General features: G+C 66.1%; 52 protein-coding genes and 1 tRNA gene (2 of these 53 only partly in view). 19 read left to right on the top strand and 34 right to left on the bottom strand.

From position 1 onward, the window contains the following. Window positions 1–762 carry the end of a DUF4209 domain-containing protein gene (locus tag ACP693_RS07775; protein WP_426017679.1) on the top strand. Its footprint begins 1140 nt before the window's first position, so the window shows 762 of its 1902 coding nt (coding positions 1141–1902); the start codon falls outside the window, past its left edge; its stop codon occupies window positions 760–762. A gap of 33 nt (window positions 763–795) precedes the next feature. On the opposite strand, the gene ACP693_RS07770 is transcribed toward ACP693_RS07775, so the two are convergent. Then, on the bottom strand, window positions 796–1839 hold the full coding sequence (locus ACP693_RS07770) for a hypothetical protein (protein ID WP_426017681.1): 1044 nt from the start codon (window positions 1837–1839) through the stop codon (window positions 796–798). A gap of 136 nt (window positions 1840–1975) precedes the next feature. Between ACP693_RS07770 and ACP693_RS07765 the strand changes: the two genes are divergently transcribed. After that, complete coding sequence (locus ACP693_RS07765) at window positions 1976–3211, top strand: hypothetical protein (protein WP_426017683.1); 1236 nt, start codon at window positions 1976–1978, stop codon at window positions 3209–3211. Between the two features lie 229 nt (window positions 3212–3440). Here ACP693_RS07765 and ACP693_RS07760 read toward each other — a convergent pair whose 3' ends face one another. Beyond that, complete coding sequence (locus ACP693_RS07760) at window positions 3441–9311, bottom strand: hypothetical protein (protein WP_426029312.1); 5871 nt, start codon at window positions 9309–9311, stop codon at window positions 3441–3443. Between the two features lie 374 nt (window positions 9312–9685). Between ACP693_RS07760 and ACP693_RS07755 the strand changes: the two genes are divergently transcribed. Further along, window positions 9686–11977, top strand: coding sequence for an AAA family ATPase (locus tag ACP693_RS07755; protein ID WP_426017687.1), 2292 nt, complete (start codon window positions 9686–9688; stop codon window positions 11975–11977). 278 nt (window positions 11978–12255) lie between these two features. On the opposite strand, the gene ACP693_RS07750 is transcribed toward ACP693_RS07755, so the two are convergent. Together ACP693_RS07750 and ACP693_RS07745 are read right to left on the bottom strand one after the other, a co-directional pair. Next, complete coding sequence (locus tag ACP693_RS07750; protein WP_134581293.1) at window positions 12256–13275, bottom strand: relaxase/mobilization nuclease domain-containing protein; 1020 nt, start codon at window positions 13273–13275, stop codon at window positions 12256–12258. Next, window positions 13275–13793, bottom strand: coding sequence for a MobC family plasmid mobilization relaxosome protein (locus ACP693_RS07745; RefSeq protein WP_167309481.1), 519 nt, complete (start codon window positions 13791–13793; stop codon window positions 13275–13277). The genes ACP693_RS07750 and ACP693_RS07745 overlap by 1 nt, the downstream gene beginning before the upstream one ends. Window positions 13794–14093: 300 nt before the next feature. Between ACP693_RS07745 and ACP693_RS07740 the strand changes: the two genes are divergently transcribed. After that, window positions 14094–15356, top strand: a complete 1263-nt coding sequence (locus ACP693_RS07740) for a hypothetical protein (RefSeq protein ID WP_426017689.1) — start codon at window positions 14094–14096, stop codon at window positions 15354–15356. A 9-nt stretch (window positions 15357–15365) separates the two neighbouring features. On the opposite strand, the gene ACP693_RS07735 is transcribed toward ACP693_RS07740, so the two are convergent. The 5 genes from ACP693_RS07735 to ACP693_RS07715 all read right to left on the bottom strand — a co-directional run bounded on the left by ACP693_RS07735 (window position 15366) and on the right by ACP693_RS07715 (window position 20983). Then, a complete protein-coding gene (locus tag ACP693_RS07735; RefSeq protein ID WP_134581296.1) occupies window positions 15366–16256 on the bottom strand; it encodes an ArdC family protein in 891 nt (296 codons plus the stop codon). A 72-nt stretch (window positions 16257–16328) separates the two neighbouring features. Continuing rightward, window positions 16329–16622, bottom strand: coding sequence for a DUF736 domain-containing protein (locus ACP693_RS07730; protein WP_134581297.1), 294 nt, complete (start codon window positions 16620–16622; stop codon window positions 16329–16331). Between the two features lie 578 nt (window positions 16623–17200). Beyond that, window positions 17201–18271, bottom strand: coding sequence for a HEPN domain-containing protein (locus tag ACP693_RS07725; RefSeq protein ID WP_244093373.1), 1071 nt, complete (start codon window positions 18269–18271; stop codon window positions 17201–17203). 22 nt (window positions 18272–18293) lie between these two features. Further along, window positions 18294–20300: a ParB/RepB/Spo0J family partition protein gene (locus ACP693_RS07720; protein ID WP_426017691.1), complete on the bottom strand. Its 2007-nt coding sequence runs from the start codon at window positions 20298–20300 to the stop codon at window positions 18294–18296. 236 nt (window positions 20301–20536) lie between these two features. Further along, on the bottom strand, window positions 20537–20983 hold the full coding sequence (locus ACP693_RS07715) for a hypothetical protein (protein WP_013269058.1): 447 nt from the start codon (window positions 20981–20983) through the stop codon (window positions 20537–20539). Window positions 20984–21090: 107 nt separating this feature from the next. Between ACP693_RS07715 and ACP693_RS07710 the strand changes: the two genes are divergently transcribed. Both ACP693_RS07710 and ACP693_RS07705 read left to right on the top strand, forming a co-directional pair. Beyond that, window positions 21091–22293 (top strand): DUF3800 domain-containing protein, encoded by a 1203-nt coding sequence (locus tag ACP693_RS07710; protein WP_013269057.1) that lies wholly within the window; start codon window positions 21091–21093, stop codon window positions 22291–22293. Window positions 22294–22378: 85 nt separating this feature from the next. Then, window positions 22379–22663 (top strand): helix-turn-helix transcriptional regulator, encoded by a 285-nt coding sequence (locus ACP693_RS07705; RefSeq protein ID WP_013269056.1) that lies wholly within the window; start codon window positions 22379–22381, stop codon window positions 22661–22663. A 259-nt stretch (window positions 22664–22922) separates the two neighbouring features. Here the strand turns inward: ACP693_RS07705 and ACP693_RS07700 are convergent, their stop codons facing one another. The 8 genes from ACP693_RS07700 to guaB all read right to left on the bottom strand — a co-directional run bounded on the left by ACP693_RS07700 (window position 22923) and on the right by guaB (window position 31204). Continuing rightward, the gene (locus ACP693_RS07700; protein WP_013269055.1) at window positions 22923–23462 is read right to left on the bottom strand and encodes a hypothetical protein; all 540 of its coding nucleotides are present in this window, start codon (window positions 23460–23462) and stop codon (window positions 22923–22925) included. Between the two features lie 3 nt (window positions 23463–23465). Next, window positions 23466–23972 (bottom strand): helix-turn-helix domain-containing protein, encoded by a 507-nt coding sequence (locus tag ACP693_RS07695; protein ID WP_013269054.1) that lies wholly within the window; start codon window positions 23970–23972, stop codon window positions 23466–23468. A gap of 260 nt (window positions 23973–24232) precedes the next feature. Continuing rightward, window positions 24233–25486: a tyrosine-type recombinase/integrase gene (locus tag ACP693_RS07690; protein ID WP_376853953.1), complete on the bottom strand. Its 1254-nt coding sequence runs from the start codon at window positions 25484–25486 to the stop codon at window positions 24233–24235. A 290-nt stretch (window positions 25487–25776) separates the two neighbouring features. Next, complete coding sequence (gene guaA / locus ACP693_RS07685) at window positions 25777–27339, bottom strand: glutamine-hydrolyzing GMP synthase (protein ID WP_426017695.1); 1563 nt, start codon at window positions 27337–27339, stop codon at window positions 25777–25779. Then, entirely contained in the window at window positions 27336–28037 is a 702-nt protein-coding gene (locus ACP693_RS07680; protein ID WP_426017697.1) for a 5'-methylthioadenosine/S-adenosylhomocysteine nucleosidase, read from the bottom strand. Before ACP693_RS07680 ends, guaA begins: the two co-directional genes overlap by 4 nt. Beyond that, window positions 28037–29338 carry an RsmB/NOP family class I SAM-dependent RNA methyltransferase gene (locus ACP693_RS07675; protein WP_426017699.1) on the bottom strand — a complete coding sequence of 434 codons (1302 nt, stop codon included), beginning with the start codon at window positions 29336–29338 and terminating at the stop codon, window positions 28037–28039. Before ACP693_RS07675 ends, ACP693_RS07680 begins: the two co-directional genes overlap by 1 nt. Before the next feature lies 1 nt (window position 29339). Further along, window positions 29340–29741, bottom strand: a complete 402-nt coding sequence (locus ACP693_RS07670; protein WP_426017701.1) for an MAPEG family protein — start codon at window positions 29739–29741, stop codon at window positions 29340–29342. A gap of 5 nt (window positions 29742–29746) precedes the next feature. Continuing rightward, window positions 29747–31204, bottom strand: coding sequence for an IMP dehydrogenase (gene guaB, locus ACP693_RS07665; RefSeq protein ID WP_426017703.1), 1458 nt, complete (start codon window positions 31202–31204; stop codon window positions 29747–29749). Between the two features lie 127 nt (window positions 31205–31331). Here guaB and ACP693_RS07660 point away from each other — a divergent pair, with 127 nt between their 5' ends. Next, entirely contained in the window at window positions 31332–31883 is a 552-nt protein-coding gene (locus ACP693_RS07660; protein WP_426017704.1) for a DUF2061 domain-containing protein, read from the top strand. Here ACP693_RS07660 and ACP693_RS07655 read toward each other — a convergent pair. Both ACP693_RS07655 and ACP693_RS07650 read right to left on the bottom strand, forming a co-directional pair. Then, window positions 31880–32935 (bottom strand): DUF2332 domain-containing protein, encoded by a 1056-nt coding sequence (locus ACP693_RS07655; RefSeq protein WP_426017706.1) that lies wholly within the window; start codon window positions 32933–32935, stop codon window positions 31880–31882. The two genes, ACP693_RS07660 and ACP693_RS07655, sit on opposite strands and share 4 nt — an antisense overlap. Next, window positions 32932–33642, bottom strand: coding sequence for an RlmE family RNA methyltransferase (locus tag ACP693_RS07650; protein WP_426017707.1), 711 nt, complete (start codon window positions 33640–33642; stop codon window positions 32932–32934). The genes ACP693_RS07655 and ACP693_RS07650 overlap by 4 nt, the downstream gene beginning before the upstream one ends. A 73-nt stretch (window positions 33643–33715) precedes the next feature. On the opposite strand from ACP693_RS07650, the gene ACP693_RS07645 reads away from it, so the two are divergent. From ACP693_RS07645 to ACP693_RS07635, 3 genes are all read left to right on the top strand, one after another. Next, entirely contained in the window at window positions 33716–34177 is a 462-nt protein-coding gene (locus ACP693_RS07645; protein WP_409717663.1) for a peptidylprolyl isomerase, read from the top strand. A 72-nt stretch (window positions 34178–34249) separates the two neighbouring features. After that, window positions 34250–35350, top strand: coding sequence for a glycosyltransferase family 4 protein (locus tag ACP693_RS07640; protein ID WP_426017708.1), 1101 nt, complete (start codon window positions 34250–34252; stop codon window positions 35348–35350). Next, window positions 35343–36404 carry a glycosyltransferase family 4 protein gene (locus ACP693_RS07635; protein WP_426017709.1) on the top strand — a complete coding sequence of 354 codons (1062 nt, stop codon included), beginning with the start codon at window positions 35343–35345 and terminating at the stop codon, window positions 36402–36404. The genes ACP693_RS07640 and ACP693_RS07635 overlap by 8 nt, the downstream gene beginning before the upstream one ends. Here ACP693_RS07635 and ACP693_RS07630 read toward each other — a convergent pair. The 7 genes from ACP693_RS07630 to ACP693_RS07600 all read right to left on the bottom strand — a co-directional run bounded on the left by ACP693_RS07630 (window position 36344) and on the right by ACP693_RS07600 (window position 43627). Then, window positions 36344–37576, bottom strand: a complete 1233-nt coding sequence (locus ACP693_RS07630) for a glycosyltransferase family 4 protein (RefSeq protein ID WP_426017710.1) — start codon at window positions 37574–37576, stop codon at window positions 36344–36346. The genes ACP693_RS07635 and ACP693_RS07630 overlap by 61 nt on opposite strands. Next, complete coding sequence (locus tag ACP693_RS07625; RefSeq protein ID WP_426017712.1) at window positions 37552–38730, bottom strand: O-antigen ligase family protein; 1179 nt, start codon at window positions 38728–38730, stop codon at window positions 37552–37554. The genes ACP693_RS07630 and ACP693_RS07625 overlap by 25 nt, the downstream gene beginning before the upstream one ends. 35 nt (window positions 38731–38765) lie before the next feature. Beyond that, window positions 38766–39680 carry a glycosyltransferase family 2 protein gene (locus ACP693_RS07620; RefSeq protein ID WP_426017714.1) on the bottom strand — a complete coding sequence of 305 codons (915 nt, stop codon included), beginning with the start codon at window positions 39678–39680 and terminating at the stop codon, window positions 38766–38768. Continuing rightward, a complete protein-coding gene (gene glf / locus ACP693_RS07615; protein WP_426017715.1) occupies window positions 39677–40825 on the bottom strand; it encodes a UDP-galactopyranose mutase in 1149 nt (382 codons plus the stop codon). The genes ACP693_RS07620 and glf overlap by 4 nt, the downstream gene beginning before the upstream one ends. Next, complete coding sequence (locus ACP693_RS07610) at window positions 40809–42062, bottom strand: oligosaccharide flippase family protein (RefSeq protein ID WP_426017717.1); 1254 nt, start codon at window positions 42060–42062, stop codon at window positions 40809–40811. Before ACP693_RS07610 ends, glf begins: the two co-directional genes overlap by 17 nt. 101 nt (window positions 42063–42163) lie before the next feature. After that, window positions 42164–42577, bottom strand: coding sequence for a DUF2177 family protein (locus ACP693_RS07605; RefSeq protein ID WP_135193167.1), 414 nt, complete (start codon window positions 42575–42577; stop codon window positions 42164–42166). Window positions 42578–42598: 21 nt separating this feature from the next. Then, window positions 42599–43627 carry an SAM-dependent methyltransferase gene (locus ACP693_RS07600; protein ID WP_426017719.1) on the bottom strand — a complete coding sequence of 343 codons (1029 nt, stop codon included), beginning with the start codon at window positions 43625–43627 and terminating at the stop codon, window positions 42599–42601. Between the two features lie 333 nt (window positions 43628–43960). On the opposite strand from ACP693_RS07600, the gene ACP693_RS07595 reads away from it, so the two are divergent. Continuing rightward, complete coding sequence (locus ACP693_RS07595) at window positions 43961–44665, top strand: CoA transferase subunit A (RefSeq protein WP_426017721.1); 705 nt, start codon at window positions 43961–43963, stop codon at window positions 44663–44665. Next, window positions 44665–45321 carry a 3-oxoacid CoA-transferase subunit B gene (locus ACP693_RS07590; RefSeq protein ID WP_426017723.1) on the top strand — a complete coding sequence of 219 codons (657 nt, stop codon included), beginning with the start codon at window positions 44665–44667 and terminating at the stop codon, window positions 45319–45321. The genes ACP693_RS07595 and ACP693_RS07590 overlap by 1 nt, the downstream gene beginning before the upstream one ends. 27 nt (window positions 45322–45348) lie before the next feature. Here ACP693_RS07590 and ACP693_RS07585 read toward each other — a convergent pair whose 3' ends face one another. Both ACP693_RS07585 and ACP693_RS07580 read right to left on the bottom strand, forming a co-directional pair. Next, the gene (locus tag ACP693_RS07585) at window positions 45349–45876 is read right to left on the bottom strand and encodes a hypothetical protein (RefSeq protein ID WP_425982909.1); all 528 of its coding nucleotides are present in this window, start codon (window positions 45874–45876) and stop codon (window positions 45349–45351) included. A 77-nt stretch (window positions 45877–45953) separates the two neighbouring features. Next, on the bottom strand, window positions 45954–46727 hold the full coding sequence (locus ACP693_RS07580) for a hypothetical protein (RefSeq protein WP_426017725.1): 774 nt from the start codon (window positions 46725–46727) through the stop codon (window positions 45954–45956). A 76-nt stretch (window positions 46728–46803) separates the two neighbouring features. On the opposite strand from ACP693_RS07580, the gene trmFO reads away from it, so the two are divergent. Then, entirely contained in the window at window positions 46804–48195 is a 1392-nt protein-coding gene (gene trmFO / locus ACP693_RS07575) for a methylenetetrahydrofolate--tRNA-(uracil(54)-C(5))-methyltransferase (FADH(2)-oxidizing) TrmFO (RefSeq protein WP_426017727.1), read from the top strand. A gap of 18 nt (window positions 48196–48213) precedes the next feature. Here the strand turns inward: trmFO and ACP693_RS07570 are convergent, their stop codons facing one another. Further along, a complete protein-coding gene (locus ACP693_RS07570) occupies window positions 48214–49419 on the bottom strand; it encodes an MFS transporter (RefSeq protein ID WP_426017728.1) in 1206 nt (401 codons plus the stop codon). 66 nt (window positions 49420–49485) lie between these two features. Between ACP693_RS07570 and ACP693_RS07565 the strand changes: the two genes are divergently transcribed. Next, complete coding sequence (locus tag ACP693_RS07565; protein WP_426017730.1) at window positions 49486–49977, top strand: MarR family winged helix-turn-helix transcriptional regulator; 492 nt, start codon at window positions 49486–49488, stop codon at window positions 49975–49977. Between the two features lies 1 nt (window position 49978). Here ACP693_RS07565 and ACP693_RS07560 read toward each other — a convergent pair whose 3' ends face one another. Both ACP693_RS07560 and ACP693_RS07555 read right to left on the bottom strand, forming a co-directional pair. After that, a complete protein-coding gene (locus ACP693_RS07560; RefSeq protein WP_426017732.1) occupies window positions 49979–50617 on the bottom strand; it encodes a squalene/phytoene synthase family protein in 639 nt (212 codons plus the stop codon). Further along, a complete protein-coding gene (locus ACP693_RS07555; protein ID WP_426017734.1) occupies window positions 50614–51630 on the bottom strand; it encodes a polyprenyl synthetase family protein in 1017 nt (338 codons plus the stop codon). Before ACP693_RS07555 ends, ACP693_RS07560 begins: the two co-directional genes overlap by 4 nt. 122 nt (window positions 51631–51752) lie before the next feature. On the opposite strand from ACP693_RS07555, the gene ACP693_RS07550 reads away from it, so the two are divergent. From ACP693_RS07550 to ACP693_RS07535, 4 genes are all read left to right on the top strand, one after another. Beyond that, the gene (locus tag ACP693_RS07550; protein WP_426017735.1) at window positions 51753–52511 is read left to right on the top strand and encodes a tRNA1(Val) (adenine(37)-N6)-methyltransferase; all 759 of its coding nucleotides are present in this window, start codon (window positions 51753–51755) and stop codon (window positions 52509–52511) included. Window positions 52512–52587: 76 nt separating this feature from the next. Next, on the top strand, window positions 52588–53073 hold the full coding sequence (locus ACP693_RS07545; RefSeq protein WP_426017736.1) for a hypothetical protein: 486 nt from the start codon (window positions 52588–52590) through the stop codon (window positions 53071–53073). Then, window positions 53074–54183, top strand: coding sequence for a tRNA guanosine(34) transglycosylase Tgt (gene tgt, locus ACP693_RS07540; protein ID WP_426017738.1), 1110 nt, complete (start codon window positions 53074–53076; stop codon window positions 54181–54183). 1 nt (window position 54184) lies between these two features. Next, entirely contained in the window at window positions 54185–54490 is a 306-nt protein-coding gene (locus ACP693_RS07535; RefSeq protein WP_426017739.1) for a hypothetical protein, read from the top strand. A 14-nt stretch (window positions 54491–54504) separates the two neighbouring features. Here the strand turns inward: ACP693_RS07535 and ACP693_RS07530 are convergent, their stop codons facing one another. The 3 genes from ACP693_RS07530 to ACP693_RS07520 form a co-directional block, all read right to left on the bottom strand. Then, complete coding sequence (locus tag ACP693_RS07530) at window positions 54505–55068, bottom strand: hypothetical protein (RefSeq protein ID WP_426017741.1); 564 nt, start codon at window positions 55066–55068, stop codon at window positions 54505–54507. Window positions 55069–55227: 159 nt separating this feature from the next. Beyond that, window positions 55228–56526 carry a hypothetical protein gene (locus ACP693_RS07525; RefSeq protein ID WP_426017743.1) on the bottom strand — a complete coding sequence of 433 codons (1299 nt, stop codon included), beginning with the start codon at window positions 56524–56526 and terminating at the stop codon, window positions 55228–55230. A 179-nt stretch (window positions 56527–56705) separates the two neighbouring features. After that, a tRNA-Lys gene (locus tag ACP693_RS07520) sits at window positions 56706–56782 on the bottom strand. Between the two features lie 94 nt (window positions 56783–56876). On the opposite strand from ACP693_RS07520, the gene ACP693_RS07515 reads away from it, so the two are divergent. Then, a protein-coding gene (locus ACP693_RS07515; RefSeq protein WP_426017744.1) for a CaiB/BaiF CoA transferase family protein crosses the window boundary here: on the top strand, window positions 56877–57671 show its 5' portion. 288 nt of this gene lie beyond the right edge of the window; 795 of the gene's 1083 nt are visible here — the first part of the coding sequence; it begins with the start codon at window positions 56877–56879; its stop codon lies off the right edge, out of view.

Here is a 57671-nt window from a genome sequence, read left to right as displayed (position 1 = left end):
CGCAACTCGCCGAATCCCGATAGGGCGCGGGAGGAGGCGCTCGAGTCTATGAAGGCTCATCCGATGAGCGCCATGTTCGCGGCGTCTTTCCACGACCGCGAGGTCAAGGTCCGGCATACGGCAGCAGGCGGCGGCTTCGGAGAAGCCGCAGATGACAGCAGCGTTCAGGCGCAGATCGCGCAGCACCAGTCGCTCAGCCGCAAGATCGACGTCGGCCTGTTGGATGTCGCTCGCCGCTACATCGCGGGGACGTACTACGTCGCCCCGGATGTCCTGCGCCCTGCCCTGCAGATGAGTCCGTTTGTGCCCGAGGGCCTCCGTGACACCTTCGCAAGGGGCCTGAGCAACTTCCTCCGCGGCGACGCAAGCGCCGCGCTTTATGTGCTGACGCCTCTCGTCGAGGCCGGGCTTCGATATTGTTTGAAGTCGGCCGGCTACGAAGTGACGACCTTCGATGACGCGGCGCAGACACAGGAGGACAAAACGCTCTCAGCGCTGCTCCGTGATCATCGCACCGACATCGAAGCCGTGTTTGGATCGGAGCTGGCGTTCAACGTCGACCAGGTCTTCCTCCACCCTGCCGGTCCGCAAATCCGACACGGCGTCGCACATGGCCTGCTGCACGATGGCGATGCTTTCGGGCCGGATGGCTTCTACGCATGCTGGTTGGTGCTGCACCTCTGCTTGATGCCGCTCTACGATCACAGGACAGATCTCGGCCTGCCCGATCTGGGTATCGCAGAGCCAGAACCAAGCGGATAGCTCGTCGCCACGATCGCTTGTCTCTCCAAGCGCTCAGAAGAACCAGGAGAATGGCAGGTCCTGTACTCGCCGGCAGCGGGTGCAACGATGGGATTCCGACAACACCGCTCGCGCCGCGTTGTGCATGGTGAGCGTTGCCGGCGCGCTGCATCCGCCGCAGTTGAGGTGGTCCGCGAAAGCCTCAGCCAAGTTCGCACGCGAATCTTCCGCCCCTTCCGGCCTGGCGGCAAACATGAAGCCGTAAGTCGATCTGACCTCGAACGCGCGTCGCCCGCCAGGCTCTGACGGAGCGATACGCTGGAAGAGCTCCATGATCACATGAGACAGGAACAGCAGGATGTCCGGCAGGAGCCCGTAGATGCTCTCGTAGATGTCGTCGTCGGTCGGGTTCTTGAAGATGAAGTTGAAGTTCTCTGATCTCGTCTGGATCTCGACGCGCTGAACGGTCACCAGATGCACCGCGTGTTGGAACAGACCGTAAAGCCCTCTTGGGGCACCCGGATCGAAAAGCGCCTGTAGAAGAAATTCAGGTGTCATGAAGTCCGCAGCTGCCGTCTTCCCCAAGGCGTCCCGAAGGATAGCCAGGCGGCGATTTCCAAGCTTCGAATGGGTTAGCTCCCCGGGGTCGCCTGAGGTGAACTTCGCGTAGAAGCCGTCTTCATCCCCAAGCATCCATGACAGATAGATCAGGCTGTCGGTGAGCGGCTTGCGGAGAAGATTCAGGGCGACGACCGTCTTGCGACGTTCGAGGCAGCGCAAGGCCTCGAAAAGGTGCAGGAGGACATCCGACACCATAGCCATCGTGATCGAATTGAGCACCACCCTCCGGGCTTCGGCCGGATACCCGGTGGCGCGAAGAGCATCGATCGCGTTCTGCTGCTTCGCCAGTTTCGCGAAGGTTGCGGCGTCCGTGCGATTTCGGAAGTTGATCTCAACCGTCGTCGCCCTCTCCTCTTCGTACTGTTGGAGTAGGCGGCCGCCTTCATCGTGAAGAAAGTAGCAGTACTCGTGAGCGAGCCAGAGCCGCTTGGGAATCTGCTGCAATCGAGACCTAGGGACCAGTCCAACAGAGCTCATGATTTCGACCCTTGCTCCGCGCTGGCGTTTCCGCTTCGACGGAGACTGCCGATCTGAGCGGCGATAGTAGTCCCGAGGACGACGTGCGCCACCCGTCGTCCAGCATCATAGTGCCAGCGCTTCGTAGAGGGCCGCCATGCTATCCGTTCGCTACCCTCACCTCTTCGCCGCTACGCAGCGCTTCCGCTACGGCCTGATGCCGATCAGGCTGCCCGACGGCACGGTCTTCCTAGTCATCAAGACCAGCAAGGAAGCGATCCTCGCAGCTTGGCTCAAGGGCGGCTTTCGGATCTATCTGATCTCCGAGGTCGATGGTGCCCCCAGCCACCTTGGTTTGGTCACGGCCTTCTTCGACGATCACGACGAGCCGCTCACGATGACGACGGCGCTCTTTGCCGGCGACGACCTCACGATCGACGTCTCGGCCTTGCTCGTTCAATCCACGTTCGAGGTCTACTTCATCGATGAGCATGATCGGGAACTGCTGAGCGTCCGGGTCTACAACCCAGCCGCTTCCCGGTTTGCAAACGCAGTTCGATCCGCTTCGTTTCCCGAGTACGACGAGGATGGCTTTGCGCGGCTCATGGGTCGTCTCAACGATCTCTTCTCCATCCGCGTCGCTGCGGACGATAAGGCGGCGTTGGAACTTCGGATTGTCGAATTTCTCGCTCCGGAGGATCTGGCGATCCTGGATGCCCGCCCCGCGGCGACCGCTTTCCATGCCACTTCTCACGGACCTTCCATCGCCGCGCTCGTGCGAGAAGACCCCGGCCCGCCACAGGAGCGCGACATCGCCGTGATGTTCGGCCGCGTCTTTCCGGCGGACGTCATCTACCTGAACCCTTTCCGCGCCGACACGGGAAAGGAGCTGTGCGATGTCCTGATCGTCACGGCCAAAGAAATGCTGTTTGTGGAAGCGAAGGACAGTCCGAACACAGAGGCGTCCCTCGCCCGAACGCTCGATCGCAAGCGACAGACGATCCAGAACCAGATCGAGAAGGCCACCAAGCAGTTGAGCGGGGCACTCCTGTACGCCCGCAGCAACGATGGCGTCGTCATCAGGTCGGACGCAGGGCCGGTAACGCTGTCGCTGGAGGGGCGCCAGCCTCTTGGTTTGGTCGTCGTGCGCGAGATGTTCGACGACACCCAGTTCGAGAACAGCGAACCGATCCTCGCCGCGGTGGAGGCCATCCAGGTCCCTTTGATGCTGATCGACTATCCGGGTCTGCATATGACGACGCAAAATGTCGGAACGCCCTACCGGTTCATCGGCGCCCTGCATGACATCTTCGACATGGCCCTCGAGCACGGGCGGTTCCCCCGGTCGATCTGGAGCGGGCCGCCCCCCGAGGGGGCACCCCAGTCAGCCTGAGTGTTCAGCCTCGGTCCTTATGAACTGCCAGCAGGATCGCCGAGGACGGCGGCATGGAGAGACGGACGGGAAGGCCGGGATACCTAAATCAGGTCCCCCTATTCACACCGACTTAGGCCCGTGAGCGCCAATAGCGGACATTGGCGCCCCCGTCAGGAAGTCGACGTCCGCGTTCAAGCTGCCTAGTCTCCTAGAGCTTAAGGCCACCGCAGCAAACCGACATCACTACCTAAGTCGCTCGCGCGACCTTCAGCGCCCGCCAGAACGGCGCGGCGTCTCGTACCGGCGTCAGGTCTACCACGTCATTCAGAATGCTTCGAAGCTCCGGCGCAGTCTCTGGACAGAGATCGATCAGGCGAACGAGGAAGCGGGCGAACCGCTCCGGGCCCTGCCCTGAATAGGACCGCGCCGCAGCGGCTCCGGCCTCGACCAAACCATCGAGGCGGCTCGCGAACTCGGACGCGCCGCCCTTCGCCAACCATCCTGGGGCCAGGTCGATCAGCTTGTCCAAAACCGCATCACTGGCGTCGTCACCCGCCAACCTGCCCGCGACCTCAGCGACATGTCTGAGCGTCGTTATTGCCTCCGTCCCCTCAACGATCTGGGTCAGATCCAGCGCTGCGATGATCGTCGCAAGCCTCGCCGCCTGACCGTCCGGAAGGGCGGGAAGACCGACAGCGAAGATGAACGCCCACGCCTTCTGGTCGGCCCCGTTCGCTTCGAGCGCGGTGACGGCGTCATCCAGGATCTTCTCGAGGTCATGGCCTTCGATACTCGTCGGCGACGGCAGGTCCATCCAAGTGGAGCCAACCTCAGCCCGGGGCTCGAAGCGACGGATGGCGGGGCGCCGATCCTCCGCTTCGGGTTTGACGTCGAGCACTAGCGCCACTGTCTCCATGGCGTCCTTCGGCAACCTGAACTGGGCGGCTTTGTCCCCTAACCCAAACTCCAATCCGGCCATCAACAGCAGCGGTTTGGTCATAGCGACCGAGTGCAAGGAAGAGTCGTCGTAGCCGTGCTGGAGAGAGAGCAGCGCCGCGGCGGAGGGCGGGGATCTCTGGCCCTGGAAGAATCCGGCGCCCGCCTCCGGATCGAGGCCGATCGTGCCGAGCAGGTCCGTCACGCGATCCGCGAAACACCAGGAGACGACATGTTTCTGCAGCGGCGGCAGGGTCGCCCAGCCCTTCTGGCGCGCGAAGGCTTCAGCGCCCCATCGCAGGAGGGCAAGGAAGAGATCGCCGAAGCGGCTTACGGCTTCCGCCGTCGCCAAGACTTCGGCTTCAAGGTCGTGCGCGTCCGCCGGGACAAATCCGGATCGGATCGCGTGAAGACGGTGAATCCGCGCCAAGGGCGTAAGGGCTCGAACCTTCTCGATGTCCACATCCTGCCAGGCCTCGGCCGGCAAGGCGAAGGGAAGACTGGCGATGCGGGCCAGAGCTGCACCGGGCGGCAAATCCAGTCGTAGCGACCGCGCTGCCGCCTCGATCTGCGTGTCGGGCTCTCGCCAACGCACATAGGTGAGCCAGTCCCGCAGGGCTGGCGGATCGAACTCGTCGGCGCCGACGTCGTCGCGTGATTTGAGGGACGCCGCCAATCTGTCGAGATACAGCCGCACAGACCGGTCTTTCACGGTGCGCGCCACCTGGATCCTTCGATCAGGAACGACCTCTGCGAAAATAGCGGCGGCCAGTTCCGGTCGGTCGGCAGGCGGGATGTCGCACTCCTTAAACAACTCGGCGACGCTGGCGTCTCGGCGCTCGGCATCATCGCTCAGCAGGCCGAACTCACTGTCACGCAAGGTCGCTTCCACATCGCCGGACACGACGATACGAGACGGATCCTCAGCGGAGAGCCGGAAGGTCGCTCGACCCGATCCGTCACTGAATACCGCCTCTCCTTCACCCGCATTGACCGCACGAGCAACGCCGCGCCAGAACACACTGGAGGCGAAGGTCTTGTCCTCGAATGTGATGGCCGTCGTTTCCTCGAAGCCGAGGCCTTCAAGGAAGCCAGGGTCGGCCGCCATCGCATCCCGAAGCGGTTCGGGCAGTTGGGTCAGCACGACCCTCGAGAATTGTCTGGCGCTCTCGCGTCCTTCCTCATCCAGGCCTTCGGTATCGATCCTGTCCAACCGGAACAGATCTCGCGCCCATTCCACGGCGCGGTCCCTGACCGGACGATCGAAATCCAACCGCGTTCTGATGACGGTGTCCTGCAACCACGCCAGGTAGAGTTCACGACGACGCCATGACGGATCGCCATACGCGCCTCTGATCTGGAAAGCGGCGGCCACCAGACCCGCGAAATTCAGGGCCGCGACCGTTTCCGACCCGGACGCGTCGCTCCCAGGATGGCGCGGCAAGGTCTCCGCCCGCAGCGATCTCCAGATCCAGTCGCATTGCGCCCGTGCCGTGTCGGCATCAATCTGGGAGTTCCAGCGCGCGACCACGGCGGCTTCCGCAATCCGGCGCAGCTGCAGCAGGAAAGGCAGTTCGAGCGGCCGTCCCTCGGTCTCGTCGGCGGCGCCGATCCTGAGCTTGTCGTCATAGATCAGGGCGAGCCCCACATTCTGGCGCACCGCCGCCAGCCCGGGGGGCTCCTCGACAACGCCGTCGCGGATCGGGGCGGCGGCGAGGTGATATTCGACTTCCGCCACATCCAGCGGAAGGAAGAGCGCTCGGCCCTCCCGCAGCTTGAGAAGACGGCTGAAATATTCGTCGTCATCGAGCCGCCCCTCCTGCTTCAAGCTCGAAAGGACGTCGAACACGCCCACGATCGGGGCTGCGCCGGACGATGAAAAGCTGCTGAGAAACCGGTCTTCGAGCCACAGGCGGTTGGACGTCGAGTCATCGGCGGCGGTCATCACCTCGGCCAGCGCGCGTCCCACTGCGCTCTTGGAAAAGGCGTCCTGGTTCGGATCCAGCCGCGCTCGTCGGTCGCCGCCGACGAACAGGTAGTGGGTCTCCGCCTTGCGGGCCAGCCGCCGCCGCAGCCGGCCGACAGACAAGGTCAGCGCCGCCCGCTGTTGCAGGTCATCGACCACGTTGCGTACCGCCCGCAAGGACCAGGCATCAACGAACACGGCATAGACGGCCGTAACGGCGTCGAACGCTCCGATATCGATGACCCGTTCGAGCGACCGCTCTGTGAACTCCAGACTGGCGCCCGCGAGAGGCCAGACGGGCGGCGTCTCCGCGACGTCGAGCGCATCGCGCCATTTGGCCAGGTCCTCGTCGGACACGGTTCCAGTCGCCTCCAGGCCCGCGAGCACCTGAGCGAGATCGACCGCGTCCGCACCTACAGCGTCCAAAACGACGCGCTGGGCGCCGACTGGCGCGGTCGTTCCTATTCGCCGGCCGATCTCGGCCACGACGCGCCTCGGCGCCTTGGCCTGCGCCGGCTGGTGATGACGTGTCGATTGTTCGATCTCCATCAGGGCGTGCGGCGTGGCCGCGCCGATGCACAGGCGCGGCCCCAACCCTTCAAGGATGGGAAGCAGATCTAGCTGGTTGGCGATCAGAAGGGCGCTGGTGTCGAGATAGTAGTGCCGGCCCGACAATGGCGTTTCGTCCACGAACGCCTCGCCACGCGATCCGGCGCGCAACAAGACCGGACGACGTCCCCCGGCCACAGGCCGCAGGTCGAAGATCTCGGCCAGGCTAGTCCCGGCAGCCTGGGCGAGCAGATGAACCGGCGCCTCGGCGCGCTTCCACTTGTCGTCGATTTCGGCGGCGCGTTCCTGACGCTGGATCAGCTCTGATTTGAGTTCGTCCAAACTGACCTTCCAGACGCCCTGGCCTGTTTCAGCCAGTCGAGCCACGGCCGCGATAAGGTCGCCCTTCTCATCTTCCAGCCCAAGGCTGAAGCTCAATCCGTAGGCCTTAAACGCGGTCTGATCGTCGAGCTCGCGACTGACGGCGTGACGCCAGAGATCGCGCGCAAGATCCAGTTGCTCGCCCGCGAAGGTCTGCGACCAGACCAAGGCCTCCTCCGGATCGAGATCACCCGCGTCCAACGCCGCGCGGACGCGAGGAAGCGCTCCGTCCAGATCACCGAGGTTGAGGCGGAGCCGCGCCTCTCGGAGCCCGTCGGCGACCGTCTGGCTGTCGGCGGCGAGCGCGGCTGCCCGAGACACGGCTTGCTGATGATCGCCGAGTTGGGCGAGGGCCTCGGCTTCAATGCGACGCAGCCCGAACGGCAAGCGGCTTCCCGGAAAGAGGCTTGCATGATCGCTTAGTATCGTCAGGGCGCCCGTCGCGTCGCCGGAGTTATAGGCGGCGGTCGCCGCGATGCGGACCGCGCCGGCCGTGCCGAACGCCAGCAGGGCGATCCTGTGTCGATCCAGGACGGACCAGCGGCCCGAGGCGCTGAGGGCAGACGCATAAGAGATCACGGTGAACGCGGGCGCCTCCGCCGTCATCGCAGCCTCGAAATCCGCCTCTGCCTCGGCCCAGTCGCCTGAAAGCCGCGCGGCTTCAAGGCGGGCCGGACCGACCTCGTCACCGACCGGACGCCCTTCAAGACGGGCGCGCACCGCCTCCAGCTCCGCCTGCGCATCAGCGTCCCAGTCGCCGGACGCCAGGGCGCTCATCACAGCGGTGAGCAGAGCCGGATCGTCTTCCGGCGCCGTGAGCCAGTCGAGAGCCATCGCTTCATTGGGACGCAGGCTTCGATCCTTCAGAGCTGCCGACAAAGCCGTTCGGCTGGAAGAAAGGTCGACGTCCAGATCCCGCATGAGAACCCAGCCGATGACCTGGACATCGCGCGGATCGACCTCCAGCAGCCGGCGCGCCTGATCGGCGGCCTCTTCCCGGCGGGCCGGGAGGTTGGCGAGACAGGCCAGAACCCAGGCCTCGTCCAGATCGCGGCTGGCTCGCAACGGGTCGCCGTTCGCCAACGGGCGGAAGCGCTCCAGCGCCCGGTCGAGCCGGCTGGTCGACAGGTCGTCTTGTTTGACCAGACTCCAGTTGATCGGGTTCGGATTGAGGGCCAGTTGCGGTGGCGCGGACGTCGACAGGCTCGCGGCGTAGAGGGCCATCGCCAGCGTGCGAGACACCGAGGGATTGTCCGGGTCAGCCGTCCCCGCCTTCTCCGCGAACGCAAGGCCGGCGGCGCGATCACCGCGCAGCAGCTCCAGGTAGGCGCGCAGCCGGAGCGTTTCCGGATCGGTGACGTCCATGCTGTCGAGGGCGCGTTCAGCGGCAGTCGTCTCGCCCGTGACGAGGAGCAGGCTCGCGCGCAGGGACCGTCCGCGCGGGCTGTCCGGCTCCCCCAGAACCTCCAGAGCAGCTGCCGCCCCGTGCTCGTTCATGGCGATCAAGGCCACGAGGCGGGGTTCCGACGCCGGGGCGATCGCATCCGCTTCCGAGCTGAACACCTTGGCGCGCCCGACGTCGCCTCGCGTCAGCGCCGCGGATCCCTGCAGGCGGACCGTGCGGGCCTTCAGGTCCGGCGTCAGCGCATCCCAGCCCGGTCCTGTCCGCACGCTCGCCAACAGGGTTTCCACGCCAGCGACATCGCCCTGTTCAAGCCGCCGGGTCGCCGTTTCGAGGCTGCGTTCGGTCTCGCCGGACAAGGCCTGGGCGAGGCCTTCGAGACGATCCTTCAAATCCTCGCGCGTGACATCCGCCGCCTGAGCCGCAAAGTCGGCATCGCAAAGCCGCTCGACCCACTCTCGCCCGCCCAGGAACTGGGAGACGACGCCGGGCTGGCCTCGGAGGCGTTCCTGGATCTGGCGAGGCGCCCAGACCTCGAATGCGACGCCGTGTTCGGCAAAACGCGCGGTCGCCGCCGTGATGTCTTTCAGTCGAGCCTGGGAGTTGGTGTTAACCGTGACCGCGAGCACGAAACGGAGGACGGGCTTATCCTTCCACTGGCTGTCCCAGTGTTTCAGAAAGTCGTCGCTCCATTTGGCGATCTCGCCCTTGCGGATCTGCCCGCAACGCTTGCACGACACGACCACGAGACCCGCCGCCGTCTCGCCGAAGGCGTCTATGCCGTACTGGGCGTCGAACCGGGTATGGTAGAGATCGGCGCGCGTGACGCCGGGCTCCTTGTCGAGCAGCGCGCAGCAGAATTCCTCGAAATCGTCCGGCGTCATCTCGGCGAATTTCGGCGGGTCCGCACGCCGCAGGCTCGGCGTTACGGGCTTTTGTCGTCGGGGCGAATCGCCTCGGGCAGGTTTGACCGCTGACGTCATTCTCCCGAGGCTAGCGGGTTTGGCCCCAGACGACACGTCTCCACAAAGGCACCGCCACGGACGAGAAAGGAATTATCTTTCCGGTCTGGCACTGGGGCAGTATCTCAAATGCACCAAGAGCGAAAATTTTCGAGGCCGGACGTTTGGATTGCGCAACGCTTCAACAACGGCCCGTAGCGAAGCGTAGAAGCCCTTTATCCGGTCTGGCCGTGCATTAGGATCGGCGAACAACCTGAAGGCGTTGCCATTCCCGGCCTGACAATGCAGCTTCGGAAATGTGGACTCGCCACGCGATCGAGTTCCAGAGCACGCCACAAACAATGCTTTCATCTATCAAGAAAGTCGACGGCCTCGGCGTCTTTACGAAGTACGCCGCTGCGAAGGACTTAGCAGATTTCGAACGGTTCAACGTCATCTTCGGCGAGAACGGATCGGGCAAGACTACCCTGTCCAGAATGTTCTCCGCGCTCGAAACGGGCTCCCACGCCGACCACCCTGACCTTCGGTACTCGGTTCAGTGCCCCTCCGGCGTGATCACTCAAGGCGTCGCCTACCCCCGGAAGGTCCGAACCTTCAACGCCGACTTCATCGAAGCGAATGTCGGCGGTTGTGAAGGCCCCATTCCCCACGTCCTGATCGTCGGTGAGAAGAACAAGGCCTTGGCCGCCGAGCTCGTCCTTGAGCAAGCCGCGGTGCTTGATCGGACCAAGGCGATCGACGCCGCCGAAACGTCCATCACAAAGCTGGAGACCGAGCGGGGAAGACTGTTCTCGGCAATTGCAAAGGCTATCGGCGAGGCCACTAGCGGCGCCACGCTTCGCAGCTACCGCCGCCCGAATGCCGAAGTCGCCTATTCGAAGATGACGACGTTCGCGCAGCTGGAGGCGGAGGCTTTCGAGCGCCACCGGGCAACCGTCAAGCAAGACGAGATGGAAGCTATCGATGTCTTCGCCCTTCCCCCTCAGTTGAGACAGGACGGGCCGAGGCCCTTTGTGGAAGAGGTGACCATATCCCTCGCCGACGTCGGACGAACGACCCTGCGAACCGCCCAGGCGGCCGTGATTGCACGGCTGGCCGCCAATCCCGATATCGACCAATGGGTCGATGCAGGCCTCAAGATCCATCGCGAACATGGGAGCGAGCTGTGCGAGTTCTGCGCCCAGCCCATGCCGGCCGCACGCTTGGCCGAGCTCGCTGCGCACTTCAGTGACGAAGATCAGGAGCTGAAGTTCTCCATCGAAACCGAATTGCGGCACATCGAGGTTCTGCGCGAACAGGCCAAGCGGCTTCAGCCGCCGGAGAAGCTCGCGCTCTATTCCGAACTGCGCGACGAGGCGGCGGCGGCGACGGACGCTTTCGAGGTCGCCCGCACGGCCTTGTTCGCCAAACTGGCTGAAGCGACCGGTGCATTAAACGGGAAACTGTCCCTGCGGACGACGTCCTACGACACCGCGCTGACGGTTGATTTTGAGGACCTGTTGGGCTCAGCTGGTAGGCTCGAGGCCGTCACGATGCGCCACAATGAGAAATGCGCGAGTTTCGAGGCTGAAAAGGACACCGCGCGCACCGCGCTGGAAAGCCATTACCTGTCGTCGATTTCCGATCAGGTCATCGCGATCGACGCGGAGGTTAGCACGCAGCGGAAACTGATATCCGATCATCAGTCCGGGTCGATCGAACCCTTTGCCACGAGAAGCCTCGAAGAGCTACAGGCGTCCATCGTGGAAAAGAAGGCCAAGGTGGCGAACGCGCATACAGCCGGCGCGGACCTGACTCAGAAGCTCAAGACCTTCCTCGGCCGCGACGAGTTGAGCTTCGCGTCGGCCGACGAAGGCTACTTGGTCCACAGGCGCGGAAAGCCGGCCAAACGTCTCAGCGAAGGCGAAAAGACCGCCATCGCCTTCGTCTATTTCATCGTCGGACTCTCGGATCAGTCGTTCGATCTGGGCGAAGGCGTCGTTGTGATCGACGACCCGATCTCAAGCCTGGACTCCACGTCAATCTACCAAGCTTTTTCTTATATGAAGAATGCGGTGAAGGACGCCAAACAGGTGTTCGTCTTCACCCACAATTTCGACTTCCTCAAGCTGGTCCTAAACTGGTTCCGCGGCATTCCGAAGAAGGCGGGCGGCAAGGCTTATTTCATGCTCGTCTGCAGTGAGACGCCGACGGGCCGGTTCTCCAGAATCTGCAAGCTCGACCAGCTGCTCCAGGAACACGCGTCGGAATATCAGTACCTGTTCAAGACACTCCACAAGTACGAAGCCGACGGAACGATCGCGAGCGCCTATCACATTCCCAATGTTGCCCGGAAGGTGCTGGAGACCTTCCTAGAGTTCCATATTCCCGCCAAGAGCACGCTTTACGACAAGCTCGAAGCGACCGGTTTCGATCCACACAAGCGCACGGCCATCTTCAAGTTTGCCAACGACCTGTCCCATATGACGGGAAAGGGCTTTGACCCGGCACTGGTGTCCGAGACCCAGAAGAACACCAAACACCTACTCGAGATGATCAAGGCAGTGGCGCCTGGTCATTATGACGGCCTCGTCGCGCTTTCATCCTGACGTCGCGGACCCGCCGGACAGGTTCTAGGCATCGACATTCTCGAAGATCGAGTCTGTCGGGTTTGAACATTTCTGGATCGACGGCTCCATCACGGATGGCGTCCAGTCCAAGGTAGAGTCTCACCCGAAAGCGGACATCACCAACCGCCTCTATGAGTCAGCAGCGGTCAAAGGGCACCACGGCAGGAGGTATCAATCGGTGTGGACGCTCCTTTGTTCGGACGAGATGCCGCCGAGATCCGTGTTGTGTTGATGGCCCGAACGCCGGGGACCGTACCTCAGCGATGCCTCGATCGTTCACCGAGCCGCTTGCCGTCCTCCTCAAGCTGCCGACGGAGGTCGATCTTAGCGGAAATCTCCTCACCGCGCGTCCGGACGGACGGCATGTCCTTCACGAACGCCGCGAGCGCCGCGCCCAACTCACGATCCTCCTCCCGATCTGAACGGGACAACGCAAGTGCTTGGGCTGTGAAGTAGCGGCGGACGTCCGCCTGTCGCGCGCGACCCGCCTCGACCCACGGCGTCTTTCTCGCTTTGTCGAGCGCCTCCCGCACGGCCGCCGCGTCGATATTGGGTGGTTCGCACTGGCCCTGGCTGAAGCGAGACCTAATTATTCGGAGAACCCCCTGCTCCGCCTTGCGCACGACGCCTCGCGTGCGCCTCGGGGTCGCCTCAGCCTCAACCCCGCGATCCCGCAGAGCGGCCGCAAAGGCCTGCCGCCACTGCTCGAGATCCGCCTTGCGCGGGTTGAGCTTGTGTCCGTCGTGGCCAAGGGTCCGAACCGTCAGATGGACATGGGGATGCCGCTCGTCGGCGTGGAAGGCGAAGACATAGGGATGGCTGTCGCCGAACATCTGGCCGGCGAAGGCCCGCGACGCATCGTGCATGCGGAACGGGTCCGTGCCCGGCGGCATGCTGAGCACAATGGAAAGGCTGACCGCGCTGTCCTTGCGACGACGTGGATCCGCCTCGACTTCCGCCATCCAATCTCCGACGAGCCTCCCGACCTCGGCCCGGGACTGGAGCCGCTCGCCGTCCGGCCCCTCAAGCGGAAGTTTTCCGTTCCGCCCGATGTAGGCGAGATGGTTTTGTAGGTGACCGCCGTCGCGGGTCCGCCCCGTGATCTTGACCATCACCTCCGGCACGCGTCGGGCGATCCGATCGAGCCGCACGCGGGGGGCCATGTCGGGGCGGGATCGTGCGATCTGCCCTGTCGGATCGGTCAGGCGCGCGCGCTTTTGCCGGACCGGTGGGCGCACCGTTTCCTCGAACCCACGAACCTGGACGAAGTCCGCCATCAGCGGTCCGACCAATAGTGGAGGTTGCCCTTGAAGGCGTCGTGGACCCCGCCGAGATGAGCGCGGATCTCGACGGCGAAATCGGCGAGTTGAGCGACCTCCAGATCGAGCACCTTGCCCTCGAGGACGGCGGTGTTCATCGCCCTGGCGATCTGGTTCACGTTGACGCCGATGCGCCGCAGCTCCCGCTGGATACCTATGAAGGCGATGGCTTCGGATCGCGAAAGCTGAGGCCGCTCATGGAGGCGCCGCCTGATTAAGGCGACCGTCCATTGGGTGCGGGACAGGCCCGTGCGAGCCGCCTCGAGCTCCAGCAGCGCCATGTCGTCAGAGGTCAGACGGAGAGACAGTTTGGTGTCGAGCCGACCCACGGACGGTGCGGCGAGCTCTGGAAGGGCGGCCTGTGCAGCGGCCTCGATGAGACGGCGCAGGAGACGCGACCGACCGCCCCGCCCGGTCGCCGCGGCGTCGAACCGTCGGATCAGATCAGTTGGTAGGCGTACGGTGAGGCGGTCCATGGGCGAGGTGATGTGTCTGACAATGCCGGCGCAAAGCCTATCCTGCCCTAGACCGTCACCATCCTCGCCCCGTAGGCCTCCGGTGCTGTCCGCCCTCCCCTCGGCGTCCGAAGCCGGCCGCTCGCCCGCCGCCCTGAGGGGCGCCCCAGCCGGGCGGGTGCTGGACAACCGCGCATTCCACAGCCACCTCCATCACTCCCTCGAACGTGTCTCAGGATCACCGCACCCGTGTCGCTTCTCGACGACTTCTCCCGGTTTTCCGCGATCTCAAGCGTTCACGCCTTTCCGAAGATGCGGTTGATGGCGCGTGACCATGAGCCGGATCTGGTCGCCGGTTCGGGCGAGCTTCGGGTCGTCTCCGCCAACCGCTTCGAGTTCACCCTGATCGGCGAGCCCGAGAACCCCGCCTATGTGTTTGAACAGATGCGGCGACAGAAGGCTGACCGCTATGACGGCCTATCGCGGTTCCGATTGGTGCTCGAGGATAACGATGGAACCGAGTACGCGGGCGGATGGACCGTCCCAAGCTTCCGCACCGGCGACGGCGCCTGGACCTTCGAGGGCGAAACCGAGTCCTTCATGGGGGGCGGCCGCTCTGAACTGACGCCGAAAGGATCGACAGAAGTTCGCTTCCTCATCCCGACCAAGCATCACGCCGCGCAGTTGCTGGCGGACTTCGTCACGACCCCTCGTGACCGCCTTCCGCCAGAACCGAGATTCGACCTCGAGGTGATGGGCCAGACCGTCACCTTCAGGTTTGATCGCGCCCTTTCCATGCTGACGATTTCAACACCAGCCTCGGAGTCGCTCCCGCTGACCTACACGGAGAACTGGCTGGGCGAACCTCTGCGTATCCTGTTCGGCCAATTGGTGTTTCCACGCATGGTCGCCCGCGTTCAGTCGGACGGCCAAGCGATGCTCGCTGTAAGGCCCTCCCCTTCCTGGACACGGGACTCCGACTGGACAGCCTTGTGGATCGACGGGGCCGCGGGGTGGGACAAGGCCGGGTTCTGGACCCTGTACGCCGCGCTCCTGACGCATGTCGCCTCGGCGCGGACGGGAGATGGACGAAACTTCGAGGCCAATCCGGTCACCCACTTCCACGAGGAGGTGATTCAGGCGGCGCGCGGGTCACGCTGGGTCTGGGCGATGACCCTCGCCAGCAGCATCGAGGGGCTGGTCTCGATGCTGTATCCTCGCGGAACCCGGCGGGAGGACGCCGATCTTGAGGCCAACACCGATCTGATCTGCCACATCCGCGCCTGGTCCGGCGACCACGCCAAGAAGGAGGCGGCCATCCGCGCCGTGCAGAGAACGGCCGAGATCACGACGGCCGTCGCCATGCGCGCACTCGTCGCCGACGCCGCGATCACACGAGATCAGGTCAAGGCTTGGCAGAAAGTCCGCCATGCGGTCATGCACGGAAACCTCGTGTCTCCGTATTCGAGCCAGGAAGATGATGAGACCCTCATCGCGCTCGCCGATCTGATGCGCGCCCTCATCCGACGCATCGTGGGCGTTGGGCCGGTCGCCGGGGATGCCGCGCGACCGCCGAACGCTTAGCGGCCGAGTTCAGGGCGAGGGCTGCAGCGCCTTGAGGTGATTGACTGCCTTCTGCGCATGCGAGGCGGCCGAGACCACGAACCGCACGTCGTCCTTCAACACCTGCAGCCAACTGGCGATATAGGCGGCGTGGTCTTCGCGAGGTTCGAGCGCCAAGCCGAGATCCGCGCAAAGGAAGGCCGCGCCCAGTTCGGCGACCAGTTCCTCGCGCGCATAGCCAGCGTCACCGAAGCGTTGGCGGCCGAAGTCCCGGTCGAGACGGGTGGGGTGCCGCGTCCAGTGGGTCATCTCGTGACCGAGGGTGCTGTAGTAGGCGTCCGCCGTCTCGAAGCATTCGAACGGCGGCATCTGCACAAAATCCGGGCCTGGCGCGTAGTAGGCGGCCCCACCGCCGTGGCGGACGTCGGCGCCGCAGTGGCGGAAGAAGGCGTCGACTTGCGCGATCCTTTCGTCGGGGTTGATGTCCTGGGCTTCGGGCTCGCCGAAGCGATCGGGAAGACCTTCGATCTGATCCAGGTTGAAGACGGTGTAGGCCTTCAGGAAGGGGATGCGGCGCTCGACGCCCTCCCCGGGCTCTCCGGTATCCTCGCGGACAATCTGGTTTGCGTAGACCACGGTCGCGCCGCGTTCGCCCTTGCGGACGTGGGCGCCCAGCGCCAGCGCCTGCCGGAAGGTCATCCAGGTCGGCCGGGTGTAGCCCCGGTCGGCGGCTTCGCCCCAGAGCAGGATGACATTGATGCCGTTGTAGGGCGTCCCGTCGTGACGCAGAGGACGGCTGACGGAGGCTGAATATTTCCAGGGCTGGGCCCAGGGACGGACCCCGGCTTCGAGCTGGGTGATGATCTGTTGGGTGATACGGGTGTGGATGTCCGGGCGTGCGGGGTCGGCGGGGCGCGTCATGGCCGCCTCCTTGAAATGGATTGTGGGAAGAAGGAGCGGCGGCGCGGTCTCCGCGCCGCCGCGGCTCTTGGATCAGCGAGACCAGATCAGGCTCTGTCCGCCTTCGACCTCCACCAGGGAGGCGTAGATCGGCGCCGGGAAGCTCGGATCGTCGAGCTTGACCGAGAGGTACTCGCGGTTCTGCTGGCTCGTCTTCTTCCAGGCGGCGCCGAACTCGGTCTGGCCCGCGAAGATCCGGAAGTCGGGGGCCTTGTCGTCGCTCTTCTCGTTGGGCCGAAGAACCGCCGCCTTGACGTTGAGGGTGAGGGTCTTGATCGAACCGGTGTAGCCGTCGCCTTGAGCGGTGAAGGTGCCGATGGTGGCCATGTCAGTCTCTCCTTTGCTTCGGGCCACGCCTGCCGCGGCCTCGATGGCGATCGAGAGACCGGGGCCCGGGCGGCGCGCAGGCAGAGCGAAGCGAGCCCCGCAGCGGAGCGGAGGACCGCGAAGAGAGACTTTCTTGTTTCGCGAGGAAGGCCGTCAGGCCGGGGATGAAAGTCGCGAAAGCGGTTGCGCCAGCCGACCGGGCTTCGGTCAGATCCGCCTCATCGAGAGGCCGCGCCGGCTGGCGCGAAAAGGATGCGAGACGATGGCCGCCGCCTTACCCCAACACAGCAGGCAACGCACAAACGGTAGTGCCCCCTCGGTCGTCCAAGCTCAGGCCGTGATCCGGAAGACCGTCTCGACGTCGAGGCGCCCCTGAGCAGAGCTGGTCCTGCATCGGACTCGGGACGCTGAAGATCGAGTCAGGCCGCACCCTCCTCGGGCCGCAGAGGCAAGATCGGGTGGTCGGGGCAGGAGGCGATACCCCGCTCCGTGATCAGAATGGCGCAGGCGCCATCCTTGATCACACCCGCCACCTGGAAAGCCGTTCGCGGGACAGCAAACGCCTCTCCGACTGCCGATCAATCGGCACCGTCGGTCTCGCCGCGCAGCTGGGCAAGGCGTTCCTGACAGACAGTCACGGTCAGACTCCGCAGCACCTCAACCCGTTCGGTCAGCCAAGCCAGTTCCTCGGCGCTGATCTTGTAGTGTTCGGAGTATCGCGCCTTCACATAGGCCTCGCGCAGGAGCTCGAAGCAGCGGCGTTCGAACTTGGTCTCGCGAGGCAAGGCCTCGGCGAGACGCGGATCGATGGTCTCGGCCTTCTTGCGCAGGAAGGCGAGATTGTGAGCCTTCGCGCTGTAAAGCGTCACGACCAACAGCACGGCGTGATACAGATGCTCGGCTGTCTGATGGAGCATGAACGCTGCCCAGTTCGGCTGCGTTTGCATCGACGATCGAGCTATCTCCTGCGCTCCTGCCGCCGTCGCCATCCACTTCGCATAGTGCCGCTCGGCCTCCTCCAGCGCCACGCGCGCCTTGAGGTCCGCCGGCTTGTGCAGCTTGGCGCCCGGCGTGTCATGGAGCAGCACGCCCTCCCGCACGATGTCGGCGAAGAAGTAGCGACCGCGATCCAGTTGCTCGTTCACGTCGTCGAGCGAATGGACGATGAGGCTAACGGGCGTGCGGATGTCAGGCCCGATGGGCATGGTGCGGTTTTCGGCCTCGTACCAGAATTCGCCGTCGGTCAGGTCCTCATGATCGACGACGATCAGGAGGTCGAAATCCGAGAAATAGCGCCCGACGGGGTCATGCACCCAGTCGCCGCGCGCATAGCTTCCGTAGAGGATGACCTTGAGAATCTTGCCGTCCTTCAACCGCGCGGCGCGGCGGGTCGAGATCGCCTCCTCGAACGCCGCGCGCACGGTCTCGACCACCTGACGGAGTTCGGCCTGTTTGCGCAGCGGCAGATGATCGAGGCTTTTCTTCATGGCTGGAGTCTCCGCGATACGGCCGCACACGGCAAGGCTGAATACGCCGTCTTCGACCTGTCCGCCTCGTCGAGCGAGCTTCCTCCAATGCGTACAGTGGTATTCGCCGCCGCACGGCGGCGCCCATAGAAAAGCCGCGCGCCCCCAAAGGGCGCGCGGCAAGTTTTCAGTGTTTCAGCGGCGGCTATTCAGCCGCGAACGAATAGGCGTCGTCATCGCGCGGTTCGTCCGCGTCTCGACCCTCCGCCTCCGCCTCCGCCGCATCGGACACAGTCCGGAGCACAGAGGGCAGCCACCCCTTGCCCTCGACCAGCCGTTCCGCCGCCTCAGCCATGTCGCCCTTCTTGAACCCGGCGAGACGGCCCGCCTCCTCTGGGTTGACGGCCTCCGTCACCGCCTCCAGCACCCGCGTCTTCGGAACGCGCGTGAAGTAGCTGGCCGCCGTCGCCGACCAAGTCCCGGTCATGTCGAGGCCGACCACCGTCGCCAGCGTCTCGGCCTGCTCCAAGGCGCCGGGTCGCCGGTCGTGCGGGTCACGCACGGCGTAGAGGCCGACCCCGGCGCAGCAGGCCATCAGGTCCAACTGTTCCGATGGAGCCAATCCGAACACCACGCCCCACAGGTCCTCGGCGCGCTCGGGCAGTCGCGCGCCCCAAGCCTCGCACCGGTCGCGAACCCGCCTCCCGGCAGGCCCGTCCTCGACCCCCGGCGCCAGACGCTCCAGCCCGGTCGCCGTCAGGCGAAGCTGGAGCGGCGTCCAGAGGCCATAGCCCGGATAGAAGACCTGCAGGGCCAGGGCGTGGACTATGGTCGCCAGCCCCACGCCCACATCGGCCTGCACCGCATCGCGCAGCCCCATGGTCTTGTGGGCCGTGAGGTCGATGACCAGCCGGTCCGACAGGGCGCTCCCGGCCTCTTCCGGCTCGGGCGCGCCCCCGCCTCTCCCGGCGTCTGCGTCGCCACCGTCCTCCTCGGCCTCCTCCTCGGGCGGCGGCGCCACGGCGTCCTCGGCGCGGACCAGTCCGCGCTCGAAACGGGCCAGACCGTCATGGCCGAGCATCACCATGACCCCCGCCCGCGCCTTGGCGTCGGCGGCGTAGTCGAAGTCCGGGCCGAAGGCCTGCAAGGCCTTGTCGATCTCCTCCAGCCGCGCGTCCGCTTCGGGCGACAGCCCCTCCGCGCCCGCCTCGGAGACGATCCGGTCATACTCCTCCGACAGGGCCGCGATCTCGGCGGCGTCCGCCTCCGACCGTTCGACGGCCACCGGATAGACCCGCCCGAAGGCCGAGACGTCCGGATAATCCAGGGCGGGCTCCGCCCACGTCCAGCCTTCCCGCTCGCGCGCCTCGTCGGCCAGCCCGGCCAGCTTCTCGCCGACCAGCCGATCCAGCAGGACCACGTCTTCCAGCCAGCCGCCGCCGTCTTCGGTGAACAGGTCGCGCAGCACCGGACCGCCCGCCGCCTCGTAGTTCTCGACGCCGACAAACCGGACGCGCCGGTCGCCGACGCTCACCTTGGCCTCGGTCATGGCGCGCCGGATGGCGTAGGCCGGGGTATGGGGGCCGACCTGCTCCAGCACCTGCCGCTGCCGGTCCTGATCCTCGCTGACGCAGAAGGCGGTCAGCTGATCCAGAGCCAGCGTCCCGGCCCGATAGGCCGCCATCAACTCCGGGACCGCTGACCCAAGCCGAAGGCGCTGGCGCACGACATGGGCCGACACCCCGAACCGGGCGCCGATCTCCTCGGGGCCGTAGCCCTTCTCAACGGCGAGCCGCTGGAAGGCCTCGAACTGGTCGGCGGGATGCATGGCCTCGCGGGTCATGTTCTCATCGAGGCTGATCTCGTGGGCGTCGTTCTCGGCGTCCACGATGACCCGAACCGGATGGGTCCGCTTGATCGTCTTGCGCTTGGCCAGCAGCCGAAGTCCCTGACGACGCCCCTCGCCGATCGTCACTAGGTAGTTTCCCGTAGGCGCGCCCTCATCGTTCCGCTCGATCTCGACCACGGGCGGCTGCAACACCCCCTTGGCCTTAATGGAGGCCGCGAAGGCCTCGATGGTCGCCGGGCTATGCGGGGTCTTCCTCGCATTCTTCGGCGAGGCCTTGAGCCGGTTCAGCGGCACGATGAGTTCCGCGCCGTGTTGCGGCGCGGTCGCTTCGGTCGCGATGGTTTCGATGGATTGAGCCGTCATGTCTGCCTCCTTTGGGCATGGGTTGCAGGCACGCGAACTGCGCGCCTGAAACCCTGCCCGTCGGCGAGACCGGGGTAGCAAGGGCCAGGGCGGACCGGCCGGAGGGGGATCGCCCGACCTGCACAAGCCTGACCTTGATGATGATCATGAAGACGATCGCCGGCGCGGAAGGTCGGGGAGACCGGCCGGTCCGGCGGCGCAGCCGCTTCACCCTGGCGCGCGCGAGGGCGGAGCCCTTAGCTCTGGACGCCCGCCGGACCGTTGGTCCCGTCGGCAAGGTCGATCGTCAGTGCGAGCGTGTCGATCACCGCCCACGACACCCTGTTGCAGCGAGGAAGGAGCCTGAAGAAGGCGTCGCCTGTCCCGCGGTGAGGAATGAATCGCGGCGAAGCGATCGGCATCGGCGTCACGTCGATCAATTGTCCGCGCTCGTCTGCAACGACGGAATGGGCGACGATGTGGAGCTGGAACGCGTCCTGCGCCTCGATCAACCAGCCGTGGACCGGGATCGCGTCCGGCGTCTGCGCCGCCCAGCGCACAGCGTTGGCATGACAGTCGTTGGGGCGCGCCGCATCACCATCGCGAAACACGACCTGAAGCGGTTTCGGGCAAAGCGCTTCGGAGCGGCGCCCGTGGACCTCATCGAAATAGGCGACATCATCGGCGTCGAAGGTGATCGTCATGTCTCGTCCTCTCGCCGTCGACGGCCCGACGGGTCCGAAGGCATGACACGCTCTCGACTTCCGACCAAAGCAGAGCTTCACTCGGACATTGAGGCTCTCGCCTCCGCTTGCGGGCGGAAAGCGGCGGCGCGAACTTCGAGGACCACGCCCTGTCATCCCCCACCCTGATATCCTTCGATGAGTCCGGCTTCACCGGGCCCAATCTGCTCCGGGACGACCAGCCGGTCTTCGCCTATGCGGCGGTCGAACTGTCCATTGAGGACGCCAATCAGCTGATCGCGGAGATCCGCGACGGTCGCAAGCCGGTCATCCAGGCCGCCGAACTGAAGGCGTCCGGACTCAAGAAGCGGGGGGACTGGCCCGAGATCGCGGGCCTCGTGCTGGCCCGGATGGAGGGCCGTTACAGCTTCCTCGTCGCGGACAAGCGGCTGGCGTTCGCGGGCAAGGTGTTCGAGTACCTCATGGAGCCTGTGCTCGAGGACAACAGCCTGCTCTTTTACCGTCACGGGCTTCATCGGCTGGTCGCGGGAGCCGTCTATCGAAGCATCGCGACCGCCGGCGGACCGGCCGAGGACCTCGCCCTTCAGCTCGAGACGTTCATGCGCAGTTTCGATCCCGCAGACGCCCCCGCGGTCTTCGCCGCGACCGGAGAGGCGCCGGCGGATGCGCGGGTCCTGGGCGAAGTGTTGCGGTTCGCGCGGGGCTATGCCGAGCGGATCAAGGCGCGCACCGAGCACCTGAAGGACGACGCCGAGTACGCCAAATGGGTGCTGGACCTGACTTCGACCGCGCTGATGTCGCTCCTCGTCAACGGTTTCGGCCCCAAGCATCAGCAGCTCGAGGTGCTTTGCGACGACTCCAAACCGCTACAGGGCATCGCCTCGACCTTCGACGGCTTCATCGGTCGCGATGAGGAATTCCCTCTGCATGGCGGCAACCGCGTGGTCAGCGCCAGGCTCAATCTCGCGGGGCCGATCCGGTTCGGCCAGTCGCATGACAATCCGACGCTTCAAATCGCCGACCTGATCGCCGGCCTCGCCGCCCAGCTCTATGGCCGCAACACACCTGCTGAACTTCAGCCTCTCAAGGCCGACCTGGACCGCCATCTGCATGAGGATCACATCCTGCCGGAGACGGCGGGGGACTCGCAGATGACCGCGGTCGAGAAACAAGCCAATATGTTCGTCCTGCGTCACCTCGCGGGCCGCGCGGCGCTGGGAGCCGACCCCCTCAAGGGGATGGCCAAGGTCTACGTCCAGGCCTTCAAGCGAGCGGGCTCCGTCGGCCAGCGCTTGCGAAACCGGCGCTGAGGACACGTAAGCCTGCCACCGCAGGCCTGCGTGTTCACCCTCCAGCATCTTTCGGTTCGAATCGGCCGGAACAAGGAGATGCTCCATGGGACAGACCCATTCGCCCCTGCCGCGAACGATCAAGAAGCCGGAACTGCGCCAGATGGTGCCTCTCGCAGACAGCACCATCTGGGAAATGGAGCAGCGCGGGGAGTTCCCCAAACGCTTCCGGCTGACGCCGCGATGCGTGGTCTGGGATCTGTCGGAGGTGCAGGCCTGGCTGGAGAAACGCCGCCGCACCCCGGTCACGGCGGCCAAGGCCCCGGATGTGCGCCTGCGCCGAACACGCCCGGTCCACGACGGGCTGGGCGCGGCCCGGCCGCACCTGTGAGCCGGGTGCGCTTCAGAAATCAGCGAGTATGGTCATAGAATGCTTCATCCGGGGCCGGTTGTGACCCGGAGACCGGGACAGGGACGTCCAGGGCTGATCATTGATTTCTTCACCCCCGGGGCTTATATGTCCTCCTGAGGCCAGATCGGTTGAAACAGCCTCACCCGCCTCTTCGGAGGTCCACGCGTGAGCGAGATAGGGATTTCGGTCCCGGAAGCGGCTACCGAGTGACTTCTGATAGGGGCGCCTCCGGGCGCCCTTATCTTTTCCGGTGAAACTTCAGCTTCTCGCCCTTCAGCGTCTTGTCGACCAGCACGGCGAAGCGAACCTTGCTCATGTGGGCGATGGCGAGCGCCTGCGCCGGTTCAGGGCTGTAGGCGCTTTCCACGAAGAGCTTGAGATCGATGCCGGCGCCGGCGCCGCGCTTGACCCTGAAGAAGACCCTGTAGTCCCCTGCTCCGCCGTCGTTGCGCACACCGATCCGCAGGAAGTTCGCCTCCGGGGTCTGATAGACATGCGCGGTCGGCAGACCTTTCAGGATATGCGGCAGCGCTTGCGACAGCCCGTAGCGGATCGGACAGAAGACGCGCCGCCTCGGGCCGTCCCAGACCGCCACCGCGTTGTCGTCGTGCCGGGCGGCGTCGAAGGTTTCGCTGAAGCAGTGGTTGCTGAACCGGACATCGATCTTCACGCCGTTCGGACGCGACTGGGTCGCCATCTCGAGAACGAAGGGCTCGAGATGGTCGAACGCGAGCGTCTGCCCCGCGACCTCCAGCGGCGGAAAGTACGGCCCGGCCATGATCTACAGTCCGGACAGGTCCGGCGACCGCTTGCGCAGTCCCGGCCGAACGGCCGCGCGCTTGGTGGCGGCGGCCTTGTCGCGCGCGTCGATCATGTCCTTGGCGATCGGCTTCAGCTTCTCGACCAGGGGCTTGAGGTCATAGATGTTGCTGGCCTGCCCTCCGCTGGAATGGCGACGCACGATCCGACGAACGAGACCTTCGTCTTCGAGGCGTTTGATGGCGCGCTGGACGGTCTTGTCCGACACGCTGAGGCGTTCGGCCAGCCTGCGCTTCGAGGGGAACGGCATCTCCTCGTCCTCCCACCAGTGGTCGATCAGGTGCATCAGCACCGCGAGTTCGGTGGCGTTGATGTGCAGGCGAGCCTGGGCTCGGAGCAGGACCGAAGGGACGAAGGTGAAGCCCGGGTCGATCACGCCCTTGGTCCACCGCTTCTCCAGGACCTTGCGCGACGTCTCAGGCGTGGCGGCGGGACGGAGGGGGACGACCTTGTTGGTGGTTTCGCTCATGGTTGATCTCATTGATTGAGCCGATATAATGGACCTTCAAACCGTTGAACGGAATGGTTCGGGCCCGCCTCTCCCCTGGACATAGGCGCCCATACCCCCGGACGCCATCGTCCCTCCGCCCCGGTCGCCACCGTCCCCCGAATAAGCACGCCGCGCGTTTCAGGACGCCGTGTCGCATGACGCTATTGGAGTACAACAACCCCCTGGTCGTCGGCGTCCACGGGTCCACCAATTTTCTGTTCGCATCCCTGGGATGCGTTTCAGAATTTCGGATCGAACCGCGGCGCGCTGACCTCTGGTGCGGCGAGCGCCGGGGTATAGGCGCGTCCCGCTTCCCACGCATCCACGGCGTTCGACCATTCCTGAGCCATGTGCCGACGCTGGGTCTCGAACTCCGCCTTGTTGTAGACGCCGCGCGAGGATCGCTCTTCGTGAGCCAGCCCCTTCTCGATCCAGTCCGAGTTGAAACCCATCTCATGCAGCAGGGTCGAGGCCGTCCGCCGCAAGTCGTGGACGGTGAAGGGTTCGAGCGGGAGATCACCCTTACCGGCCTTCTCAGCGATCGCACTGGTGACGCGGTTGAAGGTCGCCCGCGACATCGGCGCATCGGCGTCGTAGCGCGACGGCAGGATGTATTTCGAGTTGCCGGCGCAGGTCTTCAGGGCGACCAGGATGTCCAGCATTTGGGTGGAGAGGTAGACGTTGTGAGGGCGTGAGCGCTTCATGCGCGCCGCCGGGATCGACCAGACCGCATTGTCGAAATCCACCTCGGTCCATACCCCGTCCTGAAGTTCGCTCTTTCGAACCATGCTGAGCAGGATGAACTTCAGGCCGAGCCTGATGGTTGGCAGGGTCGCCACCTCACCCAGAAGCATCAGCATGATCCGGATTTCGGCGGGGGTGAGCGAGCGGTCGCGCGGTCGGAAGGTCGCGATGGACGCCGGGCCCACGTCATCTGCCGGGTTGTCGATCTTCTCGCCGTGGAGGATGGCCCAGCCGTAGATCTGCTTGACGATATCCCGGACGTGGATCGCCGTCGCGGGCGCCCCGCGGTCCACGATCGCCTTGCAGTGCGCCCGCAAGTCGTCAGGCGTGATCTCGCTCAGCAGGCGGTTCTTCCACTTCGGAAGGATGTCCCGATTGAAAATCGCCCGGCGCATGTCGCGGGTGCTGTCCGCCATCGGCGCGCGGTCCATCCAGCCCTGGGCGACCTGTGCGAAATCGTGAGCTTCCTTCAAGCGACGTTTGGCGCGCTGCTTTTCAACGGCGGGCGATACCCCGTCTGCGATCGCCTTCTTCACCTCGATCAGCCGCTCGCGGGCTTGGGCCAGCGTCAGCCCGGCCCGACCGTAACGCCCGAGCGTCATGGTCTCTCGACGGCCGTTGAACCGATAGTCGTAGCGGAATGAGATCGCGCCGCCCGTCGAGACATAGACGTACATACCGTCCCTGTCGGTACTCTTGTAAGCCCTTGCTTTCGGACGCAAATTCTTCAGTGCGGTGTCGGTTAGCACGGTATAATCGCCTCTGGCTGTCGGTCCTCGAATTCGGGCGCGCCAAGACAGCTTTTTATCATCCATTTCAGAGACTTGCTGGAAATGAATACCGTCAGGGCTTGGCCCGATGTCAGGACGGTATGAGCCCGAGTCCGCCAGATCAATGCAGCGGCGTACCGTCGGGCAGTCCGACAAAACGAAAAAAGACCCTCCGAATGGCTCCGAAGGGTCTCGACAGAATTCACAATGTTGTCAGCCCTTTAGAGGCGGCTTCGGAAGCGATACCGAATGCTACCGAAGGGTCGGGACTATTCCCACTCGATTGTGCCGGGCGGCTTCGATGTCACGTCATAGACCACCCGGTTCACGCCGCGGACTTCGTTGATGATGCGCGTCGCCGTCTTCGCCAGGACGTCCCAGGGGAACTGGTAGAAGTCGGCCGTCATGCCGTCGGTGGACGACACGGCGCGCAGGGCCAGGACTTTTTCATAGGTGCGGGCGTCGCCCATGACGCCAACGGTCTTGACCGGAAGCAGGACGGCGAAGGCCTGCCAAATGCTGTCGTAGAGACCCGCCTTGCGGATTTCGTCCAGATAGATGGCGTCGGCCTGTTGCAGGGTCTCGACGGCGTCGGGCGTGATCTCGCCGGGGATGCGGATGGCCAGGCCCGGTCCGGGGAAGGGGTGGCGTCCTACGAAAGCGTCGGTCAGGCCCAGTTCATGGCCGAGGGCCCGGACCTCGTCCTTGAACAGTTCGCGTAAAGGTTCGACCAGTTTCAGCTTCATATAGTCGGGCAGGCCGCCGACATTGTGGTGGCTCTTGATGACGTGAGCCTTGCCGCTGGACGACGACACGCTCTCGATCACGTCGGGATAAAGAGTGCCCTGGGCCAGGAATTCGGCGCCCTCGATCTTGTTGGCCTCTCGGTCGAAGATCTCGATGAAGACCCGGCCGATGATCTTGCGCTTGGCCTCGGGATCCGACTGACCCGCCAGCTCGCCCAGGAATTCCTTCGACGCATCAACGTGGACCAGTGGGATGTTGTAGTGTTCCCGGAACAGTGTCGTGACCTGGGTCGCCTCGTCCTTGCGCAGCAGGCCGGTGTCCACGAAGACGCAGGTCAGCTGGTCGCCGATCGCCTCGTGGATCAGCACGGCCGCGACCGAACTGTCGACGCCGCCGGACAAGCCGCAGATGACCTTGGCGTCGCCGACCTGTTCGCGAATCTGCGCGATCTTCTCGTCGCGATAGGCCGCCATGGTCCAGTCGCCCTTCAGCCCGGCGATGCCGTGGGTGAAGTTCTTCAGCATCTGATGGCCGCGCGGGGTGTGCATCACCTCGGGGTGGAACTGCACGCCGTAGAAGCGGCGGGTCTCGTCGGCGATCACGGCATAGGGCGAGCCGGCCGAGGAGGCGACGACGTCGAAGCCCGCGGGGATGGCGACGATCTTGTCGCCGTGGCTCATCCAGACCGTCTCCTCCTCACCCACCGGGGCCAGGTCCGCCAACAGGGGCGAAGTCTTCTCGACGGTGATCTCGGCGCGGCCGAACTCGCGGGTGTGGCCGCCCTCGACCTTGCCGCCCAGCTGTTCGCACATGGTCATCTCGCCGTAGCAGATGCCCAACACCGGCACGCCGGCCTCGAACACGGCCTGGGGCGCGCGGGGGCTGCCCTCTTCGTGGACGCTCTCGGGACCGCCCGACAGGATGATGGCCGCCGGGTTCATCAAAGCCAGAGCCGCCTCGGCCTTCTGGAACGGATGGATCTCGCAATAAACGCTGGCCTCGCGCAGGCGGCGGGCGATCAGCTGCGTCACCTGGCTGCCGAAATCGACGATGAGGACCTTCTGGTGGTCGTGCGGCGTGGTCATGGCGTGATCGAATCCGGGGAGAGTTGCGCGGGGTCTTGGCCTTGTGCGGCCGGGATTTCAAGGGCGGCGAGGCCGTCGGCCTCCAGCACGGCGATCAGACGATCTAGAGCGGCGGCCAGGTTTTCGTCCACATGTTGCAGGGTGGAGGTCCAGTCCTCCAGCGCCTTCAACTCGGCACGGCCGTCCGACACGCCGCGCAGGGCGATCAGAGGCACACCGAAGGTCTGGGCCGACCGGACCAGGGCCCAGGTCTCCATGTCCACCATCTCGGCCTCGATGGCGTCATAGGCGGCGCCGGAGACGACATTGGCCCCGGTCGACAAGGTCGCGGTCGGGACGCCGGGGCTTGGACACGGCAGGGCCAGGACCGCAGGCTGGTCCAGCAGCGGCGTCATCCCCTTGGGGAAGCCCAGGGCGCTGGCGTCCATGTCGCGATAGGCGACCGAGGAGGCCTGATAGACGGCGGCGTGCTCCAGCACCCGCGAGCCGCACGACCCCAGCGACACGATCAGGTCCGGCAGGCCGCCCGCCGTCTCCAGGCGCGCCAGAGCGGCGGTCAGGACGACAGCGGCCTCGACCGGGCCGACGCCGGTCATCAGGGGCTGGATGCGGGCGCGGAGGTGGTCGCCATATTCGGCGGGCGCAGCCATGACGTGGAGGACCGAAACCTCGCCATGCCGCGCCAATCCAACCCCCATCAGGCGGCGCGCTGATAGACGGCGGCGAAGAAGCCGTCGGTGTCGGCCGTGGCCGGCGACAGGCGCAGACGCGCGCCCGAAGCCAGTTCGGCGAGCTTCGTCCGGGCGGCGTCGCTCAGTTGCGGCGCGGACAGGAGATCGGCGACCGGGACCGGGCGGAACTCAGGGTTTGCCGCCTCGAAGGCGTCGACGCTGGCCTCGTTCTCGCGCGCCAGCAGCGAACAGGTGACATAGACCAGACGGCCGCCCGGCTTCACCAGCTTGGTCGCCTGGCTCAGGATGCGGACCTGCAGGGCGTGCAGCTTCTCGACCTCTTCGGTCGTCAGACGCCAGGCGTCCTCGGGCCGGCGGCGCCAGGTGCCCGAACCCGAACAAGGCGCGTCCACGAGGACCAGATCGGCCTGGCCGTTGACCGCCTCCAGCCCGCCGCCGTTTTGGCCGATCAGCACCAGCTCGGCTTCGACGCCCGCGCGTTTCAGGCGGGGACGGATGTTCTCCAGCCGCTTGTTGACGACGTCCGCAGCGATCAGCTTGCCCTGCCCCGTCATGGCCTGCGCCAGACCCAGGGTCTTGCCGCCGCCGCCGGCGCAGTAATCGACGACCGTCTGGCCGGGTTGCGCCCCGGCCAGCCAGCAGACGACCTGGCTGCCCTCGTCCTGGATCTCGAACTTGCCGGCCTTGAATCCGTCCAGGGCCTGGATATTGGGCGGCGGTTCCGACGGCACGCGCAGGCCCAGAACGGACCAGGGGGTGCGAGACACCTCAAGCCCAGCGGCCCGCAGCTCGGCTTCGACCTCTTCCACCGTAGCGGCCGCATCATTGACCCGCAGGTCGATGGGCGCGCGCGGCGTCATTAGGGCGTGGGCTTCTTCGGCCCAGCGGTCGCCGAAGGTGGCCTTGAAATCCTCGACCACGAACTCCGGCAGACCCGCCGCAACCCAGCCGGGAACTTCGCCCTGCCCGGCCGTGATCCGGCTCCGCTCCTGTTTCGACAGCGGGCGCGGGCCATAGCCGTCGCCCGAGTGCAGGGCCTCGATCTCTTCCACCGACAGGCCGTCAATGGCGTGCAGTGAGCCGATCACCAGGGCCCGGCCGTCCTCGCGCCCGCCCATGATCCACGACAGTCGGCCGCGCGCGCGCAGCACCTTGTAGACATGATCGGCGATGGCCCGCCGATCCTTGGACCCGGCGTATCGGTTGGCGGCCCCCCAGGCCTTCAGGACGGTTTCGGCCGGTTGGCGGCCCTGGGCCATGGAGTCCAGGATGGAGGCGGCGGCGGCGAGGCGGGCGGCTGGGGTCAATTCAGGCTTTCAGGAAAAACAGGGACGCCAGGACCATGACCAGTCCCGCAAGCGAGACCACCCAGACCAGCGACCGGACATAGGGAACGCCAAGGGCGTAAAGGGGCACATAGACGACGCGCGCCCAGAAATAGAGCGCCGTGCCCCACAGGGTCAGCGGGCCGGCCGCGCCGATCACATGGGCGATCAGCACGGCGCCGATGAACAGCGGCAAGGTCTCGAACAGGTTGGCCTCGGCGCGCTCAAGACGACCGGTCAGCGGCTTCTTCGCCGCCGGCGTCTCGTCGCGCGGACCCGCATTCCACTTCGAGCCGAACTCGACCGTCCGCGCCCCGGCCGGCAGGAAGATCTGCACCAGCGCCAGGATCAGCGTCAGCGCCAGATAGGTCAGTTCGGTCGTCATGGCCCTTATCCCTGTCTGTAGTTCGGCGCCTCGCGCGTGATCATCACGTCGTGGACGTGGCTCTCCCGCAGGCCAGCGCCAGTGATGCGCACGAAGCGCGCACGCTCCTGGAAGTCCGCGATGGTGCCGGCGCCGACATAGCCCATCGAGGCGCGAAGCCCCCCGACCATCTGGTGCAGGACCGGGCTGATCGGCCCCTTGTACGGCGTCTGGCCCTCGATGCCCTCGGGCACCAGTTTCTCGGACGAGACTTCCTTCTGGAAATACCGGTCCGCCGAGCCGCGCGCCATGGCGCCGACCGAACCCATGCCGCGGTACGACTTGTAGCTGCGCCCTTGGTACAGGAAGACCTCGCCGGGGCTTTCGTCGGTGCCGGCGAACATCGAGCCCATCATGGCCACGTTCGCGCCGGCCGCGATGGCCTTGGCCAGGTCGCCCGAATATTTGATCCCGCCATCGGCGATGACCGAGGCGCCCGTGCCTTTGGCGGCCCGCGCCGAGTCCATCACGGCCGTCAGTTGCGGCACGCCCACGCCCGCCACGATACGGGTGGTGCAGATGGAGCCCGGACCGATGCCGACCTTCACCGCATCCGCGCCCGCGTCGATCAGGGCCCGCGTCGCGTCATAGGTGGCGACATTGCCGGCGATGATCTGCAGCCGGTTGTTTTCGCGCTTGATGCGCTCGACCACCTGGGCGACCGAGGCCGAATGACCGTGTGCGGTGTCGATCACCACCACGTCGCAACCCGCCTCGGCCAGGGCCATGGCCCGCTCGTAGCCGGCGTCGCCGACCGTCGAGGCCGCGCCGACCAGAAGACGACCCTGGTCGTCCTTGGCCGCGTGGGGGAAGGCCTGGGCCTTCTCGATGTCCTTCATCGTGATCAGGCCGACGGCCCGATAATCCTCGTCCACCACCACGACGCGCTCGATCTTGCGGGTCTTCAGAAGCTGACGCGCCTCTTCCCGTCCGGCGCTCTCGCGCACCGTGATCAGGTCGCCCGTGGTCATCAGCGATGCGGCCGTCAGGTTCAGGTCGCTCTCGAACCGCATGTCGCGGTGGGTCAGCATCCCGACCAGCTTGCCCGTGGCCGGATCGACGACGGGGAAGCCGGTGATCTTCTTGCGCGCCACGATCTCGCGCACTTCACCGAGCGTCGTCTGCGGGCCGACGGTGACCGGATTGACCACCATTCCGCTTTCATAACGCTTCACGGCGCGGACCTGATCGGCCTGCTCCTCGATGGTCATGTTGCGGTGCAGCACGCCCAGTCCGCCGGACTGGGCCATGGCGATGGCCAGGCGGCTTTCCGTCACCGTGTCCATGGCCGAGGACAGCAGCGGGATGTTCAGTCTGATGTCGCGTGTCAGCTGGGTCGAGACATCGACCATCGCCGGCATGAACTCGGACGCGCCGGGTTCGAGCAAAACATCGTCGAAGGTCAGTCCTTCGCGTATCTCCATAGGGAGTCTCCGTTTTGCGGGCCGCGTATAACGGGCGGCGGGGGGCCACGGCAAGGGTCTTGCGGCTTATGGACCCAATAGATTTTATTGCTTTGCAACCGGCGGGGCCGATTACCATTCTCCCTGCATGGTCGGCGTCATCCTCAGCACCGCGCGCAAACTGGCTCTGAAGATCGCCAGCTACGGCGTCATGCACCTTGTCGTGGCCATCCTCGTGGCCTTCGCCATCACGCGGGATTGGCGCATCGCCCTGGCCGTCGGCATGGTCGAGCCGATCTTCCAGACCATCGCCTACACCGTCCACGACCGCGTCTGGCACAAGGTCGAGCGCCGACGCATGGCCTCCAACATCGAAGAGGCGACGGAAGCCTTCACCGCCCGCCTCGACATCATGTCGCCCGAGGAACAGCAGCGCTCGCACGACGCCCACGGTCATCGCGGCCACAGCCACGCCCTGCCCCGCTCCCTCAAACAGGTCGCGCTGAAGACCGTGACCTATGGCGTCATGCATTTCGCCGTCGCGGTCACGGTCGCCTACGCCCTGACCAACGACATCCGCACGGCCCTCGCCATCGGCATGATCGAGCCTCTGGTTCAGACCGTCTTCTTCACCCTGCACGACCGCATCTGGGCCAGAATCGAAGACCGCAAGGCCCGTGACGCCGCCGTCACGGCCTAAAGCCAGTCGATCTCGGCGCCATGCGGCTGGCAGATCGCCAAGCGGCGCGTCTCGCCGCCGGGCCAGATCGTCAGGTCCAGCGCCGGTCGCCGGTCCACGGCGCCCGAGGCCGCCTCGAAACTCAGCCAGGCCAGGGGCGCGGCCTCCGTCGCCTTCGCCCCGACCGCCTCGATATGCGCCCGGATGCGCGCCTGACTGTCTGGCGGGAAATACTGACAGGCGATGGTGTGCATGACGACGCGACAGACACCGGGCTCGGGCGCCGGCGACAGTTTCGCCTCCAGCCAGTCCGCCGCATCCGCCTTGTCGATCACCGCCGGATCGCGCGCCGCCAGATCCAGCGCCGCCGCCAGCCGCGCCAACCGCGTCCGTTGATCGGCCCAGACATAGGCGCTCAGCCGTTCGCTTGTCGCAGGATCGCGAACGTCCAAGGGGTTCTGATCGACACCGGCCCGACGTGCCACGATCACCTCAGCCGATGGCGGCGATGCGCCGGCCCACACCGGTTCCAGCCCCACTGGCGATCCGGCGGCGCCTGCCTCGGTCTCGCCCAACCGATAGGCGTAGCGATCCAGCACTGTATTCAAGCCCGCGCTGGCGCCCAGCTCATACAGGGCGAACGGAAGGCCGAACCGATCGGCCAGCACCAGCAACCCCGCCATCAGGGCCGCCGACCGCCCGACCTCGTTGGTCTGAGGCGGCCCGTCCAGCCAGGGCGACAGGAAGTCCGCCCGTTCGACCAGAACTCGTGCCACGACAGCCCATAGGGCGTCGTCATCACCCGGCGCCGTAGCTGGCGGATAAAGGGCCGACAGCGCCTCGTCCAGCCCCGACCGCGCCAAGGCGTGCAGCCCGCCCATCAGCCGCAACGGCAGGGCGTCGCCCTGGTGCGACGGCACACCGGTCCAGGCCAGCACCCGCCGCCCGATCTCGTCCTCGCCCCTCAGCCGCTCCCCGACCAACCGGCACAGCCGCCCGGTGAAGGGCGCGCCCGCTGCGGTGCAGATCACCGCCTGGTCCATAAACGCCTGCCGGACCAGCGCCTCGCTCATCGCTTGTTCAGCGCCACCAGGAAGACCTCGGCGCTGTTCTTGCGGCTCGATTCCGGCTTCACGTATTTCACCGTCTCGAACTCCTCGCGCAGCCGCGCCAGAACCCCGCCGGCGTCGCCGCCCTGGAAGTTCTTGGACACGAAATTCCCGCCCGGCTTCAGGGTGCGGATGGCGAAGTCGGCGGCGATCTCGATCAGGGCGATGATCTTCAGGTGGTCCGTCTGACGATGCCCGACCGTGTTGTGCGCCATGTCCGACAGCACCAGGTCCGGCGCCCCGCCGATGGCGTCGATCAGTTGTTGGTCCACGCCCGGATGGGTGAAGTCGGCCTGCAACAGGGTCGAACCGGGAATCGGCTCGATCATCAGCAGGTCCACGCCCGCCACCGCGCCCGCCCCGCGATTGACCGCCACCTGGATCCAGCCGCCCGGCGCCGCGCCCAGGTCGATGACCTTACTGCCGCGCTTGATCAGGTGGAATTTGTCGTCGATCTCGATCAGCTTGAAGGCCGCGCGCGAGCGCCAGCCCTCGGCTCGCGCCTTCTCGGACCATTTGTCGGCCAGTTGGCGTTTGATCCACTGCTGGCTCGACATGGACTTGGTGTCGGCCGTCTTCATCTTGGTGCCCATGCCGCGCCCGGCGGCGGTTCCGCCCGTGGGCGGTTTGACCATGCGGCGGCGTTCTTGGGGCTTTTCGTCTTCGCTCATCGTTCCCACATAGCCCCGACCGGCGTTGCGGGCTATGTCCCGCCTCAAATCAACCCCCAAGAGGACGACCGAAATGGCCGAAACCCTGACCTTCACCCTGGACACCGGCGACGGCGAAGCCCGCGACGTGGTCATCAAACTGCGCTCGGACCTGGCTCCTGGCCACGTCGAACGCATCACCGAACTCGCCTCGGAAGGCTTCTACGACGGCGTCGTCTTCCACCGCGTGATCCCGGGCTTCATGGCCCAGGGCGGCGACCCGACCGGCACCGGCACCTCGGGTTCCAAGAAGCCGAACCTGAAGGCCGAGTTCTCGGCCGAGCCGCACAAGCGCGGCGTCTGCTCGATGGCCCGGACGTCCGATCCCAACAGCGCCAACTCGCAGTTCTTCATCTGCCTGGACGACGCCACCTTCCTGGACCGCCAGTACACCGTCTGGGGCGAAGTCGAATCCGGCATGGAACACGTCGACGCCCTGCCCAAGGGCGAGCCGCCCCGCGCGCCCGGCAAGATCGTCAAGGCGACGGTCAACTAAGACTGCAATCTTGACGTTTCTCGGCGATGGCTTTCAGTTGCAAGACTGAGCCATCGTCGGGGGACGACATCCTTGCGCATACTTCTGGTCATCGAGCCGTCCGGCGGCGGCTCGGGGCGTCATGTGGTCGATCTGGCCCGCGCCCTGATCCAGAGCGGCCATCAGGTTTCGCTGATCTATTCGCCGCGACGCGCCGACGCCTGGTTTCAGACCGAGGTCGCCGCCCTTCCCCTAAACGCCCTCGAACGCCTGCCGATGCGGCGCGGCGTCGGACCGTGGGACATCACCTGTCTTCACGCGCTAAACCGCCTGATCGCGCATCTCGGCCCGTTCGAGATCGTTCACGGCCATAGCGCCAAGGCCGGCGCCCTGGTTCGCCTGGCCCACGCCCCCGGCGCCGCCCGCATCTACACCCCCCACGCCCTGCCGATGATGGGTCCGCCCCGCCTGTCGAAGACCGCCGCCGGCATCGCGGAGTTCCTGCTGGCCCACGCGGGCGGCGACGCCGTCATCGCGGTCTCCGAAGAGGAAGCCGCCGTCGCGCGCCGCTGGGGCCTGGCTTCCCGTCGCCTCCACGTCGTCCCCAACGGCCTTGCCGCCCTGCCGTCCACGGATCGTCAGGCAGCTCGACGCGCGCTGGACATCCCCGCCGACGCCCTCGCAGTCGGCTTCGTCGGCCGTCTTTGCGCGCAGAAGGACCCCGTCCGCTTCGCCCAGGCCGTGCGTCTGGCGAACGCCGCCGACCCGCGCGTCGTCGGCGTCCTGATCGGCGACGGCGACCTGGCCCCGGCGGTCGAGGCTGCGGGCGGCAAGGCGGTCCGGCTGATGGGCGGTCGCGACGCCCGATGTCTGATGGCCGGTTTCGACCTGTTCGTCATGACCAGCCGCTACGAAGCCGGTTCCTACGCCATGATCGAGGCCGCCGCCCTGGGCCTGCCGATCGTGACCACCGACGTCGGCGGCGTCGCCTGCCTGATCCAGGCCGGCGCCCGCATCGACCGCCTGCCCCAGGACGCCGCGCCGGACCTTCTGGCCCAGGCGATGCTAGCTGCCCTCCAAAGCCGTGTCGTCCCCCTGCCCGTCGCAAGGACCGCCCTGTGCGTATCGCGCATGGCCGAACAGACGGTCCAGATCTACCGCGACGCCTTTGCCCTGCGGCGCCTGGGTGGCTGAGCCCCTCTTCATCAACGGCCGCTTCCTGACCCAGCCCCTGAGCGGAGTGCAACGCTATGCCCGCGAGATCGTCCGCGCCCTGGACAGACGTCCCGGCGCCGCCGAGCGTTACGTCCTACTGACGCCCGTCGGCGCCGACGATCTCAAGCTGACGAAAATCCCCATCCAGACCGTGCCGGGCGGAGGCGGCCACCTGTGGGAACAGACCGCCCTTGTCTGGGCCGCGCACCACGGCCGGCTCTTGTCGCTGGGCGGCTCAGGCCCCGTTCTGCATCCCCGGCAGGTCGTCGTCGTCCATGACGCCGCCGTCTTCCGCCATCCCGAACATTTCCGTCGAGGCTACGCCGCCTTCCACCGCACCCTCGGCCGGCTGCTGGGGCGCCGCGCGCGACTGGCGACCGTGTCCGACTTCTCCCGCCGAGAGCTGGCGGCGGTTCTGAACCTGTCGCCCTCCGACATCACCGTGGCCCCGAACAGCTCCGACCATCTTCACGACGTCACGCCAGACCCCGCCGTCATCGACAGCCTCGACCTGACGGACCGCCCCTATTTCGTGGCCCTCGGCAATCTGACGCCAAACAAGAACCTCTCCGTCGCACTCCGCGCCCTCGCCCGCCTCGCCGATCCCTCCATCCGACTGGTCCTGATCGGCGGGCGCCCGTCCGCGATCTTCGATCAACCCGCCATCCTGACAGACCCGCGCCTGATCTTCGCCGGCCGACGTACCGACGCAGAGGTCGCAGCCCTGCTCGACGGCGCACACGGCCTCATATTCCCCAGCCTCTACGAAGGCTTCGGCATCCCTCCGCTGGAAGCCTTCGTCCACGGCTGCCCGGTCATCGCCTCGGACATCGCCGCGACGCGAGAGGTCTGCGCCGACGCCGCCCTCTATTTCGCCCCCCACGACGACGCGACCCTGGCCGGTCATATGACCCGCCTGCTGACCGCGACAGACCCCGCCCGCCGCGACGCCGGCCTGCGCCGCGCCGCGCTCTATTCATGGTCCCGCTCGGCCGAAATCCTGGACGATCTTCTGACCAGCACCTGGCGATAGATCGCCCTGTGGGCGTCGATGATTGAGGTTTCGGTCCACGTCGGCGCGCCGCCCCCGGCGAACCGCCAACGCGCCGGCGCCGCCAGCACCTCGCCCATGGCCCGCGCCAGCGCGCCTTCGTCGCTCGGCTCCACCAGGGTCGCCGCTCCCGCTCCGCTCACCGCCTCGGGCAGACCGCCGATGCGTGACGCAATCACGCCCCGCCCCTGCTGCACCGCCTCGACCACGACTCGCCCGAACGGCTCGGTCCAGACGGCCGGCGCGACCAGGACATCCACAGTGGGCCAGAAGTCCGCCGCCTCCACCTGCCCCAGCCAGACGATGCGCGGATCGGCATAGGTCCGCCTCAGCCGCTGCACATAGGCGGCCTCGCCCCGCCCCGCGATCCTCAGCCGCCAGTCGCCCTCCAACCGCGTCGTCGCGCGCAACAGGACTTCGATCCCCTTCTCCGGCTCGACCCGCCCCATGAAGCCGAACGTCACAACCGGATCGTCCGCCAGCGACGGCCGAGCCGAAACCTCCGCCTGCGCCGCCGCATTGCCGATCACCGACGCCGCAGCGTCCCGAAAATATCCGGCGGCCTGATGCGCCTCCAGCACCGGCCGGCTCAGTGCGATCACATGATCCACCGCCTGCGCGCGAGCCCGCTTGCCCGCCGTCAGCAGCACGCATGATCCACACCGCGTCTCGCATCGCCGTTCGCGCCGGAACATCGACGCCCGCGCGCACATCATCGACCAGTCCCTCAGCGTCTGCACCAGCGGCAGGTCCCGCCGCGCCGCCGCCCGATAGACCGACAGCGAAAACCCCGTCGTCAGATGCAGATGGATCAGGTCGGGCCGCACCCCCTCCACGACCCGATCCACGGCCCCGTCCATCCACGGATTGACGGCCTCAAGCCCATGCCACACGGCCCGCCGCACGGCCGACCGACGCTCGCCGTCATAGGGCCAGTAGAGATTGTTCAGCGGCAGGCGATGCACCGGAACGCCCCCGACCACCGCCTCGACAGCCTCCCGTCCCGACTGAAGCGCCAGCACCGACACATCGGTCCCCGCCCGCACCAGCCCCTGCGCCAACTGCGCCACGCTGCGTTCCGCGCCCCCGACCTGATGCGGCGGATACAGGGTGTTGACGATCAGCACCCTCACGGCGCCACCGGCCTTCGCCACGCCAGCGCCGCGACCAGGCACGACAGGAAGACGAACCCCGCCCCCTGCGTCAGGTCCTCGCTGAACAAGGTCATCAGCAGATAGACCGACAGCGGCGTTAAAGCGTCCAACCGCGCCGCCGACCACAGATGAAGCCCCAGCATGACCAGGGCCGCGATCACCCCCACAGTCCGAGCCATGAACAGATAGCCGTTGTGGCTGACCGACAGCGCCCGAAACGCCCCCATCTCGTCCGCCGACGACCAGCCCGCGCCCATCGGCCTCTGGAACACCAGACCAACGGTTCGCCCCCACGTCGCCACCCGCCCCGCCAGGTTCTCCTCCAGCGCCGCCCGGTCGAACCGACCCGCAAACCGCGCATCGTCAATCCCGGCCTGCATCGCCAGCACACCGCCGCCCAGGACGCACACCGCGAGCACTACCCCGAGCGGCCTCGCCCGTTCCCGCCATCGCCAGCCCACGACGACCCGAACCAGACACGCCGTCACCGCCGCCAGCATTCCGCCCCGCGACAGGGTGCTCAGGAACCCCAGGATCGCCAGCCCGCCCCCCGCCAGCGTCGTCGGTCGTCCCCCCCACCGTCGCCCCGCCAGGATCACCCCGGCCGGAACCGCCAGTCCGATCATCGCCATCGCCGCGTTCGGATGCTCGGCCAGCGTCGTGAGCCGGATCTGGGCGGCGGTCGTCGTCAGCAATGCGCGCGGCGAGGCCAGCCCCACATCCTGCAACCGCTCCAAGCCGACCAGCAGCGCCAGACCATAGGTCGCCAGATGACAGGCCGCGCCGATCAGGATCGAAGCAAAGAACAGCCGCCGCCGTCGCTCGTCCCGGACGATCAAACTCGCCGCCGCCGGTGCGACCAGGGCCGCGACGATCCACCGAAACCAGAACGCCCCGTCCCCGGCATTCAGCCGCTCGCCGACCTGCGACGCCTGCAGCAACAGGGTGACCGTCAGAAACGCGGCCGCGACCGGACCGGCCGTCTTCAGAGCCGGCGTCATCCGCCGCCATTCCATCACCGCCAACGGCAGGGCGACGGCCAGCGCCAGATCGCCCAAACGCGGCCCGCTGACATGGCCCGGCGCCAGAAAGATCGGCAGCGTCACACCCAGCCCCAACAGAACCAGCACCGCCTGCCGATAAGCCGCGCCCAACTGGGACCACCTTAGCGTCGCGCCTCGTCGGCCGCTCACGACGGCGTGCAATGCTCGACCTTCGGATCGAACCGCGCCCCGTCCACGACCCCCGCCATCAGCACCCCGGCCTTGCGCCAGCGCCCCTGCAACGCCAACCGGCCGGCGATCCGCAAACGCGACACGACATAGCGCAAAGCCGACGCCAGCCCCTCGTGCCGCCGCTTGGCCAGAATGACGTTGCGGGTCAGATACCGATGCAGCCGCTCACGCCCCGGATCGGCCTCGGTCTCGATGGTCAGATGCCCCGGCGCGGCGCGCACATGCAACACGCGGCTGGCGGCGACCAGATAACCCGGCCCGTCCTGCGACAGCCGCAGCGTATATTCCGTATCGTCGCCCCAGATGAACATGGGCGCCAGCGGCAGGCCATGCCGCGTCACCGCCGCCCGGCTGACCAGCACCGACACAAAGGTCGCCTGTCGCACCGGGATCAAGCCCTGCTCCAGCCGCTCGCCCCAGGCCGGATAGCCCAAGGCGTTCCGCCGTCGGTCGATCTCCGGCGTATTGGTCAGATGCCCCTGCGGCGAGCGCACACTGGAACACAGAAAGCCCGGCGTCACGTCCTCGCCGTCCAGCATCGTCTCGGCGCGCAACAGCGCCTCCAACGCATCGGGTGCGGCCAACACGTCGTCGTCCATCAACCAGACCCGGTCCGCCCCGGCCTCGACCGCCGCACGGATTCCGGCGTTGAACCCGCCCGCCCCGCCAGTGTTGACCGGCATCCGCACCACCAACGCCTTGCCCGCCCAGGCGTCGGCCAGCATCTCGGCCGTGCCGTCGTCGCTGGCGTTGTCGATCACGACCAGCCCGTCGCACTGACGCGTCTGGGCGATCAGATGCGCCAGACAGCGTTCCAGCAGCGCACGCCGGTTCCACGTCACCACGACGGCCCAGACCGAACCCGTCACGCCGCCATCCTGGCCACGGCCGGCGCCAGCGACTTCTCGACCAGGCTCAGCGCCCGACCCACCGCCTGGTCCATATTGTAATACTGAAAAACTGCCAGCCGCCCGGCGAACCAGACCTTGCCCGCCAGCGCCGCCGCCATCGCCCGGTACTGCGCCGCCAACCCGCGAGAGGCCTCGGACAGGACCGGATAATAGGGCTGGTTCACTCCGACCTCGTGCGCGACCGGATATTCGGTCACGGTCGCCGTCGTCGCGCCCCGCTCGCCGGTCAGATGGCGAAAGTCGGTGATCCGCGTGAAGTCGAATTCGTTGGGATAGTTGACGGTCCCGACCGGCAGGCCGTCCTCCACATCCACCACCTGATGTTCGAACCGCACGCTGCGATAGGGCAAGACCCCCGCCGACCGCCCGAAATAGTCGTCCAGAGCGCCGCAATAGACCATGCGGTCCCACGTCTGCGGCTCAATCTGATCCATGCCGGTGTTCAGCGACACATGGATGTTGGGGTGATCCAGCAGCCGGTCGAACAAGGCCCCATACCCGTCGCGCGGCATGGCCTGATAACGATCAACAAAGTATCGGTCGTCCCGACTGATCGCCACCGGAACGCGCGCCAGGACCGACGCGTCCAGGGCGTCGGCGGCCACGCCCCACTGTTTGGCGGTGTAGTTGGCGAACAGCTTGTCGAACACATAGTCCGCCAGGAACTTCAGGTCCGCATCGTCCGCCGCCTGTCTCAGGTCATGAATGCTGGGCCGCGCGCCAAACCCGAACCACTGGACCAAGGTGTCCGACAGCCGTTCCGCCATCCGTTCGGGAAACAGCAGCCGCATCGAATCCAGATTGAACGGCACCGGAACCAGCCGCCCGTCCACATGCCCCCGGACCCGATGGAAATAGGGCCGCCACGCCGTGAACTGGCTCAGATAGTCGAAGATCCGCGCGCTGTTGGTGTGAAACACATGCGGCCCATAGGGATGGATCAGCCGCCCGCCCTCGTCGCGCCGGTCGTGCGCATTGCCGCCGACATGATCGCGCCGGTCGATCAGCAGCACGGTCTGATCCAGCCCGCGCGCCAGCCGCTCGGCGACCACCGCCCCGGTGAAGCCCGCCCCGACGATCAGCCAGTCATACCGCCTGGACATCACGCCTCCCGCCGCCCTGGAACAGCGACGCCCAGTGCGCCTTCAGGCAAACCAGACAGGCGACGACCACCGCCGTCTCACCAACGATCCGCGCCCACGCCATGCCAACGGCGCCATACGTCGGCGCCAGCAGAACCGCCGGTCCCAACGTCGCGACGCATCCCACCCCGACGATCACGGCGAACCGTCGATCCATGCGAAGCGGCGTCATCAGTTGAAGCCCCAGCACCTGGCTGATCGCCACCAGCGGCAGAACCCAGGCCAGCAGCCCCAACACCTCCACCGCCGGCGCGAACCCGTCGCCGAACAGCAGCCGCACCAGGATCGGCGCTCCCAGCGTCAGACCCGCCGCCAGCGCGACGAACGCCGCCAGCGACAGCCCCAACACCCAGCGCGCCGTGCGAAAGGCCGCCCCCGCATCCTCCAACAGCAGACCGGCGATCCGGGGCGCGATCAGTCCGGCCAGCGGCCGCATCAACGATCCCGACGCCGAAACCAGCCGGTCCGCCACGCCGTAAAGCGCCGCCTGAACAGGCCCGGCCAGGGCCGCGACCATCAGAACGCCCGCCCCCGTATAGGCGACGACTGCCGCCCGGCTGACGAACATAGGCGCACCCTCGACCAGCGCCCGCCGCACGAACCCGCGCCCCGGCGCCGTCACCTCATGACGTCGAAAAAGCAGCACGGCGCCTGCTGCCAGCCCGGCCCAGACGCCCGCCGCCTGAACCGCCATCGCCCCGCCGACGGACAAGGATGGCCACGCCAGCACTGCGACCGTCGCCGCCAAGGCGAACCCGACCTCCAGCATCGCCGCCGGCGCCGGATCGCGTATCCCCTGAAAGAACCACAACAGACTGGCGCCCTGGCCTACGCCCAGCAGGATCGCCATCGCCACGGCGAAGCCCGCGCCGTCCAGAACGGGATTGATCATCGCCAGACCGACGCCGACCACGACGGCCGGCGCCGCCAACACGCCGCGCATCGCCAGCGCCTGACCAACGATGGCGCCCCGCCCCTCGATCGTCCCTGCGATATCGCGCGGACCCGAGATCGAAAGCCCGTAATCGACCACCACCGCCACGATCAGCGCCAGCGCGATCCCCGCCGCATAGACCCCGAACCCGTCCAGGCCCAGCCGTCGGGTCAGGACCGGATAGAGCAACAGGGGCGAAACATACCGGGCGACATGCGCGCCATACAGCCAGCCGGCGTCGGCCACGCCGCGCGCAGACAGCAATCGGTGACCGCCTTCTCCCAACTGCCGCCCCCGCGCTCAACTCAGGGGTGATGTTTAGACACGCATAACCATGTTCGCAAGCGTGGCGTCGGACGCCCTCTTCAGCCGAAACGGCCCTCGGCCCAGCGCGCGGCGAAATAGCCGCCCGTCGCCGACACCATAGTCAAGGTCGTGCCCCAGATCAGGTCGATGATCGTCAGCTTGGTCTGCCACACCGCCAGCGTCGCCTGATTGGTCAGGTCGTAGGTGGCGTAGGCGACGAAGCCCAGGACCGCGCCGTTGATCGCCGCCCGTGTCCAGTTCCCTTCCTTCAGGGCCGGAGCAATGGCCAGGAAGACCGTTCCCGCGATGGAGATCAGGTAAAAGGCCACCGCCGCCTTCATGTCCGGCTTGTCCGCCATGATCGGTCCCAACACGGGCTTGTAGAGCCGGTCGGTCATGGTCGTCAGCCAGACGAAGTCGATGGCGGCGAACGTCAGGCCCGCCCCGAGGTATGCCGCGACATATTTGATCACGCTGGTGTCCTCATTTGGGTTTCAGGCGGCCGGTTTCAGGCGATAGTGGCTGACCGCCCAGGTGCGGCCCTCGTCGTTACCGAACAGACCGGCGGTCGCCAGGTAGAAACGCCGCCAGCGCCGGGTCCACAGCTTGGCGTCGTCGCCATAGGTCTCCCGCATCAACATTGCGACACGGTCCGCGTTCCGGTCCATGTTGGCTAGCCAGTCATTCGCTGTCTTCGCGTAATGCCCGCCGTTCCAGGTCCATTCCTGCTCGACGGCGAACAGGTCGGGGAACTGACGGATCAGGCCATGGCTGGGCATCACCCCGCCGGTGAAGAAGTGCTGGGCGATGAAGTCGCCGCTGTCGGTATGGTCGAACCGGTAAGGGGCGTCGCGGTGGGTGAAGACGTGGATGAACATCCGCCCATCATCCTTCAGCCAGCCCCGCGCCTTTGTCAGCAGGGCGCGCCAGTTGGCCATATGCTCGAACATCTCCACCGAGACGATGCGGTCGAAGCGTTGCTCGGTCTCGAAGGCGTTCATGTCGCGCGTGATGACGGTCAGGTTGGTCAGGCCGCGCTGCGCCGCCTGGGCCTCGATATGGCCGCGCTGCCCATGGCTGTTCGACACCGCAGTGATCCTAGCGTTCGGATATTTCTCGGCCATCCACAGCGACAGCGAACCCCAGCCGCAGCCCATCTCCAGGATCGTCTGCCCGTCCATCAGTTCGGCATGGGCGCAGGTCTCAGCCAGCGCCGCCTCTTCCGCCTGGTCCAGCGTCTCGCGCCCGGCAGGATAAAGGCAGCAGGAGTATTTCAACCGCTTGCCCAGACAGAGCTGGAAGAATTCTGGTGGCAATTCGTAATGCTGCTGGTTCGCCGCGTCGGTGTGTTCGGCGATGACGCGCTGGGCCATCTCGTGCGCGAACGCCGCCTCGTCGTGGGGTCCGTCGCGATCCAGCCGCTTCCTCGCCTCCGTCACCAGACTGTCGATCGCCGGCCGCGTCACGAAATCCGGAAACGGCGCGTCCTGAAGCTGGCGAATGGCGACATTGGTCAGGTTCATGAAAACGTCCTTGGCGATCGATCGCAGCGTGCAGCTGTCATGGAATACGCCGCCCCGCCTTCGGCGGATGCATCCGCCCTTGAACACGGCGCCGACGATGCCGACATCAGGTCCGAGCCTGCACGATTTCAGACGAAGTACACACTTTGCACCCTGTTTTTCGAAGCCGGGTCGGCGTCGTTTCAGACCAATTAGACGAATTAGACTCTGTTTTTTGCGTCGACCGTCTGAAATCCCCACGTCGGATCGACGCTGCGACTTGCCCCCCGCCTGCCCCCGCGTTAGGCGTGGTCAAAGCGCCGATATTCATCAGGCAATGAAAAAGGGAGAGCGATGGGAAAGATCTACGCTGACGTCACGTCCGCGCTGGAGGGGCTGACCTTCGACGGCATGACGGTTATGTCCGGGGGCTTCGGCCTGTGCGGCATCCCCGAGAACCTGATCGCCGCCCTGCGCGACCGCGGCGTGAAGGGTCTGACGGTCATCTCCAACAACGCCGGGGTCGACGGCTTCGGCCTGGGCCAGCTGCTCGGCACCCGCCAGATCGCCAAGATGATCTCGTCCTACGTCGGCGAGAACAAGGAGTTCGAGCGCCAGTATCTCGCCGGCGAGCTGGAGCTTGAGTTCAATCCCCAGGGCACCTTGGCCGAGCGCATCCGCGCTGGCGGCGCCGGCATCCCCGCCTTCTTCACCGCCACCGGCGTCCGCACCCTGGTCGCCGAGGGCAAGGAGGTTCGCAACTTCGACGGCCGCGACTACGTGATGGAGACCGGCCTTGTCGCCGACCTGTCCATCGTCAAGGCCTGGAAGGCCGACGAGCGCGGCAACCTGGTGTTCCGCAAGACCGCCCGCAACTTCAACCCGATGATGGCCACCGCCGGCAAGGTCACGGTCGTCGAGGTCGAAGAAATCGTCCCCGTCGGCTCGCTTGATGCCGACCACATCCACACGCCGGGCGTCTACGTCGACCGCCTGGTTCAGACCGTGTCCGAGAAGCGCATCGAACAGCGCACTGTCCGCCAGAAGGAGCAAGCATAATGCCCCGCACCCGCGAACAACTCGCTGAGCGCGCCGCCCAGGAGCTTCAGGACGGCTTCTACGTCAACCTCGGCATCGGCATCCCGACCCTGGTTGCCAACTACATCCCCGCCGGCATGACCGTGACCCTCCAGTCCGAGAACGGCATGCTCGGCATGGGCCCCTTCCCCTATGAGGGCGACGAGGACCCCGATCTGATCAACGCCGGCAAGCAGACGATCACCGAGATCCCGGAGTCGTCCTACTTCAGCAGCGCCGACAGCTTCGCCATGATCCGCGGCGGCCACATCAACCTGTCGATCCTCGGCGCCATGGAAGTGGCCCAGAACGGCGACATCGCCAACTGGATGATCCCCGGCAAACTGGTGAAGGGCATGGGCGGCGCCATGGATCTGGTTGCGGGCGTGAAGCGCGTGGTCGTGGTCATGGAACACGCCAACAAGCATGGCCAGTCCAAGGTGCTGAAAGCCTGCACCCTGCCCCTGACCGGCACGGGCGTGGTCAGCCGCATCATCACCGACCTGGCGACCTTCGACGTCAAGCCGGACGGCGCGGGGCTGGAGCTGATCGAGCTGGCCGACGGCGTCACCCTGGACGAGGTCGCCGCCAAGACCGAGGCCGCCTATACGATAGCAGGCGGCCTCAAGGCGGCCTGACCTTTGCGACCCTGGCGACGTGCCTGATCAACCCTCGACGTGAGGGGGGCACGTCGGCACGGCGTCATCAGAAGTCTCCAGACCGCCAACCACGATCTGAATGACGGGCTCGTTCCAATGCTCGAAGTTCGCCATGCCCGAGGGGACCGTGCAAACCGAGGTGGCGGCCGGGCCTCGCGCCTGGCCGCCCACATACCTCACGATGAAACCTGCATATTTCAGCCCCTCGCCCTGGCTGTTCTCCACCTTGAGCAACGAGCCGACATCCTGTCGGGCATGCAGTCCGAACCTGATCGTTCCAGGCTCGGCCTCATTCAGCGGGCCGCGCGAACCCTCCGCAGGCGGCAGGACGTCGCGGACCTCGATGCGGTCGACCTTCACGAGGTCGTAGGTGCCATTCGCGTTCCGACGCAGGGTCGCCCGTTCGCCTGCGGCGACGTTAAGCGTGCCCTGTACGAAGCTGGACCGTCGGCCCGCAAACTGCTGAGGGGTCGGTGGATGCGGGGGCTGTGCGTCCTGCATCAGAACCCCTGCCATTAAGGCTGCCAACAGCATGATGATCTCCGGTTGCGCGCCGAATAGCTCTTACCCCGACTGATCCGTCAAGGGCCGCCCTCGTCCAATACTGCGGCCTAACCCTGTGCGTCGAGCGGCCGATAGGCCGCGCCGACGAAGGCCATTGTCAGCGGCGCCTGAAGGCCTGTCAGCACGACGGCGAAAACGATCCAGCCCGCCGTCCCCGACAGCAGTCCCGCGCCCCACAGCAGCACCAGGCCGATCTTGGGCGCCGACATCACGATCAGGCCGCCCAGCAGGGGCCAGAAGGCCCCGCGTGCGATGCTCATGCTTTGCAGCGACACCATATGCCCACGCCCGATCGTCGCCGGCGCGAACAGGGACAGCCGCACGCTAAAGGCGACGACGGCGAACAGGGCGAAGGCCGTCACCAGCGCCAGCAAGGCCAGTTTCCAGACCGGGCCGACCGCGCTCCACTGACGCAACGTGATGGCCTGGGCGTTCAGCTCGGCCATGCCGAAGAGGGCCAGCAGCACCAGGGCGACGACCGACAGGATCATGGCCAGGAAGACCGCGCACAGCAGGCCGGCGCCCAGCAGGCGCAGCTCCGGCCGACCGAACTGAAGACCCGCTGGCCCCAAACCAAGCCGCTGCGCCTGCGGCAAGTCCTCCGTAATGGCGATCCGGCCGAGCGCCCCGGCCAGCACCAGCGTCGTGATCAAGCCGAACGGCGCCCACATCAGGCTGGCCGCGCCCGCCGCCAGCGGCTGGATGCCCCAGACCACGGCGGCGGCCAGGATCGCGCCCCAGGCCCCGCGCCACAGGCGAGGCAGGGCATCGACCGTCGCCGACAGCGTCTCGCCCAGTCGCAGAACCCGATGCCCGTCCAAATCTCGCCCCCGATTACCGGCGGCGGATATAGCAGGGGACCATGACACCGCGCCACCCGCCCGCTAGAAGGCCGCGATGATCGCTTCTTCTCCCTCCCCCATCCATGTCATCGGCGGCGGCCTGGCCGGCTCCGAGGCCGCCTGGCAGATCGCCAACGCCGGGGTGCCCGTCATCCTGCACGAGATGCGCGGCGTGCCCGGCGTCAAGACTGACGCCCACCACACCGATGGCTTAGCCGAGCTGGTCTGCTCCAACTCCTTCCGCTCGGACGACTGGGAGCACAACGCCGTGGGCCTGCTGCATGCCGAGATGCGTGCGCTGGATTCGATCATCATGGCCTGTGGCGACATCAATCAGGTGCCGGCGGGCGGCGCCCTGGCCGTGGACCGCGACGCCTTCTCCCAAGCCGTGACCGCAAAGCTGTCGGCCCACCCCCTGATCACCATCTTGCGCGAGGAGATCGCCGGCCTGCCGCCGGAAGATTGGGACAACGTCATCGTCGCCACCGGCCCCCTGACCTCGCCCGCCCTGGCCGAGGCCATCCTGAAGGCGACGGGCGAGGAAAGCCTCAGCTTCTTCGACGCCATCGCTCCCATCGTGCACGCCGACAGCATCGACTTCGACATCGCCTGGCGACAGTCGCGCTATGACAAGGAAGGCCCCGGCGGCGACGCCGCCGCCTACGTCAACTGCCCGATGGACAAGGACCAGTACGGCGCCTTCATCGACGCCCTGATCGACGGCCCCAAGGCCGAGTTCAAAGAATGGGAGCACGTCCCCTATTTCGACGGCTGCCTTCCCATCGAGGTCATGGCCGAACGGGGTCGCGAGACCCTGCGTCACGGCCCGATGAAGCCCGTCGGCCTGACCAACCCACGCGATCCCCTGGTCAAGGCCTACGCCATCGTCCAGCTGCGTCAGGACAACGCCCTGGGCACCCTGTTCAACATGGTCGGCTTCCAGACCAAGCTGAAGCATGGGGCGCAGGCCGAGACCTTCCGCATGATCCCCGGCCTGCAGAACGCCCAGTTCGCCCGTCTGGGCGGCCTCCACCGCAACACCTATCTGAACAGCCCGCACCTGTTGGAGCGCCAGCTGCGCCTCAAGGCCATGCCGCGCCTGCGCTTCGCCGGTCAGGTGACGGGCGTGGAAGGCTATGTCGAAAGCGCCGCCATGGGCCTGTTGACCGGTCGCCTCGCCGCCGCCCAGGCGCTGGGTCGCGACCTGTCGCCGCCGCCGCCCGAGACCGCCATGGGCGCCTTGGTCGAGCACATCACCGGCGGGCACCTGGCAGGCTCGAAGTTCCAGCCGATGAACATCAACTACGGCCTACTGCCGCCGCTGGAAGCGCCCAAGGTCGATGAGGCCGGCGTCAAGATCCCGCTCAAGGAACGCGGCCGGGCCAAGAAGCGCCTGATGAGCATCCGGGCGATGGAAAGCCTGAAGGCCTGGCGCGACGCGAGCTGACACCGCAGGCCGGGTCGCTCAGCGCAGCTTGGGCAGGCCCGGCCGGAACCCCAGCGTCATCACGCCCAGCAGGATCACGCCGACGCCCATCAGCACCCAGGCCTGGGTCAGGTCGGCCATATGGTCGCGCAACAGGCCGGCGCCCAGCGGCGAAAGGCTGGCGATGATGTAGCCGCCGCCCTGAACGAAGGCGAGCAGGTCGCCCGACCGCGCAGGATCGTCGATCTGATCCATCGCCAGGATCAGGCTCAGCGGGAAGACGGCGCCGATCCCCAGGCCGAGGACCAGCACCACCGGAACCGCCAGGCTGACCGGCGCGAGCACCAATCCGGCCAGACCAAGCAGGGCCAACACCAGCGCCGTCAGGATCGGTCCGCGCCGATCCGGGAACCGCCCGATGGTCATCGACACCAGCAGACCCGCCATGACCTCGGCGCCGGTCATGCCGCTGAGCAGATAACCCGCCGTCGCCCTCGGCTGGCCCAGGTCGATGTAGAAGGGCGGCAGCCAGGCCAGCACCAGCGTATAGGCCGACGTGCCCAGCCCCATGATCAGGATCAGCCGCCACGCCCGTCCCTGACGCCAGAAGGGAAGCTCCGGGTCCGTCGCCTCGACGACGGCGGCGCGGTTCGGCTCCTCGGCCGCCGGATCGCGTGACGCCGCCAGCCAGATGATCGCGGCGACGAAAGCCGGCACGCTCCACAGCGCCAGGGTTCCGGCCCAGCCGACCGCCTCGGCCAGGCCCGCCGCTGTCGCCGCCGCGATGGCGGCGCCGCCCATGATGCCGGTGGTGTAGAGCGCCATGACCGTGCCGAACCGGGTTGGAAAGGCCCGTTTGATGACGACCGGCGCCAGGGCCTGGATCAAGGCCACGCCCACCCCGACGACCGCCGCGCTGGCGATCAGGCCCGCCGTATCGTTCAGCACCGCCCGCACCAGGCAGGCCCCGCCGATCAGCAGCGCGCCCAGCAAGACCCCGCGCCGCTCGCCCAGCCGCCGGTGCAACGGCCGGATCGACAGGGCGCCCAGACCGATCATCAGCACCGGCAGGGTGGTCAGCAGGCTGGCGGCGGTCGAACCCATGCCCGTCGCGCCTTCGATCAGGTCCAGCAGCGGCCCGACCGCCGCCATCGCCGGACGCAGGTTCAGCGCCAGGGCGACGACGGCCGCCAGCAACAGCAGCGACGCGCCACGCATCGGCGCTGCGTCAGGTCGTGCGGTCATGATGAGGACTCCCACTGAAAATCGCGCTAGTCTCTCGACCTCAAGTATCTCGATGTCAAGATAACCATGCCCGACAGAGCCTCTCGCGCCGCCGCCCAATGGGCTGTCCAGCGCCCCGACCTGGACATGTTGCCGATGGAGGTGCTGGGCCGCCTGAACGAGGCGTCGCAACTGGTGATCCGCGAGCGACAGACGCCGCTGTTCGCACGCTATGGACTGCAGCATGGCGAGTTCGACGTGCTGGCGACGCTGCGTCGCTCCAGCGAGAGAGACGGGCTGACCCCGACGGCGCTGTTCGAGGCGGCGATGATGTCGTCCGGCGGCATGACCGCCCGCATCGATCGGCTGGAAAAGGCGGGCCTGGTCGAGCGTCGCCCGCACCCGAGCGACCGCCGGGCCACCTTGGTCCGCCTGACCGACAAGGGGTTCGACCTGATCGATTCGATCATGCCCAGCCATCAGAACACGGCGCGAGAGGCGCTGGCGGGGTTGTCGCATGAGGAACAGAAGACGCTGAACGCCCTGCTGGCGCGCCTGATCGCCGGCCTGAACGGCTAGGTCATATCCGGCCGCGCAGAACGGCCCACAGCAGGCGCAGCCGTTTCAGCGGCTCGGGCCGATCAGGGTCGGCAGCCAGGGCGGCGTGGGCGACGGCGGGGAAACCGACAGTCGGCAGACGCTTCAGCGCGGCGTTGGCGGCGGATCGCAGGGCCGCCGCCTCTTGCGTCCTGCCGGTCTGCGCCAGTGCCCAGACACGGCCCGCCTCGGCGACGGCCGCGTCATGGTCCGCCCCTGCCAAGATCCGCACCCCGACCTGCATCGGCCCGACATAGAAGGCGTCCAAGTCGTGCGGTTCTTCGCGCACACGGCCGATGTGAGCCTCGATCAGGGCGTCGAACGGTGCGCGGTTCAGGCCGTGGCGGGCGACGAGGTCGGTCAGGGCCTCCAGCACCGGATGGCCCTTGCGCGGCACGCCCGCGAAGACGCCGTCCATCTGTTCCGCCCACCACGTGTAGCGCATCTCGGCCAGCAGCGGCTGGGTCACGCGCGTGGGGATGGTCATCAGCTCGGCCTCGAAGGCGTAGAGCGCGATCAGGTCGGCGCGGGCGCGCGCATCCGCGACCAGGCGGCTGGACAGCCAGCGGTCGAGGTCGGCGGTGCGGACCTGTTGGTCGAGGGTATCCGCAGCCTCGGTCAAGCTGCGCGCGACACCGCGAAATCGGCGAGGTCTTCCAAAGCCGTGCGCCAGTCGCTGGACGGCAGCACCGACAGGGCCGCCTTGGCCTGATCGGCATAGTCGCCGGCTAAGTCCAGCGTCGCGCCGATGGCGCCCGAGCCGATGATCAGTTCGCGGGCGCGGGTGAAGTCTTCGGGCGTGCGCTCGCCCTTGGTCACGGTGCGCTCCCAGAAGGCCTCTTCACGGCCCTTGGTGCGGGCGACGGCCAGCAGCAGCGGCAGGGTCGCCTTGCCCTCGTTGAAGTCGTCGCCGGCGTTCTTGCCCAGGGCCTCGGCCGTCGCGCCGTAATCCAGGGCGTCGTCGGCCAGCTGGAAGGCGATGCCCAGGGCCATGCCGTAATCGCGCAAAGCCTTGGTCGCGGCCGCATCAGCCCCGGCGCCCACGGCCCCCGCCTCGGCGGCGGCGGCGAACAGTTCGGCCGTCTTGGCCGAAATGATCTGCAGATAGGTGGCCTGGTCCAGGTTCAGGTCGTGGGCGCGGGTCAGTTGCAGCACCTCGCCCTCGGAGATCACGCGCGACGCCTCGGCCAAAATCCCCAGGGCGCGCATCGAGTCGGTCTCGACCATCAGTTCGAAGGCGCGGGCGAACAGGAAGTCGCCGACCAGGACGCTGGTCGGCGCGCCCCAGATCAGGTGGGCCGCGACCTTGCCGCGACGCAGCTCGGACGCGTCCACGATGTCGTCGTGCAGCAGGGTGGCGGTGTGGATGAACTCGACCGCGGCGGCCAGCTTCAGCGGCGCGTCGATGTCGCCCTGGGCGCCCACAGCGCGGGCGGCGGCGACGGTCATCAGCGGGCGCAGACGCTTGCCGCCCGCCGACACCAGATGCTCCGCCAGTTTGGGGATGATCGGCACGTCCGATTGCATCCGGTCCAGGATCAGGGCGTCGACGGCCGCCATGTCGACCTCAGCCAGCCGGACAAGGGCGTTGACGTCCCCCTTCGGGCGGGGAGCGGCGGCGATGGCGACGTCCAAGCGGATACTCTTTCACTGGCGCGGCGGACCGCGTCGAAGGATTTTGCGGCCGGGCCGGCTTGCCCCCGCGAGTTGCGGCGCACAATGATGTTCGACCCCTTGAGGGTCAAGGAGATTGAGGCTTGGACGCGGTCGAAACCCTGCCGACGGAAATCGTCGAGAACGGCCTGTTGAACGGCCGGGTGCGCCTGCGTCAACCCGCGCGCGGCTATCGCGCCGGGATGGATGCGGCCTTGCTGGCGGCGGCGGTCCCGGCTGAAGCGCGCCAGAGGGTGATCGAGGCGGGATGCGGCGCGGGCGCCGTCCTGATGCAGATCGCGGCGCGCCGGCCGGGCGTCATGCTGACGGGGCTTGAGCGCGATCCGGCGATGGCGGCGCTGGCGGTGGAGAACGCGGCCCTGAACGGGCTGGCCGCGACCACTGCGATTCGACAGGGCGACGTGGCGACGGGGTTCAGGGCGTTGGGGGTCGAACCTGGCGACTGGGCCGTGTCCAATCCGCCCTTCTTCGACGACGCAGGGGCTTTGCGCGCGCCGGCCGAGGGCAAGCGCGGGGCCTGGATGGCCGACGACGGGCTGAAGGCCTGGACCGACTTTCTGCTGAAGGCGGTGAAGGAAGGCGGGCGGATCGTGGTCGTCCACCGGGCGGATCGGCTGGCGGACCTGCTGGCGCTGTTGGGAGAAAAGGCCGGATCCTTCACCATTCGGCCCGTCCATCCCTTCGCGGACGAGCCAGCCAAACGGGTGCTGGTCCACGCCATCAAGACCGGGCGGGCGCCGCTGCGACTGCTGCCTGCGCTGGTGCTGCACGACCGCGATGGCGCCAAGCACACCGATCAGGCCGAGGCCATCCTGCGCGGCGAGGCGGCGCTGGACTGGTGATCCGGCGCGGCGTTCGGGTGGTCAATCGCCGCCGGAACGCCTAAATGCCGCCTCCTGACGAAAACGAGCGCGCTCCGTGTCAACCGACGACCTTCAGCATGATCTGCCCCGAGACCTTGAAGATGGCCTGATCGCCGTCGGCGAGGCCGCGCGCGATCTGCGCGAGCCATGGTGGATTTTTGGCGGCGCGGCCATGGCGCTGTATGGTCTGACAGACCTGCATGTGCCCGACATCGACGTCCTGTGTGCGCCGCGCGACGCGCGCACGCTGCTGGCGGAACTGGGCGGCGAGGTGATCGCCGATCCGGGTGAAGGCCTGTTCCGCTCGGCCGTCTTCGGTCGCGCCCCGGACCAGCCGATCCTGGTCGAGGTCATGGCCGATCTGGAGACCCGCGACGGCGCCGACTGGACCCAGGTCGCCTTCGCCTCGCGTCGCCTAATCTACGTCGAGGACACGCCCCTGTTCGTGCCCGACATCCGGGACCATATCGCCCTTTACCGCCTGTTCGGCCGCCCCAAGGATCTGGCGCGCGTCGAGCAGCTTGAACGACTGATCGCCTGAATGCCCTTTCCTTTCGATATCTCCGCCACTGAAGGCCGGGCTCGCACCGGCGTGCTGAAGACCGCACGCGGCGACATCCGCACCCCCGCCTTCATGCCTGTAGGCACCGCCGCGACGGTCAAGGCCATGACGGTGGACCAGGTCAAGGCGACCGGCGCCGACATCATCCTGGGCAACACCTATCACCTGATGCTGCGCCCCGGCCCCGAGCGGATGGAGCGTCTGGGCGGCCTCCACAAATTCATGGGCTGGGACAAGCCGATCCTGACCGACAGCGGCGGCTTCCAGGTCATGTCCCTGGCCGGGATTTCGAAGGTGAAGGAAGAGGCGGTGACCTTCTCCTCCCACATCGACGGCTCCAAACATGTCCTGACGCCCGAGCGCTCGATCGAGATCCAGGCCGACCGGATCGGCGCCGACATCTCGATGCAACTGGACCAGTGCGTGGCCTATCCGGCGGAACGGGACGCGGCGCAAAAGGCGATGGAGCTGTCGATCCGCTGGGGCGCCCGGTCCAAGGCCCGGTTCGGCGAACGCGAGACCCAGGCCCTGTTCGGCATCCAGCAGGGTTCGACGTTCGAAGACCTGCGTCGCCAGTCGTCGGATCAACTTCAGAAGATCGGCTTCGACGGCTACGCCATCGGCGGCCTGGCGGTCGGCGAGGGTCACCAGGCCATGTGCGAGGTGCTGGACTATGCGCCCGAGATGCTGCCCGCCGACCGGCCGCGCTATCTGATGGGGGTGGGCAAGCCGATCGACCTGGTCGAGGCCGTCTGGCGCGGCGTGGACATGTTCGACTGCGTCCTGCCAACTCGCGCCGGCCGCCACGGCCAGGCCTGGACCTGGGACGGCCCGCTGAACCTGAAGAACGCTCGTTTCGCCGAGGACCAGGACCCGTTGGATCCCAGCATCGACGGGCCGTCATCGCAGTATTCAAAGGCCTATCTGCACCACCTGATCCGCGCCGACGAAATCCTCGGCAAGGTCCTGCTCAGCTGGCACAATATCGCCTTCTACCAAGCCCTGACCGCCGCCATGCGCGCCGCGATCTCGGAGGGCCGGTTCGAACAGTTCCGCCGCGACTTCCACGCCCGCCACACGTCGAACTGACATGCGTATCGAGAAGTCAGGCTTCCACGCCTACAACACCTATCTGGAAGAGCCGCCCCGCGACGCGGGGAACGAGACGGCCCTGCACCGCCACGTCATCATCATCGGCGGCGACAAATACTCATTCTTCGCCCACTGGTCCGGCAAGTTCGCGCACAAGGGCGAACGGATATCCTTCAACTGGGACTGGGACCGGACCGGCGAGTTCCGCAACATCGACAAGACGTCCTTCGAAGCCTTCGCCAAGGACGGTACGATCCAGATCAGGGGCGACCGTCGCGACCGGCGCCGCACCTTCGGCCGGTAACCGGGATCAGCCGCTCAACGCTGTGACGGTGCTGCAGGCCGGAACCAACTGGGGGCCGCCGGCGGGGCGCAGTTCCGCTGCATCCCCATGCCCTTCAGGAAGGCGCGGCGCATCCGGCCCGACTGGATGGCGGACTGGACGTGCTTGCTGTGCTGCTCGGCCCCGCTCAGGCGGCGTATCCAGCTTCGACCGGGGATGAAATCGCTCGCCGTGCCGCGAATGGCGTCCAAGGCCGCCTTGGCCGCCGCATCGGCGGCGCGTTCGCTCAGAAACGAGCCGTCCTGACGCGGCGGCTCGTCCGTGTCCGGTCCCAGCGCATCGTTCAGCCGCGCCACTTCGGCGCCGATGGTCGTGCACTGGTTCAGGTTGCGCAGATCGTAGGGGTTGGCTTCCGCCTGCAACAGCACCGTCGGGATGATCTGGCGGCGCAGGTTAAAATCTTCCAACGGGGCGGTCGCCGCTGCGCCGAAGCCTGCTCTCACCTGTTCCGCACCGCCCATGGCGGAGCGCCCCGCGTTGCAACCGACCAAGGTGGTCGCGGTCAACGTCGCCAGACCCAGCAGAATGTGTCGTTTCATCCGGCTGTTAGATCACCCGTAAGCGGCGGATCAAAGGCGTGAACGCAGTTCGCAAAGGAAGAAGTGGCACCTCCACCCGAATAAAGAAGAAACAGGCCAATGCTCCTAGATTTTAAATGATGAAAATGCCTATGATCAGCGATGCGCCCAGATACAATATTAATTGAGCTCAGACGATGATGTTGAGAGAACGGCAGTGGATACGAATTCGATGAGATCGATATCCTCTCCAAGAGGATCAACGTCATCGGAAAATGGCAGTATCATCTTTAGCTCATCATCTGACTGATCATTCTTTGTATGAACAACCCTACATCGAATATCATATATCCTATCGGCCACATCGTTCCGTAGGTCGGCCTTTTTGTTTCCGATCGGTATCTTATGGTATCGAGCCTTAGCGCTTTTCCCAGAAAAATGTTCTGACCGATCAGTACTCGCCTCTAGATAGTTTCGCAGTTCATCGGAACCTATACATTCGTTAATTACGGCACGAAGTTGTGTTCGCTCGCTTCCGTATCCACCGGAGCGCGCGGCCTGCACTGCGGATATAACCTGGTTTAGGTCGTCATCTCTCATCGCACGGAACGTTGGGCGCCGCACAATTGCACCAACCCGTTTACGTGCCTCAATCTGCGAATATCTTGGAAAATAGAATTCTATACACTGATAGTAAGCAAGATACTGAAGCAATGGCATAGATCGAGCACTTTTTCCATACCAATAAAGAGAAACCGCTTCATCGTTTAGCTTTGTTATCGGGTAAACGACCTGCAGTTCTCTCCTAGATTTCCGTGAAATGGATACCCTTCTCTTCCTTTCTCGAATTACAGAAAAGGTATATCCATGAATCTGATCGATCTGGAAAAATAGACTGTTCAAATAATCCATGACATTTGAAGTCACGTTCTCAGACGTCGTTGCCGTTATGCCGTTTATTTTTAACGTATACTTTTGCCCCCGACCGCCCGTCAGGCTGCGATATAGTTTCGTTCTTTCGGAAACGAAAATATTGGGCTTTCCGGCTCCCTCCGGGGATGCGAGTTGGAATGCAGGAGCCGGATTCTGACCGCGAGCCGAAGACAGCCCCGCGAGGCGCCTCAGCAGCCCCTCGACATTAAATCGTGTCGTCTGAAGCCCAAACTCCACAGCAGACTGGTCAGGACACCATACAGCTTCCAGTCCTGGCAGGAAGCGAACGCGCTCAAAATCTTCGCCTAACAGAATATCTGCTTGGTCAGCCGAGAAGACTCCGACTTGTCTATGCCCTTGGCCGGCCGGAAAAGATATGTAGCCATAGACGCCTAGATCAGGATCGTCATGCTGCTCAAATGGAATATTTGACGCATCACACCTCTGTTTAATAGCGACTAATCTTGCTTTGAGAATCCTCTCACTTTCGTCGTCAATTATTAGATCTGATTCATCCTCATCAAGCAAATCAGTGTCGTCAGCCAAGTCTGCCTCCCAGTGCATTCACGAATGGAGGACACCTAGCGACCTGTCACCCCATACGTCTAGCTGAGATTGTTGCAGGGACGACCTGGAGAAGCGTCTTTAGCGCGACTTTGAAAGACGCCGCAGTCGAAAAAATGCGCGGCAGCTTTGCAGCAAGCTAATGTCTTGCAAAAGGAAAATGGTACGCCCTCTCGGGCTCGAACCGAGGACCCTCTGATTAAAAGTCAGATGCTCTAACCAACTGAGCTAAGGGCGCACCGCGCGACGTCCGGGCTGGCCCGAACCGTCGAAGGGCGCCTTCTGTTGTAATCCGGCCTTCCGGTCAAGTCCCGGTCTGCTACTCATGTGGCATGCAACCGTTAAATGGCGTCCGCATCATCGAATTCGACGGCCTGGGGCCGGTCACCTTCGCCGGGATGATGCTGGCGGACCTGGGGGCGGAGGTGGTGCGGCTGACGCGCGACGCCTCGGCCGGGCCTGCCGTGTTCGACGAAGTGGGCGGGGCGGTGCTGCATCGGGGACGGGCCTTCGTGCCGGTTGATCTGAAGTCTGCCGACGACCGTGAGCGCATTCTGACAATGGTCGATGGCGCGGATGCGGTGATCGAGGGGTTCAGGCCCGGCGTGATGGAGCGGCTGGGCTATGGGCCGGAGGTGTTGCAAGCGCGCAAGCCTGGGCTGGTGTTCGGGCGGATGACGGGCTGGGGCCAGACGGGACCGCTGGCGAACGCCGTGGGGCATGACCTGAACTACATCGGCCTGTCGGGCGTGCTGCACGCCATGGGCGAGGCGGATCGTCCGCCCTCCCCGCCGCTGAACCTGGTGGGCGACTATGGAGGCGGGGCCATGCTGCTAGTGGTCGGCGTGCTGGCGGCGCTGGTGGAGGCCAGGACCACCGGTCAGGGTCGGGTGGTCGACGCGGCCATGACCGACGGCGCGGCCCTGCTGGGCGGGCTGTTCCAAGCGCTGCGCGGTCAGGGGATGTGGAGCGACCGGCGCGGAGCCAATCTGCTGGACGGGGGCGCGCCCTTCTATCGTTGCTACGCCTGTCGCGACGGCAGGTTCGTGGCGGTAGCGGCGCTGGAGCCGCGATTCTATGCCGCCCTGCTCGCGGGGCTAGAAATCGATCCGGCCGAAGCGGTTCAG

It is taken from the genome of Brevundimonas sp. TWP1-3 (genome assembly GCF_049896085.1).
Taxonomy (GTDB): Bacteria; Pseudomonadota; Alphaproteobacteria; order Caulobacterales; family Caulobacteraceae; genus Brevundimonas.
Note: the sequence above shows the minus strand (reverse complement) of the source record. Positions and strands in the feature narration are given on the sequence as shown.

Coding starts and splice junctions, on each gene's coding strand:
- ACP693_RS07700 (WP_013269055.1), bottom strand. CDS start 23,462: ATGGCCGGGCCGTACTTTCCGCCGCTGGAGGTCGCGGGGCAGACGCTC.
- ACP693_RS07585 (WP_425982909.1), bottom strand. CDS start 45,876: ATGCTGTTGGCAGCCTTAATGGCAGGGGTTCTGATGCAGGACGCACAG.
- ACP693_RS07565 (WP_426017730.1), top strand. CDS start 49,486: ATGCCCGACAGAGCCTCTCGCGCCGCCGCCCAATGGGCTGTCCAGCGC.
- ACP693_RS07600 (WP_426017719.1), bottom strand. CDS start 43,627: ATGAACCTGACCAATGTCGCCATTCGCCAGCTTCAGGACGCGCCGTTT.
- ACP693_RS07705 (WP_013269056.1), top strand. CDS start 22,379: ATGGGACAGACCCATTCGCCCCTGCCGCGAACGATCAAGAAGCCGGAA.
- ACP693_RS07770 (WP_426017681.1), bottom strand. CDS start 1,839: ATGAGCTCTGTTGGACTGGTCCCTAGGTCTCGATTGCAGCAGATTCCC.
- ACP693_RS07740 (WP_426017689.1), top strand. CDS start 14,094: ATGGCGCGTGACCATGAGCCGGATCTGGTCGCCGGTTCGGGCGAGCTT.
- ACP693_RS07660 (WP_426017704.1), top strand. CDS start 31,332: ATGGTCGGCGTCATCCTCAGCACCGCGCGCAAACTGGCTCTGAAGATC.
- glf (WP_426017715.1), bottom strand. CDS start 40,825: ATGTCCAGGCGGTATGACTGGCTGATCGTCGGGGCGGGCTTCACCGGG.
- tgt (WP_426017738.1), top strand. CDS start 53,074: ATGCCCTTTCCTTTCGATATCTCCGCCACTGAAGGCCGGGCTCGCACC.
- trmFO (WP_426017727.1), top strand. CDS start 46,804: ATGATCGCTTCTTCTCCCTCCCCCATCCATGTCATCGGCGGCGGCCTG.
- ACP693_RS07535 (WP_426017739.1), top strand. CDS start 54,185: ATGCGTATCGAGAAGTCAGGCTTCCACGCCTACAACACCTATCTGGAA.
- ACP693_RS07760 (WP_426029312.1), bottom strand. CDS start 9,311: ATGACGCCGGACGATTTCGAGGAATTCTGCTGCGCGCTGCTCGACAAG.
- guaB (WP_426017703.1), bottom strand. CDS start 31,204: ATGGAGATACGCGAAGGACTGACCTTCGACGATGTTTTGCTCGAACCC.
- ACP693_RS07755 (WP_426017687.1), top strand. CDS start 9,686: ATGTGGACTCGCCACGCGATCGAGTTCCAGAGCACGCCACAAACAATG.
- ACP693_RS07670 (WP_426017701.1), bottom strand. CDS start 29,741: ATGACGACCGAACTGACCTATCTGGCGCTGACGCTGATCCTGGCGCTG.
- ACP693_RS07720 (WP_426017691.1), bottom strand. CDS start 20,300: ATGACGGCTCAATCCATCGAAACCATCGCGACCGAAGCGACCGCGCCG.
- ACP693_RS07650 (WP_426017707.1), bottom strand. CDS start 33,642: ATGAGCGAAGACGAAAAGCCCCAAGAACGCCGCCGCATGGTCAAACCG.
- ACP693_RS07695 (WP_013269054.1), bottom strand. CDS start 23,972: ATGAGCGAAACCACCAACAAGGTCGTCCCCCTCCGTCCCGCCGCCACG.
- ACP693_RS07715 (WP_013269058.1), bottom strand. CDS start 20,983: ATGACGATCACCTTCGACGCCGATGATGTCGCCTATTTCGATGAGGTC.
- ACP693_RS07735 (WP_134581296.1), bottom strand. CDS start 16,256: ATGACGCGCCCCGCCGACCCCGCACGCCCGGACATCCACACCCGTATC.
- ACP693_RS07595 (WP_426017721.1), top strand. CDS start 43,961: ATGGGAAAGATCTACGCTGACGTCACGTCCGCGCTGGAGGGGCTGACC.
- ACP693_RS07750 (WP_134581293.1), bottom strand. CDS start 13,275: ATGGCGGACTTCGTCCAGGTTCGTGGGTTCGAGGAAACGGTGCGCCCA.
- ACP693_RS07730 (WP_134581297.1), bottom strand. CDS start 16,622: ATGGCCACCATCGGCACCTTCACCGCTCAAGGCGACGGCTACACCGGT.
- ACP693_RS07570 (WP_426017728.1), bottom strand. CDS start 49,419: ATGACCGCACGACCTGACGCAGCGCCGATGCGTGGCGCGTCGCTGCTG.
- ACP693_RS07765 (WP_426017683.1), top strand. CDS start 1,976: ATGCTATCCGTTCGCTACCCTCACCTCTTCGCCGCTACGCAGCGCTTC.
- ACP693_RS07590 (WP_426017723.1), top strand. CDS start 44,665: ATGCCCCGCACCCGCGAACAACTCGCTGAGCGCGCCGCCCAGGAGCTT.
- ACP693_RS07645 (WP_409717663.1), top strand. CDS start 33,716: ATGGCCGAAACCCTGACCTTCACCCTGGACACCGGCGACGGCGAAGCC.
- guaA (WP_426017695.1), bottom strand. CDS start 27,339: ATGACCACGCCGCACGACCACCAGAAGGTCCTCATCGTCGATTTCGGC.
- ACP693_RS07680 (WP_426017697.1), bottom strand. CDS start 28,037: ATGGGGGTTGGATTGGCGCGGCATGGCGAGGTTTCGGTCCTCCACGTC.
- ACP693_RS07530 (WP_426017741.1), bottom strand. CDS start 55,068: ATGAAACGACACATTCTGCTGGGTCTGGCGACGTTGACCGCGACCACC.
- ACP693_RS07655 (WP_426017706.1), bottom strand. CDS start 32,935: ATGAGCGAGGCGCTGGTCCGGCAGGCGTTTATGGACCAGGCGGTGATC.
- ACP693_RS07745 (WP_167309481.1), bottom strand. CDS start 13,793: ATGGACCGCCTCACCGTACGCCTACCAACTGATCTGATCCGACGGTTC.